We start from the raw sequence: 54,805 nt of genomic DNA on the forward strand, positions 1-54,805 counted from the left end.
GGATGCAGCCGAAGCCGGTGCCGATGACGAGGAAGGGCAGGAGCTGCTCCGAGCGCAGCAGGCCGAGCGGCAGGGCCTGCATCGCCGGCACGCCGTGCTGGCCGAAGAACAGCATGAAGAGCAGGCCGGCGACGCGCACCCAGAACAGGTGGATCAGCAGCAGCACCAGGCCGAGCAGGCCGAGCTGCGAGCCGTTGCGGCGGAAGGGCGCCAGGATGTCGGCGCGGCCTGGCCGCCGCCCCGCCTCGCGCAGCCGGCTCGCCTCGTACAGCCCGGCGGCGAGCAGCGGCCCGACCAGGAAGAAGCCGGCGCTGGCCGGCAGGATGGCCCAGAGCGTCCCCGTCTCGAAGAGCAGCAACGAGAGCAGCCAGCCGGCGAGGCAGACGGCACCGCCATAGGCAAGGCTGAGCGAGGGGAGGGCCAGCAGGTCCTGCCAGCCGGCGGCAAGCCAGCGCCAGGGGGCGTCGGTCGCGACCTGCCGGATGGGCGGAGCGGCGAGCGGCAGAGTCTCGGTGGTCACGGGCGTCCTTCCAGGCCAGGGGCCAGGCCAAGCGGCAAGATATATCAACCCTACCGGCTTCCCCGTGGCGGCGACTTGATCTCCATCAAGGACCGGATGCGGCAAAGGCGCGATGTGGCCCCTGCGTGCGGCCCGATGGAGCGATTCCACCCGCCCGCTCTAGGGGAGATCCGCTTCATGGCCGTCGCGGCCCATGCCGATCCCGTCGCCGGCGATGCGCCGGCGCGGGACTTCACCATCATCGAGGCGCCGCTCCGCGCCTTTGCCATCGCCACGATCTTCTGGGGCGTGGTCGGCTTCCTCATGGGGGTGGTCATCGCCTCCCAGCTCGCCTGGCCGCTGCTCAACCTCGATCTCGAATGGACCACCTTCGGCCGGCTGCGCCCGGTGCATACCTCGGCGGTCATCTTCGCCTTCGGCGGCAACGCGCTGATCTGCACCTCGCTCTACGTCGTGCAGCGGACCTGCCGGGCGCGGCTGTTCGGCGGCGAGGACATGGGCTGGTTCCTGTTCTGGGGCTACCAGTTCTTCATCGTCGCCGCCGCGCTCGGCTATGTGCTCGGCGTCACCCAGTCGAAGGAATATGCCGAGCCGGAGTGGTATGTGGACCTCTGGCTGACGGTGGTCTGGGTCGCGTATCTGGTGGCCTTCGGCGGCACCATCCTGCGCCGGCAGGAGCCGCATATCTACGTGGCGAACTGGTTCTACCTCGCCTTCATCATCACCATCGCCATGCTGCACGTCGTCAACAACCTGGCGCTGCCGGTCGGCGGCGGCACGGGCCAGTCCTACGTCGTCTGGACCGGCGTGCAGGATGCGATGATCCAGTGGTGGTACGGCCACAACGCGGTGGGCTTCTTCCTGACCGCCGGCTTCCTCGGCATGATGTACTACTTCATCCCGAAGCAGGCGGACCGGCCGGTCTATTCCTACCGGCTGTCGATCATCCATTTCTGGTCGCTGATCTTCCTCTACATCTGGGCCGGCCCGCACCACCTGCACTACACGGCGCTGCCGGACTGGACGCAGACCCTCGGCATGGTCTTCTCGATCATGCTCTGGATGCCCTCCTGGGGCGGCATGATCAACGGGCTGATGACCCTCTCGGGCGCCTGGGACAAGCTGCGCACCAACCCGGCGCTGCGCTTCTCGGTCACCGCCGTCGGCTTCTACGCCATGGCGACCTTCGAGGGGCCGGTGATGTCGATCAAGGCGGTGAACAGCCTGTCGCACTACACCGACTGGACCATCGGCCACGTGCATTCCGGCGCGCTCGGCTGGAACGGCTTCATCACCTTCGGCGCCATGTACTACCTGTTCCCCAAGCTGTGGAAGAAGGCTGGGCTGTACAGCGAGCGGCTCGTCGCCTGGCATTTCTGGCTCGCGACCCTTGGCATCGTCCTCTACATCACCTCCATGTGGGTCAGCGGCATCATGCAGGGGCTGATGTGGCGCGCCTATGACGAGCTCGGCTTCCTGCAATACAGCTTCGTCGAGACGGTCGCGGCGATGCATCCCTACTACGCGATCCGCATGCTGGGCGGCCTGCTCTATCTCTCCGGCGCGCTGATCATGGCCTGGAACCTGTGGATGACAGTGCGCTCGGAGGCGCTGGCCGAGGCCGCGCCGCGGCCGGCCTTCGCGCCCGTGGCCGCCGAGTGAAGGAGAGCCGATCCATGTTCCGCTTCCTCCGCGACCACGGCGTCATCGAGCGCAACCTGATCCTGATGGGCGTGCTGACGCTCATCACCGTCTCGATCGGCGGGCTGGTGCAGATCGTGCCGCTCTTCACCATCGAGACGACGATCGAGCGGGTGGAGGGCGTCCGCCCCTACACGCCGCTCGAGCTCGCCGGCCGCGACATCTACGTGCGCGAGGGCTGCTATGTCTGCCACAGCCAGATGGTGCGGCCCTTCCGCGACGAGGCCGAGCGCTACGGCCCCTACAGCCTCGCCGCCGAGAGCATGTACGACCATCCCTTCCAATGGGGCTCGAAGCGCACCGGACCGGACCTGGCGCGGCTCGGCGGCAAGTATTCGGACGACTGGCACGCGGCGCATCTGCGCAGCCCGCGCGCCGTGGTGCCGGAGAGCGTGATGCCGCCCTATGCCTTCCTCGACCGGCCGCTCGATACCGGCCCGATCGTGGCGAAGCTGAAGGCGCAGCGGGCGCTCGGCACCTCCTATACGGAGGAGATGATCGCCAATGCCCGCGCCGACCTCGAGGCGCAGGCTTCCGCCGATGCGGATGGCAGCGGCTTCGCGGCGCGCTACGCCCGCGCCCGCCAGGGCGTCTTCGACGGCAATCCGCGCGAGGTGACGGAGATGGACGCGCTGGTCGCCTATCTGCAGATGCTGGGCACGCTGGTGCAGTTCCGCGACGTCACGCCCGACCAGGTTCGGCAGCAATAGGGAGGACGGCATGAGCATCGACGCCCTGCATTCGATCCTCTCCACCATCTGGGTGGTGTGGTTCTTCCTCCTCTTCCTCGGGATCCTCGCCTATGTGCTGCGCCCGTCGAAGCGGCGGCATTTCGAGCGCCTGGCCGGCATCCCGCTGCGGGACGAGGCCGAGCCTGGCCACGGGAACAGCTGACGATGCCGACCAAGATCGAGAAGGACAGCGTCACCGGCCGGGAGACCACCGGCCATGAATGGGACGGGCTGAAGGAGCTGAACACGCCGCTGCCGCGGTGGTGGCTCACCCTCTTCTACGTCACCATCGCCTTCGCGGTGGTGTGGGTGATCCTCTACCCGGCCATTCCCGTCAGCGGGCTGCGCGGCCTCACCGGCTGGACGGCGCGCGGGGCCCTCGGGCCGGAGATCCAGGCGGAGCAGGCGAAGCAGGCGCCGATGCTGGCGAAGCTCCGCACCGCGACGCCGGCGCAGATCGCCGCCGATCCCGAGCTGCGCAACTACGCCCTCGCCGGCGGCCGCATCGCCTTCGCCAACAACTGCGCCGCCTGTCATGGCGCGGGCGGCCAGGGCGCACCGGGTGGCTTCCCGAGCCTCGCCGACGATGACTGGCTCTATGGCGGCAGCTTCGACGCCATCCGCTTCACCATCGAGCATGGCGTGCGGAACGGCGAGGATGCCGAGGCGCGCGGCATCGCCATGCCGCGCTTCCTCGCCGACGGGATGCTGAATGCCGGGCAGGTGAACGACGTGGCGGACTACGTGCTCTCGCTGAGCGGCCGCGCGACGGATGCGGCGGCGGCCGGCCGCGGCGAGACGGTCTTCGCCGAGAACTGCGTCGCCTGCCATGGCGAGAGGGGCGAGGGCAACCGCGAGATGGGCGCGCCGCGCCTCTCCGACCAGGTCTGGCTCTATGGCGGCGACAGGCCGAGCGTGCTGCGCAGCATCGGCTACGCCCATGCCGGCGTCATGCCGGCCTGGGGCAAGCGGCTCGACCCCGCCGTCATCAACATGCTGACCGTCTACGTCCACGCGCTGGGCGGCGGCGAATAGGCGAGACTGTCATGGGCGCGTTGCAGCCACCAGACCAGGCCAGCCCGGAGGCGCCCGCCGCCTCCGCGGCGGCGCCGCTCTATGCCAGGCGGCAGGCGGTCTATCCGAAGGTGGTGCGGGGCCGGGTGCGGCGGGCGAAGTGGCTGATCCTCGCCCTCTGCCTGCTGCTCTACTACGCCGTGCCGCTGATCCGCTGGGATCGCGGCCCGGACATGCCGAGCCAGGCGGTGCTGGTCGACATGCAGGCCGGGCGGTTCTTTCTCTTCTGGATCGAGATCTGGCCGCAGGAAGTCTACTACCTGACCGGGCTGCTGGTGCTCGGCGCCGTCGGCCTCTTCGCCGCCACCAGCCTGTTCGGCCGCGTCTGGTGCGGCTTCACCTGCCCGCAGACCGTCTGGACCGACCTCTTCATGCTGGTCGAGCGGCGCATCCAGGGCGACCGCAATGCCCGGATGCGGCTGGACCTGAAGCCCTGGACCCGGGAATGGGTGGTGAAGAAGGCGCTGACCCATGCGGTCTGGCTCGGCATCGCCGCGGCGACCGGCGGCGCCTGGATCATGTACTTCAACGATGCCCTGGAGATGACGCCGCGCTTCTTCACCGGGCAGGCGAGCCTCGAGGTCTATTTCTTCTTCGCCCTCTTCACCGCGACCACCTATCTGCTGGCCGGCTGGGCGCGCGAGCAGGTCTGCACCTATATGTGCCCCTGGCCGCGCTTCCAGGCGGCGATGCTCGACGAGAACTCCCTCGTCGTTACCTACCGCGCCTGGCGCGGCGAGCCGCGCGGCAAGGCCAAGGCGGCCGATGTCGGCGACTGCGTCGATTGCCGCGCCTGCGTGAATGTCTGCCCGACCGGCATCGACATCCGCGACGGCCAGCAGATGGAATGCATCGGCTGCGGCCTCTGCATCGATGCCTGCGACGATGTCATGACGAAGCTGCAGCGGCCGCGCGGGCTGGTCGCCTTCGAGACGCTCGCCAACCTCGCGGCGAGCGAGGCCGCGGCCGGCAGCCTGCCGCCCGGGTCCGGGCGCCGGGCCTGCGGCATGCAGGCGCGCCGCGCGCCGCGTTTCCTGCGCCCCCGCACCCTGGTCTATGCCGCCGCCCTGGCGCTGGTCGTCGCCGCCATGGCCGGCGCCTGGCTGCTGCGCCAGACCACCTCGCTCGCCGTCATCCGCGACCGCGCGCCGATCTTCGTCCGCCTCTCCGATGGCGGCATCCGCAACGCCTACATGCTGAAGCTCGGCGACAAGACTCCGGGCGTCGAGGCCTATCGCCTGGTGCTCGACGCGCCGGCCGGCCTGCAGCTCATCGTGCTCGATGCCGAGGCCGATCCGGCCGGCGCGCCGGTGCTGACCACGCGGCCGGACGGCATCACCCAGTGGCGCGCCCTCGTCACCGCCCCGGCCGGGCTGCGGCTGCCCGAGAGCCTGCCCGTCACCTTCCGCCTGGTCGATGCCCAGGGCCGCGTCGCGGTCTCGACCGGCAGCGCCTTCCTCGGACCGAAGCCATGAGCGCGAGCCTCTCCCCGCCCCGCCGCAGCGCCTGGATTCCCTGGCTCTTCGTCGGCGGGCTGCTGCTGGTCGTCGCGGTGAATGCCGGGCTGATCTACTTCGCCGTCTCCACCTTCACCGGCGTCACCGTCGGCCGCGCCTATGACAAGGGCCGCGCCTACAACCACGTGCTGGAGGAGGCGGCGCGGCAGGAGGCGCTCGGCTGGCAGCCGGTGGTCCGCCTCGCCGGCGATGGGCTGCACGTCGCGGTCACCGATCGGGAGGGAAGGCCGGTCGCCGGGCGCCTGGTCGGCGTGCTGCGCCGGCCGGTCGAGGGCACGGAGGTGGAGGTCTCTCCCGAAGCCGACGGGCCCGGCCGCTGGCAGGCGTCGGTCACGCTCCGGGCCGGGCAGTGGGAGGCGCGGCTGCGCCTCACCGCGCCGGATGGCCGGCACCGCGACATCCGCGCCCGGGTGATGGCGCCGTGACCGCCTCCGCCCTCCGCGGCGCGCAGGGTGCCGCCGGCGGCTGCACCCATTGCGGCACGCCGGTGCGCGGAGGCACGCGCTTCTGCTGCACGGGCTGCGAGGCGGCGCATGCGCTGGTCGCCGGCCTCGGCCTCGACGCCTTCTACCGGCGGCGCGAGACAGCGGATGGCAGCCTGCGCCCGGAGGCGACGGCGCCGCTGCCGGATGTCACGCCGCATGTGCGGGCGGGGCGGGGCGGCGAGCAGTGCCTCGAGCTGATGGTCTCCGGCCTCACCTGCGGCGCCTGCGTCTGGCTGGTGGAGCAGGCGCTGGCCGCCGAGCCCGATGTCGCCCGCGCCCGCCTCGCCCTCTCGACGCGCCGCCTCACCCTCGCCTGGACCGGCCCCACGGCGCGCGGCAACGACTTCGTCGCGCTGCTGGCGCGGCTCGGCTTCCGCGTCGCGCCCTGGTCCGCCGCCTGCCTCCGGGTGAGCGAGGATGCCGAGGGGCGGCAGCTGCTGCGCGCCCTCGGCATCGCCGCCTTCGGCGCGATGAACGTGATGCTGCTCTCGGTCGCGGTCTGGGTCGGCGGCGACATGGGCGAGGCGACCCGCAACGCCATGCACTGGCTGGCGGCGCTGATCGCCTTGCCGGTGGTGCTGGTGGCCGGGATGCCAATCTACCGCAACGCCCTGGCCGGGCTGCGGGCCGGGCGGCTGACCATGGACATGGCCGTCGCGCTCGGCGTGCTCGCCACCACCGGCATGTCGCTGAGCGAGGTGCTGCGCAACGGCCCCTATACCTGGTTCGACGGCGCGACGGCGCTGCTCGCCCTGCTGCTCGCCGGCCGCGTGCTCGACCGCGCCGCGCGCCGCCGCGCCCGCCAGGCGGTGGCCGAGCTGCTGGCGCTGCAGGAGGGCGTGGTCACGCGGCTCGCGGCCGATGGCATGGCGGAGGCCGTGCCGGCCGCCGCGCTCCGCGCCGGCGAGCGGATGCTGGTCGCGGCCGGTGAGCGGCTGCGGCTCGATGCCGTGCTCGAGGCCGGCGAGGCGTTGCTGGACGCCAGCGCGACGAGCGGCGAGAGCCTGCCCCGGACCTTCGCCGCCGGCGAGGCGCTGCCGGCCGGCGCGGTCAATATGGGCGCGCCCTTCACCGCCCGCGTCACCGCCGCGGCCGCGGACGGCTCGCTCGCCGCCATGGCGCGGCTGCTGGAGCGCGCCGAGCAGGCGAAGTCCCGCTTCATCGACATCGCCGAGCGGGCGGTGCGCTTCTATGTGCCGGCGGTGCATGCCGTCGCGCTGGCGACCTTCCTCGGCTGGTGGCTCTGGCTCGGCCTGCCCTGGCAGGAGGCGCTGGTGCCGGCCGTCGCGGCGCTGATCGTCACCTGCCCCTGCGGCTTCGCCATCGCGGTGCCGGCGGTGCAGGCGGTCGCGGTCGGGGCGCTGTTCCGCCGCGGCGTGCTGGTCGCCAACGGCACGGCGCTGGAACGCCTCGCCTCGGCCGACCATGCCGTGCTGGACAAGACCGGCACCCTCACCGAGGGCCGCCCGACCCTGCTGCCGGGCGATTGGGACGAGGCGGAGCTGCGCGCCGCGGCCGGGCTGGCGAGGGCGAGCCGGCACCCGCTCGCCCGGGCGCTCGCCGCCGCCTGCCCGGAGGCGCCAGCCGCGAGCGGCGTGGTGGAACATGCCGGGCTCGGCCTCTGCGCACCGGATGGCCGCCGCCTCGGCAGCGCCCGCTTCATCGGCGAGGCCGGAGCGGATCAGGGGCTGACGCTGTGGTACGCGGCGCCGGGCGTGGCGCCGGTCGCCTTCCGCTTCGCCGACCGGCCGCGTCCGGAGGCGCCAGCGGTGGTGCGGCAGCTCGCGGCGCTCGGCCTGCCGGCCGAGCTGCTCTCGGGCGATGCCCGGCCGGCGGTGGCGAGCCTCGCCGCGCGGGTCGGGATCGGGCGCTGGACCGCCGCCGCCTCGCCGGCGGAGAAGGCGGCGTGGATCGAGTCGCTGCGCGCCGAGGGCCGGCGCCCGCTGATGCTCGGCGACGGCATCAACGACGCCGCGGCGCTGGCGCTGGCGCATGTCTCGGCCTGCCCGGGCGAGGGCACCGACCTGGCGCAGGGCGCGGCCGATCTGGTGCTGCGCGCCGGAGGGCTCGCCGCCCTGCCGGGCGCCATCCGCACCGCGCGCCGGGCGCAGCGCCTGGCGCGGCAGAACATCGCCTTCAGCCTCGCCTACAACCTCGTTGCCGTGCCGCTGGCGGTGGCCGGGCTGGTCACTCCGCTGATCGCGGCGGTGGTCATGGCCACCTCCTCGCTGGTGGTGATCGGCAATTCGCTCCGCGCCGGACAGGAGGCCGCATGGACGCCCTGATCTTCCTCGTGCCGCTCGCCCTCCTCATGGGCGCGCTCGGCCTCGTCGCCTTCCTCTGGAACCTCCGTTCGGGCCAGTACGAGGACCTGGACGGCGCCGCCTCCCGCATCCTGTTCGACGACCCGCCCTGCAAGGAGTCCCGCCGATGAACGCCGGCACCGCCTTCTTCCTCATCCTCTCGGCCCTCATCGCCCTGGCCGGGCTGCTGGCCGCCGGCATGGCGCAGGACTACCTGCAGCTCTTCGGGGTCGGGCTCTTCGGCTTCGGCGTGCTGTTCGGCCTGTCCTGCGTCAAGCGGCACTACGACGCGCAGGAGGCGGCGCGGCGCTGAGGGCCGCGCCGACCTGTCCCGCGGCGCGGGTCCGGCGGTAGTCTCGCCGGATGCCCCGCGAGATCCGCCTGAACGCCTTCGACATGGCCTGCATCGGCCATATCCAGCACGGGATGTGGACGCATCCGCGCGACCGCTCCACCGACTACCGGCGGCTGGACTACTGGACCGGCCTCGCCCGCACCCTCGAGCGCGGGCTGTTCGACGGCCTCTTCCTCGCCGATGTCGTCGGCGTCTACGACGTGCTGGGCGGCCGGCCGGATGCCTCGCTGCGGCATGCCGTGCAGGTGCCGCTGCTCGACCCGATGCTGCTGGTGCCGGCCATGGCGGCGGCGACGCGGCATCTCGGCTTCGGCGTCACCGTCAATTGCAGCTACGAGCCGGCGGCGCTGCTGGCGCGCCGCTTCTCGACCCTCGACCACCTGACCGAGGGGCGCATCGGCTGGAACATCGTCACCGGCTATCTCGACAGCGCCGCCCGCGCCATGGGGCTGGCGGCGCAGCCGGCGCATGACGACCGCTACGCCGCCGCCGAGGGCTTCATGGAGGCGGCCTACGGGCTCTGGGAGGGAAGCTGGGGCGAGGGGGCGGTGCGGGCCGATCGCGCCGCCGGGATCTATGCCGATCCGGCGCGGATCCGCCCGGTCCGGGCCGGCGGCATCGAGGCGATCCATCTCTGCGAGCCCTCGCCGCAGCGGACCCCGGTGCTCTACCAGGCCGGCGCCTCGGAACGCGGCCGGGAATTCGCCACCCGCCATGCCGAATGCATCTTCCTCAACCCCTCCAGCCCGGAGAATGTCGCCCGGCTGGTCGCCGATCTGCGCGCCCGGGCGGCGCCGCGACCGATCCGCGTCTTCGTCGGCGCCACCCTGGTCCTCGGCCGCACCGGCGCCGAGGCCCGCGACCGGCTGGAAGAGTATCGCCGCCATGCCAGCACCGAGGGCGCGCTGGCGCATGCCAGCGCCTCGCTCGGCATCGATTTCGACCGCTTCGCCATGGACGAGCCGGTCGCCGCCACCGGCAGCAACGCCATCTCCTCCAATGTCGAAGCCATGGCGCGGGTCTTCGGCCCCGGCTGGACCAAGCGCCAGCTGATCGACCAGTTCATCCTCGGCAGCCGGCAACGGCCCCTGGTCGGCGGCCCGGACGAGATCGCCGAGGCGCTGATTGCCTTCAGTGAGGCGACCGGGGCGGACGGCTTCAACCTCTCCCGCACCGTCATGCCGGAATGCATCGAGGCGGTGGTCGATCTGCTGGTCCCCGCCCTGCAGGAGCGGGGCGCCTACAAGACCGCCTATGCCGCAGGCAGCTACCGCGAGAAGCTCTTCGGCACCGGCCCGCTGCTCGCGCCGCCGCATCCGGCGGCCGCCTGGCGCGGCTGAGCCGGCGCCGGCGCGGCCGGAAGGCCTTGCCCCGGCGTCCCGGCGGCCCGAGAGTCGGGGCCAGGCCGGGCGGCCGCGGGAGCTTCCGTGCCGCCCCACCCAGAAGAGGGATCGAGATGGGCAGCATCCAACGGCCCGAGGCGACGCTTGAGGATCGCTGGGAGAAGTCGGGCGAGACGCTGCTGCTGACCGGCATCCAGGCCCTGGTCCGCCTGCCGCTGCTGCGCCAGCAGCTCGACCGGGCGATGGGCTGGAACACCGCCGGCTATATCAGCGGCTATCGCGGCTCGCCGCTCGGCACCTACGACCAGCAGCTGCAGCAGCAGCGCAAGCGCCTGGCCGAGGCGAACATCGTCTTCCGCCCCGGGCTGAACGAGGATCTGGCGGCCACCGCCATCTGGGGCACGCAGCAGGTCGCGCTCTACGGCAACCAGACCTTCGATGGCGTCTTCGGCATCTGGTACGGCAAGGGCCCCGGCGTCGACCGCAGCGGCGACGCGCTGCGCCATGCCAACTCCGCCGGCACCGCGCCGCGCGGCGGGGTGCTGGCGCTGGCCGGCGACGATCCCTCCTGCAAGTCGTCGACCATCACCTCCGGCTGCGAATATTCCTTCATGGATGTCGAGATGCCGGTGCTCGACCCGGCCGGCGTCACCGAGATCCTGGATTTCGGCCTGAAGGCGATCGACATGTCGCGCTTCGCCGGCCTCTGGGTCGGCATGAAATGCGTCGCCGAGACCATGGACGGCGCCGGCACGCTGCTGGTCGACCCGGCCGCCTATGCCGCCGTGACGCCCGACTTCGCCTTCCCCGCCGATGGCGTGCATATCCGGCTGCGCGACCATGCCATCCCGCAGGAAGAGCGCCTGCGGCACTTCAAGCTGCCGGCGGCGCTCGCCTTCGCCCGCGCCAACGGGCTGAACCGCATCGTGCTCGACAGCCCGCAGGCCCGCTTCGGCATCGTCGCCCGCGGCAAGGGCTATGCGACCTTGCGCCAGGCGCTGCGCGATGCCGGCATCACCGAGGAGCTGGCCCGCATCGCCGGGCTGCGGCTGTGGAAGGTCGGCCTCGCCTGGCCGCTCGATGCCGAGGGCGCCCGGGCCTTCGCGCGCGGGCTCGATGAGGTGATGGTGGTCGAGGACCGCCGGCCGGTGCTGGAGCCGCAGCTCCGCGACGCGCTCTACCACCTGGAGGACCGGCCGCGCATCGTGGGCAAGCGCGACGAGCAGGGACGGCGCCTGCTCTCCGACCTCACCGAGCTCGATACCGGCGCGGTGCTGCGGGCGCTCGCCGCCCGGCTGCCCGAGGCGTTGCAGACCGAGCAACTGCGGCAGCGCATCCGCCAGCTCGACCGCATCGCCCAGCTGCAGATGCCGCCGATCCATGACCGGACGCCGCATTTCTGCCCGGGCTGCCCGCACAACACCAGCACGCGGGTGCCGGAGGGCAGCCATGCCATGGCCGGCATCGGCTGCCATACGCTGGCGATCTACATGGATCGCAACACCGATCTCTACACGCATATGGGTGCCGAGGGCATGCCCTGGCTCGGCATGGCGCCCTTCGTCTCCGAGCCGCATATCTTCGTCAATATCGGCGACGGCACCTATGCCCATTCCGGCAGCCTCGCCATCCGCCAGGCGGTCGCGGCGGGCGCGACCATGACCTACAAGATCCTGGTCAACAGCGCCGTCGCCATGACCGGCGGCCAGACGCCCGAGGGCGAGCTCGGCGTGCCCGAGATCGCGGCGCAGATGGCGGCCGAGGGGGCGGCGAAGATCGTCGTCGTCTCCGACGATCCCGATCGGCATGTCGGCGATGCGCGCATGCCGAAGGGCATCGAATACCGCCACCGCAGCGAGCTCGACTTGGTGCAGCGGGAGCTGCGCGAGGTGCCGGGCGTGACCGTGCTGATCTACGACCAGCAATGCGCGACGGAGCGGCGCCGCAAGCGCAAGCGCGGCACCCAGGCCGCGGCCGACCGGCGCGTCGCCATCAATCCGCGGGTCTGCGAGGATTGCGGCGACTGCTCCCGCACCTCGAACTGCCTCGCCGTCGAGCCGGTGGAGACCGAGTTCGGCCGCAAGCGGCAGATCGACCAGAGCGCCTGCAACCAGGATCTTTCCTGCGTCGAGGGCTTCTGCCCCTCCTTCGTCACGCTGGTCGGGGCGGAGCCGGTGCGGAAGGCGCCGCCCGCCGCCGGGGGCACGCTGCCCGAGCCGGCGCGGCCGGAGGTGCGAGAGGGCGAGCCCGCCTACAACATCCTGCTCGCCGGCGTCGGCGGCCAGGGGGTGACGGCACTCTCGGCCATCCTCGGCATGGCGGCGCATCTGGAAGGCCGGCCGAGCCGCTCGGTGGACATGCTCGGCCTGGCCCAGAAGGGCGGCGGCGTCTTCGCCCAGCTCCGCATCGGCCGTCCCGGCGCGGCGCCGGAGACGATCGAGGCGCCGCGCATCGGCATGGGCCAGGTGGACCTGCTGCTCTCGGCCGACATGGTGGTGGCGCATGGCCGCACCGCCCGGCCGCTGCTCGGCGCCGACCGCACCATGGCGGTGCTGAACGCCGACCTGCAGCCGACGGCGCAGTTCGTGAAGGATACCAGCACCCGCTACGACCGCGAGGGCATGCTGGCCAGCATCCGCGACGCCTGCCGCGAGGTCGTCACCGTCCCCGGCGTGCAGGCGGTGGAGGAGGCGCTGGGCGACCTCATCTACCTCAATGTCTGGCTGCTCGGCATCGCCTACCAGCGGGGGCTGGTGCCGCTCTCGGCCGAGGCGATCGGGCGGGCGCTGGAACTGAACGGCGCGCAGGTGGCGCGCAACCAGGCGGCCTTCGCCCTCGGCCGGCAGGCGGCGCTGGCCCCACAACACCCCTCCCCTGGACCTATGACTCCGGAGGAGGAGACGCTGTCGGCGCTGCTGGCGCGCCGGGTCGCCGACCTCACCGCCTATCAGAACGCCCGCTATGCCCGCGCCTATGCGGGGTTCGTCGAGCGGGTGCGGGCCGCCGAGCAGGCGGCGGTGCCGGGCGAGGAGCGGCTGGCGCGGGCCGTCGCCACCCAGCTGCACCGGCTCATGGCCTATAAGGACGAGTACGAGGTGGCGCGGCTGCACAGCCTGCCGGACTGGCGCGAGAGCCTGGCGCGGCACTTCACCGGCACGCAGCGGATCGAGATGAACCTCGCCCCGCCGGTGCTGGCGAAGCCCGATCCGGTCACCGGCCTGCCGCGCAAGCGCGCCTTCGGCCCCTGGATGCTGACGGCGATGGGCTGGCTGCGCCACGGCAAGGCGCTGCGCGGCACCCCGCTCGACCCCTTCGGCCGCACCGAGGAGCGGCGGATGGAGCGGGCCCTGATCGGCGAGTACCGCGCCGGCATCGAGCGGCTGCTGCCCCGGCTCTCGCCGGTGACCCATGCCGCGATCTGCGACTGGGCCGAGGCCGCGGCCGGCATCAAGGGCTATGGCCATGTCAAGGCGCGCAACGTCGCGGCGGCGCGGGAGCGGATGGCGGCGATCGAGGCCGGGATCGGCGCGCCGGTGGCGATGGCGGCGGAGTAGCGGGATCGGTGCATCCTGTCCTGCGCGACCCGGCAAAGGCGTGCCGCTGCGGCAGGTTGTGACGCATCTTGGGCAAGCGGGGACTCATAGGGGTCCCCGCAAAGCCGCGAAGCGGTTTTGTGGGGAGTTTCTAAACGCCAGTCAGCAGCAGGATGTCGATAGCGCGCAGGATGGTGTCACACCCCGCGTCCAGCGTGCCGATGGTGGGGCCGAGTTCCCGCCTCGGCACGGCGGCCAGCTGATGGGTGGCCAAGATGTGCGGCGTGCCCTCGATGTCGAAGACGGGGTTCAGGTCGCGCACCGGCGTGCCGGCCTGCTCCGGCAGCAGCAGCGGAGCGACCACGCGTGTCGGCAGGTGGTCCAGCAGGTCGTGTTGCAGATCGACGACCAGCACGCCGTCCAGGCGATGCAGGTCGAAGCGTGCCACGTCAGAAGGTCCGGAAGCGGGCGAGAGGCAGGCCGAGCCTCTCCAGGGGTTCCGCCCAGGATTCCATGGCATCCCGGTTCTCGGCTTTCCAACGTCGCTGGCGCTCGGCCCTGACGGCGACGGCGAGGCCCTCCTCGCAAGCGCGGGAAAGATTGACATCCAGCGCCTTGGCCTCGGCAACCAGGGCCTCGGGCAGGCTGACATTGGTCGGGCGGCGGATGCTGGCGGGCATGATGCGGCCTCCTGCGCATGAAATATGTGCAAGCCACCTCCCCGGGTCAACCAACTCCGCTGGCAACCCATTGGCAACCCCGCTGGACGAACCGCCCCGGCCGGGCCGATATCGTGGCACGGAGGAGACACGATGCCCCTCGACACACAGGCCCACCCCGGCTTCGACCTGCCCGAGGCGACGCGCGAGCTGCGCGAGACCGCCCTCGCCTTTGCCGCCGAGCGGCTGGCGCCCCATGCCCTCGAATGGGACCAGGCCCGCCACTTCCCTGTGGAGGAGATGCGCGAGGCCGCCGCCCTCGGCATGGCCGCGCTCTATGTGCGGGAGGAGAGCGGCGGCGCTGGCCTCACCCGGCTCGACGCGGCGGTGGTGTTCGAGGCGCTCTCCACCGGCTGCCCGACCGTCGCCGCCTATCTCTCCATCCACAACATGGTCGCCTGGATGATCGACCGCTTCGGCAGCGAGGCGCAGCGCGCGGAATGGCTGCCGGCGCTGATCCCGATGCGGAAGGTCGCCAGCTACGCCCTGACCGAGCCTGGCTCCGGCTCCGACGCCGCGGCGCTGCGGACCCGGGCGCGGCGCGAGGGCGAGGCGTACGTCCTCGACGGCAGCAAGCAGTTCATCAGCGGCGCCGGCGCCTCCGACCTCTACCTGACGATGGTGCGGACGGGCGGGGAGGGGCCGGGCGGCGTCTCCGCCCTGCTGGTCCCGAAGGAGACGCCCGGCCTCTCCTTCGGCGCCAACGAGAAGAAGATGGGCTGGAACGCCCAGCCGACCCGGCCGGTGATCTTCGACGGCGCGAGGGTGCCGGCCGCGGCGCTGCTCGGCGAGGAGGGGCAGGGCTTCCGCTTCGCCATGGCCGGGCTCGATGGCGGGCGACTGAACATCGCCGCCTGCTCGCTCGGCGGCGCTCAGGCGGCGCTCGACAAGGCGCTGGCCTATGTGCAGGAGCGCCGCGCCTTCGGCCGCGCCATCGCCGATTTCCAGAACACCCAGTTCCGCCTTGCGGACATGCGGACCGAGCTGGAGGCGGCGCGCACCCTGCTCTGGCGCGCCTGCGCCAAGCTCGACGCGAAATCGCCCGACGCCACCGCCTTCTGCGCCATGGCCAAGCGCTTCGTCACCGACACCTGCTCGAAGGTCGCCGACGACGCGCTGCAACTGCTCGGCGGCTATGGCTATCTGGCGGAATACGGCATCGAGAAGATCGTGCGCGACCTCCGCGTCCACCGCATCCTGGAGGGCACCAACGAGGTGATGCGGCTGATCGTCGCCCGCAGCATGCTGGGGAGGCGGGCATGATCCTCTACGATTACTGGCGCTCCTCTGCCGCTTACCGGGTGCGCATCGCGTTGAACCTGAAGGGCCTGGAGGCGGAGCACCGCTTCGTCCACCTGCGCCGGGGCGAGCAGCGCACCGAGGCGCATCTGGCGCTGAACCCGCAAGGGCTGGTGCCGGCGCTGCAACTCGACGGCGGCGCCATCCTCACCCAATCCCTGGCGATCTGCGAATACCTGGACGAGACCCATCCCGAGCCGCCGCTGCTGCCGCGCGAGCCGGTGGCCCGGGCGCGGGTGCGGGCCTTCGCCCAGGCCATCGCCGCCGAGATCCATGCGGTGCAGAACCTCAAGGTGCTGAACCGGGTAAAGGCGCTCGGTCATCCGCAGGAGGCGGCGAATGCCTGGGCGCATGAGGTGATCGCCGAGGGGCTCGCCGCCTGCGAGGCGCTGCTGCGCGACCAGCCCGGCCCCTTCTGCTTCGAGGCGCGGCCGGGCCTAGCCGACATCGCCCTGGTGCCGCAACTCTACAATGCCCGCCGCTTCGGCGTGGCGCTCGAGGCCATGCCGCGCCTGCTAGCGGCCGAAGCAGCCTGCCGGGCCCTGCCGGCCTTCACCCTGGCGGCGCCCGAGCGGCAGGCAGATGCGGAATAGGCTTGCCTCGTCAGGGCAGTTCAATCACATTTGAGGAATGTTCCGTCCTGTTGCCGTTCTTGTCCTGACCCTCACTGCCAGCCTTGCTACTCCGGCCGGCGCGCAGCAGCGCGTGGTGGTCGCCGAGGATGCCGCGGTCGCGGTGCCGGCCCGCGGCGCCGCGCGGGTGCAGCGCTTCTCCTACGCCTCCGCCCCGGCCGCCGCGACCGGCCAGCGGCCACGCTACGGCCGGCTGGCGCCGCGCGAGGCGGAAGCCGCGCCTTCCCTCCTGCCGGCGGCGGCCGTCGTCGTGCCGCTGGCCGCGGCGGCGGCGCTGGCCGCAGCCCTTGCGGGCCGCGGCGGCAGCGGCGGTATCTCGGCCCCGGTGCGGACGCGCTGATCCCGGGGCGCCACGGCGTCGCCACCCCGCTGATCGGCCGCCTTCACCGCTTCGGCAGCGGCCGCTGCAATTCCCGGCCGATATTGGCGCGCGCCCGGGCCTCGAAGGCGGCGCGCAGGCGGGCATGGCGCAGCATCCGTGGCGCCTCCCTGATGCGGTCGAGGAAGGCACGCTGCATCTCGGCGAAGGCGGCATCGTCGAGATGCCGCGCCTCGGCCCGCAGGCCGCGGCCGTTGCGGTCGAAGACGGTCGCCTCCTCGCCGATCGGCGTCAGGTCGAGATCGAGCAGCCAGAGCCGCGCCGCGCCGCGCTCGCCATGCGGCACGGGCGTGTTCAGGTGATCGGCCGTGGCCTGGATCGTCTCGGCGACCCAGGCCACCTCGGCGGCCGTGAAGCTCCGCAGCCGCCGCGCCATGCGGCGCCAGAAGGCCGCCGAGCGCGCCTCGTTATCCGTCGCGCCGGGCACCAGGATGGCATCGTGGAACAGGATGGCCGCGGCGATGAGACGGGCGACGCGCTTGCGCTGCATTGGGCCGGTCCGCCCGTAGCGGCGATGCCGGCCCCAGAGCACCGCCAGGTGCTGCAGCCCGTGATAGCTGCGCCAGGGCGCCGCCATGCGGTGCAGCAGCTCGGTCCGTAAGGCGGGCGGCAGGCCGACGGTGTCGAGCAGGTCCTGCAAACCGCGGGGACGGTTCACGGCACGGCCAAACTGCCTCGGCCCCCGCACGCTGTCCGGCCGCTGGCCCGAATGGGGAGGCGCCTTGGCCGGCCGGGCGGCACGGAGGGAGGGGGCAAGGCCAGGGCCCGGGCGGTCGCCCCGCTCCTGCGGCAGGGTCCGCCGGTGGCGGCGTGGGTCGTTCCAGGGGATGGGATCGGCCACGGCGAAGCGATCGCTGGCATGATCGAGCATCGGCTACCCGCCGGATCGGAGAAGGGGGACGGGACCGCGCCCAGTCCGCGCCGGCCCGGTCGGGACGCGGGACCCCCGATGATCCGCGCCATGGCCGATGCCATGGCGGGATCTGGGGTGTCTTCGCCGCTTCGCAGCCCCACCGCGACCCTCCGATGCGGAATTGCCGAGGCCCCGCGCGGGTGCCGTGGGCCCTGGCTGCAGCGCCTCTGGCGCCTTATTAGATACTGGCATCGGAACGAGTATGGCGGCCCGGGGCGGTTCCGTGCTGTGCGCCGTCGCACAGCCGGGCTTGCCCTCGGTGCGGCACTGCGGTCTGCTCGTCGGCAACCCGGACCGAGACGGAGTGGTCAGCCATGGCCCTGGCCCCCGAGGATCAGCGACTCTCCCGCTTCCCCCTGCTGCGCGACGTGGAGGCGCAGCGGCTCACCGAGGCCTCGCGCCAGGCACGCTGGCGTCGGGTACAGCCTGGGGAGGTGGTGATCGATTTCGACGACAGCTCGGACGAGGTCTTCCTCATCATCTCCGGCACCGTCCGGATCGCCGTGCATTCCGCCAGCGGCCATGAGGTCATCCTGGGCGAGGCCGGCGCCGGCGAGATCTTCGGCGAGATGGCGGCGATCGACGGGCTCAGCCGCTCGGCCAACGTCACCGCCGTGCACAACTCGGTCCTCTGCTGCCTGCCGCGCACCGTCTTCCTAGACCTGGTGTTGCAGACGCCGGCGGCGGCGCTGCAGCTGCTGCGCCTGCTGACCGGCCGGCTGCGCCTGCTGGATGCGCGCAATGTCGAGCTCGCGGTGCTGCCGGTGCGCCACCGGCTGGTGGCGGAGCTGCTGCGCCTCGGCCGCCCGCGCGAGGACGGCCAGCTCCGCATCAGCCCGCCGCCGGCGCAGCACATCCTGGCGGCGCGGATCGGGGCGCGGCGCGAGGCCGTCTCGCGCGAGCTCTCGGCCATGGCGCGGGAGGGCAAGGCGGTGGTCTCGCGCCAGAGCATCCTGCTGCCGCAGCCGGACCTGCTGCGCGAGGCGGTGCGGCGCGCCATGGGCGGCGACCCCGCCCGGGTGCCGCGGAAGCCGCCGGCGGGCTGAGGGAGCGCCAGCCCCTCTAACCCGCGGCCAGCGGCCGCTTCGCCCGGCGCTCGCCGACCAGCGCCATCGCCATGGTGGCCACGATGAAGAAGACCGAGGCGGCGAAGACCAGCAGCGGCCGTCCGTGGTCCATCAGATAGCCATAGAGCATCGGCCCCACCGTGCCGCCGATGTTGAAGCCGGTGGTGACGATGCCGAAGACCCGCCCCACCGCATCTGGCGGCGCCGCGGCCCGCACCAGCATGTCGCGCGAGGGCATGATGATGCCCGAGAGGAACCCCGCCGCGCCGAGCGCCGCGACCAGCGCCACCGGGCCGAGCGGCACCAGCCCGACCAGCGCCACCAGCACGCCGGTCAGCCCGAAGCCGAGCGCCGCCACGTCGCCGTGCCGGCTGGTGCGGTCCGCCACGACACCGCCGGCCAGCACGCCGAAGGCCGAAAGCAGCATGAAGGCCGAGAGCGCGACATTGGCGGCGGCGAAGTCCACGCCGCGGCCGTTCACCAGCGCCGCGACGGAGAAGTTCTGCACCCCGCCGGTCGAGAGGCTGAGCAGGGCGAAGAAGGCCGTCAGCATGATGACGGCCGGCGTCAGCACCGAGCCGCCGGCCGCCGCCGCCTGCTTCGGCGTGGCACACGGCGCCGGCGCCGGGTCGCCCGCCAGCGCCAGCGGCAGGGCGGCGGCAAAGGCGAGGCCGCCGGCGGCGAACATGGCCGCGGAGAGGCCGCCGAGCGCCGAGACGCCCAGCGTCATGGCCGGGGCCAGGGCGCCGCCGAGATAGCCGGCGAAGGTGTGGATGGAGAAGGCGCGGCCGATCCGGGACTCGCCGATGCTGCGCGACAGCATCTCGTAATCCGCCGGATGGTAGACGGCATTGGCGAGGCCGAGCGCCGCCGCGGCGGCGAGCAGGGCGGGATAGGTGGGGAAGAGGCCGAGCGCGACGAAGGCGCCGCCGCCGAGCGCGAGGCCGGCCACCAGCACCCGCCGGGAGCCGTAGCGGTCGACCGCGAAGCCCATCGGCGCCTGGGTCACGCCGGAGACGATGTTGAAGAGCGTCAGCGCCAGGCCGAGCTCGATGAAGCCGACGCCGAGCTGCGCCTGCAGCAGCGGGAAGAGCGGCGGCAGCACCAGGATGTGCACATGGCTGACCAGATGCGCGGCCGAGACGAGCGAGAGCGAGCGGAGCTCGGCCGGAGTCCAGCGCCGGGCCTGCGGCCCGCTATCCTGCTGCTGCATCCTTGGGCATTCCCTCGCAACCCTGCCGGAGAGATGGGGCATCCGGCATTCTGCGCCAGGATCGGTCGCACGACCGTGGCTGGGAAGCCCGGCCTCGCCGGGGCAGGGCCGCGCCGCGGGCATGGGTCCGGCGGGCCCTGGGCGGCGGCCCGGCAGCCCTCCCCCGGCCTGCGCGACGAGGCCTCAGCGCCGCAGCCGGCGGATCTGGTAGCTGTCGAAGCTGTATTCCGAGAGCTGCAGCCACTGATAGCCATCCTGGCGGAAGGCGCTCATGTCCCGGTAGATGTCCGCATAGGCCGGATCGGCCTTGGCGTAGTCCTCGTGCATCTTCGTCGTCTCGTCGTAGCAGGCATCGAGCACGCTCTGTGGGAAGGGGCGGAGCTGCGCGCCGGCCCCCACCAGCCGCTTCAGCGCCTGCGGGTTGAGCGCGTCGTATTTCGCCAGGCCGAGCGAGGTGGTGGCCGCCGCCGCCGTCAGCAGGATGCTGCGATAGGCTGCCGGCAGCTCCTCGAACTTCCCCTTGTTGACGAAGAGCGAGAGGATGCCGGTGCCCTCCCACCAGCCGGGATAGTAGTAATAGGGCGCGACCTTGTAGAGGCCGAGCTTCTCGTCGTCATAGGGGCCGATCCACTCGGCGGCGTCGATGGTGCCGCGCTCGAGCGAGGGATAGATGTCGCCGGCCGCGATCTGCTGCGGCACGCTGCCGAGGCGCTGGAACACATGCCCCGCCAGGCCGCCGATGCGGAACTTCAGCCCCTTCAGGTCCTCGGGCGAGCGGATCTCCTTGCGGAACCAGCCGCCCATCTGCGCGCCGGTGCTGATCAGCGGCCAGCAGAGCACGTTGTGCTTCTCGTAGAGCAGCTTGTTCAGCTTGTCGTTGCCGCCCGCCTCATACAGCCAGGCCATCTGCTGCCGGCTGTTCAGGCCGAACAGCAGCACGGTGCCGAACATGAAGGCGGGATCGGTGCCGATCGAGTAGGAGGAGGCGGTGAAGCTGGCCTCGACGAAGCCCTTCGAGGTGGCGTCGCGCGCCTCGAGCGCCGGCACGATCTCGCCCGGCGCGAAGATGCGAATGCTGAAATTGCCGTCCGTCGCCTCGCTCACCATGCGGGCCAGGTTGGTCGCCGCGCCGTAGAGCGTATCGAGGTTGCGCGGGAAGCTGGAGGTGAGGCGCCAGCTGACCTTCGGCGCCGCCTGGGCGAGGGCGGGCGCGGCGAGCCCCGTCGCGGCCGCGGGCAGCGCCGCCGCCTGCAGCATCCTGCGTCTGTTCATGGTCGATCCTTCCCGTCGGGGCATCTTCCGGCGCCCGCAGGCCAATCATAGAGGGGATGCGGCACCGGCGGAATCGGCCGGGCGGACCATTTTGCGGGAGGATCGCCGCCGCAGTGGGTTGACGCGGTGCAGCGAACGCGATCCGCTGCCATTCCTGTCCGCCCGACCGGAGAGAGATGCGCCCGAACAGCCTGCACGCCGCCGACCTCGCCCATATGGTCCACCAGCAGACGGACCTGGATGCGCATGGCCGCGAGGGCGCGGTGCTGATCACCCGCGGCGAAGGCGTGCGGGTCTGGGACACCGAGGGGCGGGAGTATATCGAGGCGATGGCCGGTCTCTGGTGCGCCAGCCTCGGCTTCTCCGAGCGCCGCCTGGCCAAGGCCGCGCATGACCAGATGCTGGCGCTGCCTTACTACCACACCTTCTTCCAGAAGGGGCACGAGCCGAGCGTCCGGCTGGCCGAGAAGCTCGCCGCCATCGCGCCCGAGGGGCTGAGCCACGTCCTGTTCCAGTGCAGCGGCTCGGAAGCGAACGACGCCGCCATCAAGCTCATCTGGTACTACCACAACGTCACCGGGCGGCCGCAGAAGAAGAAGCTCATCGGCCGCATCCGCGGCTATCACGGCAACACCGTCGCCACCGCCTCGCTCTCCGGCCAGCCGCACATGCAGGCGGATTTCGACCTGCCGCTGACCGACCGCTTCCTGCATGTCTCCAATCCCAACTACTACCGCTTCGGCCAGCCCGGCGAGAGCGAGGAGCAGTTCAGCGCCCGCATGGCCGCCGAGCTCGAGGCGCTGATCGAGCGGGAGGGCGGCGAGACCATCGCGGCCTTCTTCGCCGAGCCGGTGCAGGGCGGCGGCGGCGCCATCACCCCGCCGCGCGGCTATTTCGACCTGATCCAGCCGATCCTGAAGAAGCACGACATCCTCCTCGTCGCCGACGAGGTGATCTGCGGCTTCGGCCGCACCGGCAATCTCTGGGGCTCCGAGACCTATGGCATGCGGCCGGACATGCTCTCCTGCGCCAAGCAGCTCACCGCGAGCTACCAGCCGCTCTCGGCCCTGCTGGTCTCGGACCGCATCCATGCCGCGCTGCTCGAGGGCAGCCGCCGCAACGGCAGCTTCGGCCATGGCTTCACCTATGGCGGCCATCCGGTGGCCTGCGCCGTCGCGCTCGAGACGCTGGCGATCTACGAGGAGCGCGACATCCTCGGCCATGTGCGGCGCGTCTCGCCCGCCTTCCTCGAAGGACTTGGGCAGTTCCGCGAGCATCCGCTGGTCGGCGATGTGCGCGGCGTCGGCCTGATCGCCGGGGTCGAGCTGGTGGCCGACAAGGCGACGAGGGAGCCCTTCCCGGCCGGCGCCAAGGCGGGGCTCAAGGTGCAGGAGGCCTGCGAGAAGGCCGGGCTGATCGTGCGCGCCATCGGCGACCGCATCGCCTTCACCCCGCCGCTGATCATCACCGAGGCCGAGATCGGCGAGATGTGCGCCCGCTTCCGCACCGGGCTGGATGCCGCCTGGGAGGCGTTGCGGGACCAGCGGGCCCTCGCGGCAGAATAGGGGGCGCCGCAAAAGCTTTTCTTTCCCCGCCGTTCTCGCCCCGGTTAGCCTTCCGCAGTCGCAAGACGCAGGGAGGAAGAGGGAATGCGCAGGACAGGTCTGGCGGCCGCGGCCGCCTTCATGCTGCTGCCCGCGGCCGGGATGGCCCATGACGGCCATGGGACGGTGCCGCAGCAATTGGCGCAGGCGGCGGGTCCGGCGCCTGCCGCCCCGGCCGCCACCGGCGCCTGGTATCCCTCGAAATACGGCGCCAACGACCAGATCGGCGCGATGAACCTGCTGACGCCGCAGAAGGTGCTGGAGGCGGCGAAGCTGGTGCAGCGCGGCCAGGTCTATGCCCTCGGCGTGCCGGTGGGCCGCGACACCCCGGCCTTCCCGCCGCGCTCCGCCTCGGTGACGGTGATGATGCCCGACCAATTCGCCGGCAACCTCGTGCCGTCCGAGAACAAGATGTCCTATGCGGACGACATGTTCACCGGCTGGCTCGGCGTCGGCAGCCAGATCGACAGCTTCGCGCATCTCGGCATCGACAACACCTTCTACAACGGCAACAAGGCCGCCGACTTCATGCGCACGACGGGGGTGACGAAGCTCGGCGTCGAGGGCATTCCGCCCATGGTCTCGCGCGGCGTGCTGGTGAACATGGCGCAGGCCCGCAACAAGCCGATGCTGGAGGAGGGCGAGATCATCACCGCCGACGACCTGCGCGCCGCCATGCAGGCCCAGGGCGTGGAGGTGCGCCAGGGCGACGTGATCCTCATCCATACCGGTTGGGTGGAGATGCTCGACCGCGATCCCGCGCGCTTCGGCAAGGGCGAGCCAGGCATCGATGCGGGGGCGGCGGAGTTCCTCGCCGGCCTCGGCGTGGTGGCGGTGGGCGCCGATACCTGGGGCGTCGAGGCGGTGCCCTTCAAGAACCCGAACCGGGTCTGGGAAGGGCATCAGGTGCTGCTGGCGAAGAACGGTATCCATATCCTGGAAGTCATGGACACCCGCGCCCTCGCCCGCGACGGGGCGAAGGAGTTCCTCTTCGTGCTCGGCCAGCCGCGGCTGAAGGGCGCGGTGCAGGCGATCATCAACCCTGTTGCCATCCGCTGAGCCGGAGCGGATCCCGATCAGGTGGCTTCACCTGATCGGGTGAATTGGCCGCGAAACCGGGTGAACGGCGGATGCCCCTGGCCGGTTGTCGGATAGGGTGCTGCGCTCCCTGCAGCGGAAGGATCGACCTATGGGCCTGATCACCACCAGCGATGGCACCGAGATTTTCTACAAGGACTGGGGGCCGCGCGAGGCGCCGCCGATCGTCTTCCATCACGGCTGGCCGCTCAGCGCCGATGACTGGGACAACCAGATGCTGGCCTGTCTCGCGGCCGGCTGCCGCGTCATCGCGCATGACCGTCGCGGCCATGGCCGTTCGACCCAGACGGCGACGGGCAACGAGATGGACACCTATGCCGCCGACGTCATCGAGCTTGCCGCGGCGCTCGACCTGCGCGACGCCGTGCATGTCGGCCATTCGACCGGCGGCGGCGAGGTCGCCCGCTATGTCGCGCGGGCCGAGCCGGGGCGGGTCGCCAAGGCGGTGCTGATCGGCGCGGTGCCGCCGGTGATGGTGAAGTCGGCGAGCAATCCCGGCGGGCTGCCGATCGAGGTCTTCGACGGCTTCCGCGCCAGCCTTGCGGCGAACCGCGCGCAATTCTACCGCGACGTCCCGTCCGGCCCCTTCTACGGCTACAACCGGCCGGGCGCGAAGGCCTCGCAGGGCGCCATCGACAATTGGTGGCGGCAGGGCATGATGGGCGGCGCCAAGGCGCAGTACGACTGCATCAAGGCCTTCTCGGAAACCGACTTCACCGAGGACCTGAAGCGGATCGCGGTGCCCGTGCTGGTCATGCACGGCCTGGACGACCAGATCGTGCCCTATGACGATTCCGCGCCGCTCTCGGTCGAGCTGCTGCGGAACGGTACGCTCAAGGCCTATGAAGGCCTGCCGCATGGCATGTGCACCACCCATCCGGATGTGGTGAACCCCGACCTGCTCGCCTTCATCCGGGGCTGAGCGGCGCCGGGCGGGGCGCCTCCGCCCCGCGCCGGAACAGCATCAGCGTGATCCAGCGGCCGCGGGTGTAGTTGAAGCCGGTCACCTGCCCGATCTGCTGCACCGACAGGGCGAGGGTGGCGGCCTCGTGCTGGAAGTCGCTCTCGGCCCGGTTGCCGACCGCGACCACGCGGCCCGGCCCGCCGGCCAGGAACTGCGCCGCATCCGTGCCGGTGCGCAGCAGCTTCGTCTCGCCGCCCGTGGCGAAGAGCACCGAGGGCTCGGAATAGCCGGTGATGCCGAAGGCGCCGGGCGCCAGGCCCGGCGCCCGCGCCGCCAGCGTGGCGGCGAGGCGCGGCGCGATCCAGAGCGGCTCGAGCCGCGGCACCACCGCCTCCAGCACCGCGGCATAGAGCGGCACGGCGAGCAGCGCGCCGAGCAGCCCGGCCCGGCCCCAGGCGCCGCGCCGGGCGCTGCCGGCGACGACCCAGACCAGCAGCGCGGCGAGCGGCAGCACCAGCAGCCCGCCGCCGAAGGGCTCGCGCAACATCACCCAGCAGGCCGCCAGCGCCGCCGCGCCGAGGCCGAGCGCCACCAGCCCGAGCAGGCCCAGCATCACCCGCTGCCACCAGCGCGGCGGCATGTGCCGCAGCGGGTCCATGGCCCAGGCGGCGCCAAGCAGCATCAACGCCGGGTAGAGCGGCAGGGTGTAGTGCGGCAGCTTGGTCTGCACCGCCTCGAAGACCAGCCAGGAGGGCACCACCCAGGCGAGCAGGACGCGCGTCGGCGGGTTCAGCCGGTCGCGCCAGGCCGCGGGCAGGCCGGTGAGCACGATCCAGGCCGAGGGGAAGGCGGCGATGGCGAAGGTCAGCAGGTAGAAGCCGGGCGGGCCGCCATGCTTCTCCTCGCCGCTGCCGATCTTGGACAGCATGTCGCCGCCCACCGCCTGCTCGAAGAAGCGTCCCTCCGTCGCAATGCCGATGGCGACGAACCAGGGCGCCGCGGCGGCGACCATCAGCGGCAACCCCCAGCCGGGGCGCAGCGCCCGCAGCCAGGGGGCGCCGCGATCGACGACCGCGAGGGTGATGCCGGCGAGCAGAGGCACCATCGGCCCGACCGGCCCCTTCAGCAGCACGCTCGCCCCGAGCACCAGCCAGAAGCCGGCGGCCTGGCGGGCGGTGAAGCGCTCCGGCCGCAGATAGGCCTGGGAGAACAGGCCCATGGCGGCGGCGACCGTCGCCAGCAGCGCCGCATCGGTCTTGGCGATATGCGCCTCGGCCACCAGCACCAGGGAGGAGGCGAGCATCGCCGCGCCGAGGAAGGCGGCTCGCCGCCCGACCATCGAACGCCCCCAGTGGAAGGTGGCCAGCACGGCGAGGATGCCGCCGAGCAGGCTCGGCAGCCGGTAGGGCCAGATATCCCGCCGCGTGCCGAGATGGGTCGCCTCGATCAGGTGCACCGAGGCGGATTGCAGCCAGTGGATGCCGGCCGGCTTCTTGTTGCGCTCCTCCTCGCCGACGCGGATCCGGACATAGTCGCCGCTCCCGACCATCTGCTTCGTTGCCTGGGCGAAGCGGCTCTCGTCGCGGTCCGTCGCCGGCAGGGTGAAGAATCCTGGCAGCCAGAGGGCGAGGCAGAGCAGCACCAGCGCCAGGCGCGGGCGGCGTTGCAGGGCCTCCGGCAGGGCACCGAGGGAGGGGTCGGGGCTGGACGGCGCCGAGATGTGCATGGGCGGGCGGACTAGCATGGGCCGGTGCCGGCGGCCATAAAGGGCGGCCTCATGGCAGCCCCCACCCAGAACCCGGCCCGCCGCGCCGCCGCCCTCCTGCTCGATGCCGTCCTGCTCCGCCACCGGCCGCTCGAGGAGGCGCTGGACGCCCTGCCCACCGATGGCCGGCCGCACCGAATGCGGGAGAAGGGCGAGGCGCGGCCCGGGGCCGCCGTCTCGCCGCGCGACAAGGCGGCGGCGCACCGGATCGCCGCTTCGGTGCTGCGCCGCGCCGGCTCGCTCGATGCCGTGCTGGAGCCCTTCCTGCGGCGGGAGCCGCCGGGGCCGGTGCGCAACGTGCTGCGGATCGGCGCGGCGGAGCTGCTGCTGCTCGGCACCCCCGCCCATGCCGCGGTCGGCAGCGCCGTCGACCTCGTCCCGAAGCCCTTCGCCGGGCTGGTCAATGCGGTGCTGCGGCGGGTGGCCGAGGCTGGGCCGGCGGCGCTGGAGGGGCTGGATGCCGAGCGGCTGGATACGCCGGGCTGGCTCTGGAGCGCCTGGCACGCCGCCTATGGGGCGGCGGTGCGCGACATCGCCGCGGCGCACCGGCAGGAGGCGCCGCTCGATCTCAGCCTCGCCCCCGGCGCCGCCGCGCCCGAGGGCGGCGAGGCGCTGCCGACCGGCAGCCATCGCTACCCGGCCGGGACGCGGGTGACCGAGCTCGCCGGCTTCGCCGAGGGCGGGTTCTGGGTGCAGGACGCCGCGGCCGCCCTGCCGGCGCGGCTGCTCGCGGCGCGGCCGGGCGAGCGGGTGGCCGATCTCTGCGCCGCCCCGGGCGGCAAGACGGCGCAACTCGCCGCCGCCGGCGCCGCGGTGACGGCGGTGGAGCGCGACCCGAAGCGGGCGGCGCGGCTGCAGGAGAACCTGGCGCGGCTGCGCCTGCCGGCCGAGCTGGTGGTCGCTGATGCGCTGCGCTGGGCGCCCGGCGGCGCGCCCTTCGAGGCCATCCTGCTCGACGCGCCCTGCACCGCGACCGGCACCATCCGCCGCCACCCGGACGTGCCGCATCTGAAGCGGCCGAAGGATGTCGGCGCGGCGGCGGCGTTGCAGCGGGACCTGCTGGCGGCGGCGGCGCGGCATCTCGCGCCGGGCGGGCGGCTGGTCCTCGCCACCTGTTCCCTACAGGCGGAGGAGGGAGAGGCGCATCTGGCCGCCGCCGCGGCCCTCGGCCTCGCCCTCGACCCGGTGCGGCCGGAGGAGCTGCCCGGCCTCGCCGGGGCCCTCACCCCGGAGGGCGCCGTCCGCACCCGCCCCGATCTCTGGGCCGTGCAGGGCGGCATGGACGGCTTCTTCATGGCCCGCTTCCACAAGGAATGAACACCGCGAGCGGCGCTGTCGCTTGACGCCGCCGCACCGCTTGTCTCAGTTTGTGCGAAAGGCCGTGCGCAAAGGAACGCGGCGTTGGGGGGAGCGCAGGCGCCCCGGCCCCGCCGGATCGATGCTCCAGCCTGTCCTGACGTCCGTTCACCCGACGGGGACCACCCCGCGCGCCCGGCCGCGAGGCAGGGAAGGACGGACGAGATGGAGCGCAACGGGACTTCACGTCGCACGCTGCTGCAGGCGGGGGCCGGTCTCGGCCTCGCCGCCAGCGTGCCGGCCACGGCACGGGCGCAGACCGCGCCGGCGCGTGGCGGCGACCCGCTGCGGGTCGGGCTGCTGACCGACCTCTCCGGCCCCTTCGCCGGCGCCGGCAGCGTGCCGCTCTTCAACGGCTCCGAGGTGGCGATCGCGCTGTTCAACGAGCGCGGCGGCGTCGACGGGCGGCCGGTGGTGGCGGTGAGCGCCGACAGCCAGAGCAAAGCCGATGTCGCCATCAACGAGGCGGAGCGGCTGCTCGGGCAGGAGGGGCTCGAGGTGGTGATGGGCGTCTATTCCTCCGCCCATGCCGTGCCGCTCTCCGGGCGGTTCGAGGCGCAGAAGAAGATCATGTGGATCACCTCGGCGATCGCGACCGCGGTGCTGAAGGACAAGCATTTCCGCTACGTCTTCCGCCCCACCGTGCATTCCGACCAGTATGCCGAGGGTACGGTCTCGGTGGTGCACGAGCAGGCGCAGAAGAAGCTCGGCATGGCGCCCGAGAAGGTGAAGCTCGCCGTCATCTACGAGGACGGGCCCTATGGCACCGGCGTCTCCTCGGCCATCGAGGCGAATGCCAGGAAGCGCAACATGCCGGTGGTGCTGAAGGAGGCCTATTCGGCGACCACGCCCGATCTCTCGACGCTGGTGACCAAGCTGCGGCGGGAGCGGCCGGACATCGTCTACCAGGTGGGCTACAACCCCGACATCACGCTCTTCCTGCGCCAGGCGCGCTCCGGCGGCCTGCGCTTCCGCATGCTCTTCGGCCATGGCGCCGGCTGGTCGCAGATCGACCGGCTGTGGGAGACCTTCGGCAAGGACCTTCAGGGCATGTGCAACGCCGATCCGGCGGCGACGCAGATGCTGGACTGGGAGAAGCTGCAGCCCGGCGTCGGCGATCTGGCGAAGACCTTCGTCGCCCGCTACCAGGCGAAGCACAAGATGAACGACCTGCCGACGCATGCCTCGATGGGGTTCAACAACACCTGGATCTTCCTCGAGCACGTGCTGAAGCCGGCGGTGCGCAAGACCGGCGGCATGACGGCCGAGGCGCTGCGCGAGGCGGCGCTGCAGGTGGACGTGCCGGAAGGCGGCACCATCCAGGGCTATGGCGTGAAGTTCGAGCCGCCGGAATCCGCCATGGCCGGCCAGAACAGCCGCAGCATCTGCGTGGTGATGCAGTTCGACAACGCCAAGTCGCACGTGATCTGGCCGGCCTCGCTGGGCCGTGAGCCGGTGCTGCCGCTGCCGCCCGACAACCCCTACGCGCTCCGGTCCTGAGCGTGTCGGCGGCCGGCGCGCCGCTGCTGCAGGTGGAGGATCTGACCAAGCGCTTCGGCGGCTTCACCGCCGTCGACAAGGTCTCCTTCACCGTCGGGCAGGGCGAGATCCTCGGGCTGCTCGGGCCGAACGGCTCGGGCAAGTCCACTACCTTCAACTGCATCGCCGGCATGCTGCGGCCGAGCGCGGGCTCGGTGCGGCTGGCCGGCGCCGAGATCGCCGGCAGCACCGCCGACGAGACCTGCCGCCGCGGCATCGGCCGCACCTTCCAGATCCCGCGCCCCTTCCGCGGCCTCACCCTGCTCGAGAACGCGGTCCTTGCCGCCTTCTACGGCGCCGGCGGCGCCATCGACCGCGCCGAGGCGGAGCGGCGCGCGCGCGACGCGCTGCGGCTGGCGCAACTGCCGGACGATGCCGCGGCGACGGCGCATGGCCTCGGCGCCGCCGGGCTGAAGAAGCTGGAACTGGCGCGGGCGCTGGCGACGCAGCCGAAGCTGCTGCTCGCCGATGAGAGCCTGGGCGGCCTCGATACCGGCGAGATGCGCCAAGCCGCCGACATGCTGAAGCGCATCCGCGACGAGCGCGGCGTCACCATCGTCTGGGTCGAGCACATCATGGGCGTGCTTCTCTCCGTCGTCGATCGCGTCGTGGTGCTCGACCACGGCGCCGTCATCTTCCGCGGCACCCCGGCCGAGGCGCAGGAGGATGCCAAGGTCGCCGAGGTTTATCTCGGCCCGCCGGAGACCCGCGCGGCATGAGCGCGGCGCTGCAACAGCCGGGCGCGGCCCCCCGCGCCGTGGGGGAGGTGCTGGAGCTCTCCGGCATCCAGGCCGGCTATGGCGACTTCCAGGCGCTGTTCGGCGTCGGGCTGCGGGTGGAGCCGGGCGAGGCGGTGGGCGTCGTCGGCCCGAACGGCGCCGGCAAGACCACGCTGCTCCGCGTCATCTCCGGCCTGATCCGGCCGCGCGCCGGCACGCTGCGCTATGGCGGCCGGGATCTCGCGCAGGTGCCGCCGCATGCGCTGCCCGGGCTCGGCATCGCGCATGTGCCCGAGAATCGCCGCCTCTTCCCGCATCTCACGGTGGAGGAGAATCTCCGTGTCGGCGCCTTCACCCGCGCCGCGCGGCCGCATTTCGAGGCGCGGCGCGAGCATGTCTACGAGCTTTTCCCGCGCATGAAGCAGCGCCGGCACCAGCTCGCCGGCACCATGTCGGGCGGCGAGCAGCAGATGTGCGCCATCGGCCGGGCGCTGATGTCCGGCCCGAAGATCCTGCTGCTCGACGAGCCCTCGGCCGGCCTCGCGCCGATCGTCGTGCAGCAGGTCTTCGAGCTGGTGAAGCGCATCCGGCAGGAGGGGCTGACGGTGCTGATCGTCGAGCAGAACGTGGCCCAGGTGCTGCGGGTGGTGGACCGCGCCTATGTGCTGGAGACCGGGCGCGTCGCGGCCGAGGGGCGCGCCGCCGATCTCGCCGCCGACCCGGCGATCCGCCGCAGCTATCTGGGCGGCCACTGACGCCGCGCCGCAAAGGGATCACGCATGGATTTCCTCGACCCCTTCTTCCTGGAGGCGCTGGTCAACGGCATCCTCCTCGGCGGCGTCTTCGCCCTGCCGGCGCTGGGGCTGAACCTCGTCTTCGGCGTCGTCGATGTGGTCTGGCTCTGCTATGCCGAGCTGGTCATGGTCGGCATGTACACGGTGTGGTTCCTCCACACCCAGGCCGGCTGGCCGCTGGCGCTGGCCTTCGCCGCCTGCCTGCCGGTGATCGCGCTGCTCGGCATGCTGCTGCACCTGCTGGTGGTACGGCCGCTGCTGACCTCGCCGCCGATCAACCAGGTGCTGGCGACCGGCGGCGTGCTCTTCGTGTTGCAGGGCGCGGCGACGCTGGTCTTCTCCACCGAATTCCGCTCGCTCGGCGTCGACATGCCGCCGATGGAGGTGGGCGAGGTCTTCGTCAGCGGCACCAAGCTGGCCGCCTTCTGCGCCGCGCTGCTCGGCGCCGCGGTGCTCTGGGCCTTCCTGAAATTCACCTATGTCGGCACCGCCATCCGGGCCATCGCCCGGGACCGCGAGGTGATGCCGCTGATGGGCGTCGATCCGCGCCGGATCTACCTCATCGCCTCGGCGGTCGGCGGCGCGCTCGCCGGCCTCGCCGCCTGCCTGCTGGTGGTGCAGCTCGACGTGCACCCCTTCGTCGGCCTCTCCTTCGGCCCGATCACCTTCATGATCTGCGTCATGGGCGGGCTCGGCAACATGCTGGGCGGCTTCCTCGCCGCCTTCCTGATGGGGCTGATCATCTCGGTCGGCGGCTTCTGGGGCAGCACCGAGTTTTCCTACGTCGTCGCCTTCGCCTTCTTCATCCTCGTCATGTTCATCAGGCCGAAGGGGCTGTTCGCGCGATGAGCGGAATCGCAAGGGATGTCGCCCTGCTGGCCCTCGGGGTGCTGCTGCTGGGGGCGGTGCCGCTGCTCTCGCCGCCGGACTACGCCATGCATGTCTTCATCACCATGGCGCTGACGGCGCTGGCCGGCACCGGCTGGGCGATGATGGGGCGCTTCGGCCTGGTCTCCTTCGGCCATGGCGCCTTCCTCGGCGCCGCCGCCTACGCCATGGCGCTGCTCTGGAACGAGGCGGGGCTGACGCCCTGGCTCGGCATCCCGATCGGCGTCGCCGTCGCGGTGGCGATCGGCATGCTGCTCGCCTATCCGGCCTTCCGGCTGCGCGTCGTCGGGCATTACTTCGCGCTGGTGACGCTCGCCGCCGGCGAGATCGTCCGCATCCTGATCGTCGCCCTGCGCGACCATACCGGCGGCTCGCTCGGCATGACGCCGGTGCAGGCGCCGCCGGGGCAGCAATTCCTCGCCATGCAGTTCGACAAGACCGGCTTCTGGTGGATCGCACTCATCGCCTGGGCGGGCGGGCTGCTGGCCTGGCGGCTGCTTGACCGCTCCATGTCCTCCAAGGCGCTGGCGGCGATCTCGGAGGATGAGGACGCCGCCGCCTCGATCGGCATCCGGGTGACGCGGGAGAAGATGAAGGTGACGGTGATCTCCGTCGCCCTCGCCGGGCTGGCCGGGGCGCTGACGGCGCAATACCGGCAATACCTGAACCCGGAATCCCTGGCCGGCCTCGGCATCTCGCTGCAGATCGTCTTCGGCGCCATCGCGGGCGGCATGTACGCGCCCTTCGGCCCGACCATCGGCGCGATCATCACCATCGGCCTCGACGAGGCGCTGCGCATCGGCTTCGGCACCGAGTTCACCGGTGGCGCGCCGCTGGTCTATGGGCTGCTGCTGGTGCTGTTCATGCTGTTCCTGCCGCGCGGCATCGCCGGGCTGTTCGAGCGGCGGGCGCGGCGGGCGGCGGCCAAGCCGGCGGCGGAGCGGGCGACGGCATAATCCCCACGACGTCGCTGCGCGCCGTCGCGGGGGCCCCGTGATTCGCCTCAGGTCCTGGATGCGTCACAGCCTGCCGCGGCGAAGCCGCGGCAGGGCAACGGATGGCGACAGCGGGGAGGGATGGCTCAGGCGGCCGGCGGGGCTTGGGGCCGCCGCGGAGGCCAGGCGAGCAGGGCGGCAAGCGGCAGCAGCCAGGCGATGCGGGCCTGGTAGCGGTCATGCGGGCCGGAGAGCGCGCCGGTCGTCGCGGCATTGGCGGTGATCCCGACCAGCACGCAGAGCACCAGGCCGAGGCGCCGCCGATCCCCCCGCCGCGCTGCCCATCCCCAGGCCAGCAGCGCCCCCGCCGCGCCGAGCAGCAGCGCCGCTGGATGCAGCGGCAGGAAGGGCGCCGATGCCTGCCGCAGCAACCCGCGCGCCTGCAAGGAGGCCGCGAAGCGCGCCGCCTCCCCTGGCGGGAAGCCGAGGGCGAGTTCGCGCCCCACCGTGCCGGCCAGGTTCTCCGGCCCGAGCGTGTCGCCGACCCGCGCCATGCCGAGCTGGCGCAGCGCATTCGTCGCCGCCGCGCGCAGCACGCCGAGCGGCTCGCGCCACAGCGTCTCGCGCAGGATCACGCCGGCCTCGGGGGCGAGGGCGATCGGGCCGAAGCGTTCCGGCCCATCCATCCGCGGCGGCGAGACCGGGCCGTCCGGCGCCCAGAGGAAGACATCGGCATCGGTCGGCAGCCGCCCGGCCCAGCCGCAGAGATGCCAGCCCGCCGCCGGGCAGCGCGCCGCGACGGTCCGCGCCGCCGGCCCGTCGGCGACCAGCCGGGCGAGGGCGAAGACGGCGCCATAGGGCGAGATGCCGAAGCGGCCATGGACGGCGAGATTCGTCGCCAGCAGCAGGGCGAGCGCGGCGAGCAGCGGCAAGGCGCAGGCCAGCGTCGGGCGCCAGGCGCGCCGCACCACCAGCACCAGCAGGATGAGCGCGGCGGCGAGCGGCAGGTGCGACAGATGCGCGGCGCAAGCGAGGGCGGCGAGCAGCCCGAGGGCGAGGCGTTCCCCCCGCCCCAGCCGGTCCGCCGCGAAGCCAAGCAGGAAGAGGGCGAGGACGAGCGCTGGCGCCAGCCAGTCCGGCATCAGGAAGGCGGCGAACCAGGGCGCCGCCGTCGCCGCCGCCAGCCCGGCGCAGAGCAGCAGATGCGCCCCGGCGGTGACACGTCCCAGAGCGCGATCGCCTGAGGTGGGATCACCGAAGGCGTGAATCGCGTGACCCAACAATGGCCTAGACCATGATCCGCGAACTGGAGTGAGCGGATCATGGTCTAGGACCCGCTGCACCAGCCAGAGCAGCCAGGACAGCACCAGCCCCTGCGCCGCCATGGGCAGCCAGAGGCTCAGCCGCAAATGAAACAGGTGCAGCAGCGGCCCGTAGACCATCGGCTTGTCCCAGATCGGGATGTGCTCGATGGTCTGCGCCAGGAAGGCGCCGGTATCGCTGAAGACGAGGGGGTATCCGTTCAGCGCCGCTGGCCAGAGCAGCAGCGCGCCGCCGCCGAGGATGGCCGGCCAGGCCGTCACGCCCCTTCTCACGCGGCGGCGTAGAACTCGATCACATTGCCCTCCGGATCGGCCACCCGCAGCAGCCGCGGCGGCGCGCCGGCCGGGCCGGGGGCGTCCAGCACCGCGACGCGGGCGGTCAGCATGCGCCGGTGCCAGCGCTCGAGCTCGGCATCCGAGACCGGGAAGGCGAGCAGGGCGCCGCCCTCGGCATGCCGCGCCGAGGCGAAGAGGGCGTCGCCGCGCGGCCGCAGCACCAGCTCCAGCTCACCGATGCTGAAGCGCAGCGCATTGCCCGGCTCGGCCGGGGGCAGGCCGAGGATGCGGGCGAAGAAGTCGCGCTGCCGGTGGGGGTCCTGGCAGGCCAGCTCCACCCGGGCGAGGCGCTCCGGGCTCATGCGCCCCGCATCTCCCAGCGGGCGGCGGCGGCATCGTCCTCGGCCTTCGCCTCGACCCAGCGCTCGGCGCCGCCGGCGAACTCCTCGCGCTTCCAGAAGGGCGCGCGGGTCTTCAGCCAGTCGATCAGGAAGGCGCAGCTCTCCAGCGCCGCGGCGCGGTGGGAGGAGGCGGTGAGCACCAGCACGATCGGCGCCCCCGGCTCCAGCCGGCCATGGCGGTGGATGACGGTGCAGCCGGTCAGCGGCCAGCGGGCGCAGGCCTCGGCGGCGATGCCGGCGATGGCCCGCTCAGTCATGCCGGGATAATGCTCCAGCACCAGCGCGGCGAGGCCGTCATCGGCGCGGCAGAGGCCGACGAAGCTGGCGAGGCCGCCGACATCGACCCGGCCGGCGACGAGCGCGGCGCTCTCGGCGGCGAGGTCGAAGGGCGCCTCCTGCACCCGCACCGTCGGCACGACGCGGCCTTCGGGCGCGCTGGCAACCTGGCGCGGCCGATTCAGACCTCCGTGGTCTTCGCCGCTATGGTCATCGGGCGCGCTCATCCGCCGGTCACCGGCGGGAAGAAGGCGACTTCCTCGGCGCCGGCGAGGGAGGCGTCGGGGGTGGCGAATTCCTGGTTCACCGCGGCGCGGATCTGCCGCGCCTGGGCGAAGGCCGCGGCATGGCCGGGGCTGCGGGCCGCCAGCCAGGCCACCAGCCCGGCGACGTCGCGCACCTCCGGCGGCGGCGAGACGTCCTCCTCCGCGACGCCGACCTTCTGCCGCACCCAGGCGAAATAGAGCACGCGCATGCCGGCCTCAGCGCTGATTCGGCACGACCTGCACCTGGCCATTCGGGCCGACGAGCGTCGTCGTGGAGCCGTCGTTGATGGCGGTGCCGGAGGCGCCGCCGGGCAGTACATAACCCTGGATGCGGTCGGTGCCGCCGGTGGTGACCGCCGCGGTTCCGTTCGGGGTAACGATCACCCGCCCGTCATTGCGGCGCGCCGGCGGCCGGGTATCGCCGGACGGCGGCACGAAGCTCTGCTGCTGCGGCTCGGTCCGCACCGGCGGCAGGGGGGGCGGCGAGGAGGCGCCGCTGCGCAGGTTGGGCGGCAGCGGCCGCGCCTCGTTCGAGACGCGCGGGCGGTCGAGCTCGCTTGGGCTGTAATTCGGGATGCCGCGCATCGCCGCATCCGGGTTGGCGAGCGTCGAGCGCGGCGCCTCGGGCACCGGCCAGACATCGCCCTCCTCGGTAGTGAGCGGCGTGGTCGCCACCGGCGCGCCGGTGAGCCGGGCGATGGTGGTGCTGTCCTCCGGCGGCTTGGGATGCGAGGGGCCCCAGGGCATGCCGATGCGTCCGCCGAAATCGCCCAATCCGTCGGCGACCCGGGCAGAGCCGTTGTCGAACCAGCTGCAGCCGCCCAGCAAAACCCCAACGACCAGCGTGGCTGCCCTGGTTGCCGTCCCGCCCATCCCTCGCATGAACCCGCTCCTGTCGCCCCGAAGTCGAGGGCCTCTACCGGAAGATGCGCTGCCCCCGCCGCCGTCTCAAGGCCGGATCGCCGGCTCGTGCCCCGCCTCGGCGGCGCGGCCGGTGGAATCGGCCTCGGCATGGCGGAGCCCGGCGACGAGGTAGTTCCGGCCGGTCACCAGCGTCAGCGCCGCCGCCACCCAGAGCATTGCCTCGCCGATCAGCGAGACCGGCAGGAAGGAGAGGTGCAGCACCGCCGCCGCGGAATCGCCCGCGAGCAGGGTGCCGAGCGCCCCCATCTGGAAGCCGGTCTTCCACTTCGCCAGCCGCGAGACGGGCAGGCCGATGCGCAGCCCGGCCAGGTATTCGCGCAGGCCCGAGACCAGGATCTCCCGCAGCAGGATGACGATGGCCGGGTAGAGGGTCCAGTCGGTCAGCCGGTCGCTGCCGGCCATGACCATCAGCGCCGCGCCGACCAGCAGCTTGTCGGCGATCGGGTCCAGCATGCGGCCGAAGCCCGAGACGATCTGCCGCTCCCGGGCGATCTTGCCGTCGTAATAGTCGGTGATCGCGGCGGCGGAGAAGACGATGCAGGCCGCGACATCGCCCCAGGGCGTGCGCAGGGCCACCAGCGCCACCAGCAGCGGCACGGCGGCGATGCGCGAAAGGGTCAGCAGGTTGGGCAGGTCGGTCGGCATGGCCGGCCGCAGTCATGGCCGAGCGACCGCGCCGGGGCAAGCCCGGGATGGGGCCAGGCCGGCGGAGCGAGGCCCTGTGTCTGGTTGCCGCGCCGGCACGATATCGGCACGGGATGCCCAAGGATGGGACCGACCCACCGGGATGCAGGATCGAGGCCCGCTTTCAGTCATGGCCTGCGGCTTGTGGCGGTCCCGGGCCGGCATCACGTCTGGCGCCGGCCACTTGCTGTGGCGCAAGGCCCGCTCGCCGGGTCGCCGGTATGAATGGAGGACCCGCGGGCCGGAAGGCGGCCCGCGACAAGACCGGGAGAATGCTGTGAAGGCACGCGATCTCATGACCACCAGCCTCGTCGTGGTGCCGCCGGAGACGCCGGTGGCGGGCGTGGCGGAGCTTCTGGCCAGCCGCGGCATCTCGGCCGTGCCGGTGACGGATGCCGAGGGCAGGCTTGTCGGGCTGGTGACGGAAGGCGACCTGATCCGCCGCCTGGCCGAGGAGAAGCGCGGCCCGCTTGGCTGGTTCCTCGGCCTCTTCGCCGATTCCCGGCGGCTGGCGCAGCGCTTCGCCAAGGCGCATGGCGCGAAGGCCGCCGACGTGATGACCCGCGAGCTGGTCACCGTCGACGAGGAGGCCGAGGCGGAGGAGATCGCCCGGCTGATGGAGCGCCACCAGATCCGCCGCGTGCCGGTGCTGAAGGATGGGAAGCTCGCCGGCATCGTCAGCCGCGCCGACCTGCTGCGCGCCGTCCTGGTCCCGCCCGAGGCGGCGCCCGGCGAGCAGACCGACGCGGCCCTGTTGAAGGCGGTGATCGCCGCCATGCGGGAGCAGCCCTGGGTCGACACCTTCTATGTCTTCCCGACCGTGAAGGACGGCACCGTCGCCTTCTACGGCTTCCATCGCTCGGAGGAGGTGCGCCAGGGCCTCGCCGTGCTGGCCCGGGCTTTGCCCGGCGTAACGGCGGTCGAGGTCCGGACCGAGCCGATGCCGCGGATCCTGCGCGCCTCGCTCTGAGGCGCGGCCGGGGGCGCGGCGGAGGGCGCGGCGGGGTCCGCCGCGTCCTGGTCCCGGCCTGCGCCGTCGGCCTTCATCCCTCCGCCATGCCGGGGTGGAAATGCCCGTAGATGCGGCGCGCCACGCTCGGACCGATGCCCGGCGCGTTCTCGAGATCGGCGAGCGCCGCGTTGCGCACGCCGCGGGCGCTGCCGAAATGGTTGAGCAGCTTGCGCTTCAGCGCCGTGCCGACGCCCGGGATCTCGTCCAGCTCGCTCCGCACCAGGGATTTCGAGCGGCCGGCGCGGTGGGTGGTGATGGCGAAGCGATGCGCCTCGTCGCGCAGCCGCTGCAGGTAGTAGAGCACCGGGTCGCGCGGCGGCAGCTGGAAGGGGGGATGGCCGGTGCGGTGGAACCACTCGCGCCCGGCATCGCGGTCCGGCCCCTTGGCGACGGCGACCAGCGGCACGTCGTCCACCCCCATCTCGGCCAGGATCTCCCGCGCCGCGTTGAGCTGGCCGAGCCCGCCATCGATCAGCACCAGGTCGGGCCAGCTGCCGCTCTCGCGCCCCGGATCCTCCTTCAGGGCGCGGCCGAAACGGCGCTCGAAGACCTCGCGCATCATGCCGAAATCATCGCCTGGCGTGACAGGGCCACGGATCGAGAATTTGCGGTAGGCCTGCTTCAGGAAGCCCGAGGGGCCGGCGGCGACCATGACGCCATAGGCGTTGCTGCCTTGGATATGGCTGTTGTCGTAGACCTCGATCCGCTCCGGCACCGCCGGCAGGTCGAAGACCCGCGCCACGCCCTGCAGCAGCGCCTCCTGCGCCGTGCCCTCGGCCAGCTTCCGCTCCAGCGCCTCCCTGGCATTGGTCGCGGCATGCTCGACCGCGGCGCGCTTGTCGCCGCGCTGCGGCCGGTGCAGCTCCACCTTCCGGCCGGCCTTGATGGAGAGCGCCTCGGCGATCAGCCCCTGCTCGGCCGGCTCATGGCTCAGCAGGACCAGCGGCGGCGGCGGCAGGTCGTCGTAGAGCTGGGTGAGGAAGGCCTCCATCACCTCTTCCGGCCCCTGCTCGCCCTTGCTCAGGAAATAGGGTCGGTTGCCGTTGTTGCGGCCGCCGCGGAAGAAGAAGACCTGCACGCAGGTCTGGCCCGCCATCTGGTGCAGCGCCACCACATCGGCATCGCCGATGCCCTCCATGTTGATCCGGTCGCGGCCCTGCACATGGGTCAGGCCGCGGATGCGGTCGCGGATCGCCGCGGCGCGCTCGAATTCCAGCGCCTCGGCCGCCGACTCCATCTCCTTGGCCAGCTCGCGCTGGATGCTCGGCGTCTCGCCGGAGAGGAACTGCTTCGCCTGCTGCACCAGGCCGGCATAATCCTCGCGCGAGATGCGGTCGACGCAGGGCGCCGAGCAGCGGCGGATCTGGAACAGCAGGCAGGGCCGGCTGCGCGTGTCGAAGACGGTGTCGCGGCAGCTCCGCAGCAGGAAGACGCGCTGCAGGGCGGTGAGGGTCTGGTTCACCGCCCAGGCCGAGGCGAAGGGACCCCAGTAGCTGGCGCCCTTGCGCCGCTCGCCACGGTGCTTGGTGATCTGCGGATAGGGGTGGTCCTCGGTCAGGACCAGCCAGGGATAGGATTTGTCGTCGCGGAGGACGATGTTGTAGCGCGGCCGCAACCGCTTGATGAGGTTGGCCTCGAGCAGCAGCGCCTCCGCCTCGGAGGCGGTGGTGATGACCTCGAGGCTGCGGGTCTCGTGCACCATGCGCCGCAGCCGCTCGGGCAGCCGGGCGATCTGGGTATAGGCATGCACCCGCCGCCGCAGCGCCCGGGCCTTGCCGACATAGAGCGCGTCGCCCCGGGCATCGAGCATGCGGTACACGCCGGGCGCATGCGGCAGGGTGGCGAGGGCGGTCTCGATGACCCGTACCCCCTCCATCACTGCCGCGTCAGCCGCTGGAGCGACCGGTTCAGATTCCGCTTGACTCATGCGTTTCGATTACATCTTGGGCCGCCCGACGATAGGGGAACTACCCCAACCCGCCTGTGGATAAGCTTGTGGACGGGAATTGGGGAAACGCCTCGACCGATTGCCAGGTCCCGGGACAGATTGAATGCCAAAGATTCGAGCAATTGTCTAAAATGCTGATGTCCAACGATTTCCACGAACCGAACTGGTTCGCAACAGTCGGTCTGTAACCATTCTGTTTCAGGGAGAAAGAGTCTAACGCTATCGCGAGGCTGGTGGATGAGTTGCACGCAAACCTGCGTGTCAAGACCGCGTCCTTTCGATGACAACCCCCACCGAGGCCGCATCGGGGAAGGCATCCGGCTTCTCTACACGCACTCGTGCTCGTAACACGCGCGGATCAGACAACGCTGCCTGAGCGATCCGTTCCGCCAGGGTTTCTACCAGCAGCAGATGGCCCGAGGCCGCCTCCGCCCGCGCCGCCTTCACCAGCCGCTCGTAGTCCACCACCCGGCGGAAGTCATCCGCGCCGACCGCGCTCGGCGCCGCATCGTCCTCCACCGCCAGCTCGATCCCGATCACCACCCGTTGCGGCGCCGCCTTCTCGTGCGGATACACGCCGAGCCGCGCCTGCAGGGCGAGGCCCTGCACGAAGACCAGCCGCAGCCCCTGCCCGGCATCCGGCGCGAAGCTCATTCCTCCGGCCCCCCTGCCACTACGCCGCGCGGCGACCATTGCAGATGCTGCCCGCCATCGAGGGCGAGCATCTGGCCGGTCATCGCCGGCAGGGCAAGGATGGTGACGGCGGCGCGCGCGATTTCCGCCGGGCTGGTGCCGTGGCGCAGCGGCACGCTGGCCGCCTGGCGGTCGAACTGCGCCTGGCTCTGGCGCGGGCTGGGCAGGGCCGGTCCGGGGCCGATGCCGTTCACCCGGATGCGCGGTGCCAGGGCCAGGGCCATGGACTGGGTCAGCGCCCAGAGCCCGGCCTTGGACAGGCTGTAGCTGACGAAATGCGGGGTGAGGGACCAGACGCGCTGGTCGAGCATGTTGATCACCGCGCCCTCGGCCGCCGCGGGCAGGGCGCGGGCGAAGGCCTGGATCAGCACGAAGGGGGCGCGAAGATTGGGCTCCATATGGGCGTCCCAGCTCTCGCGAGTCACATCCTCCCACTCGTCCCGCTCGAAGGTGCTGGCATTGTTCACCAGCACGCCGAGCGGGCCGAGCGCCGCCGTCGCGGCCGGGACAAGGCCGCCGACCTCCGCCTCGCGCGCCAAGTCGGCCCGCAGCGTGACGGCGCGGCGGCCAAGGCCGCGGATCTCGGCGGCGGTCGCCTCCGCCTCGGCGGCGCTGCCGGCATAGTGGATGGCGAGGTCGAAGCCCTGCCCCGCCAGGGCGAGCGCGATGGCGCGGCCGAGCCGCTTGGCGCCGCCGGTGACCAGCGCCGCGCGCGGGATGCGGGGAGAGATGGGAAGGGGAGGGCTCATGCCTGTGCCCTCTGTAGCAGCCTGCGTCATGGCAGGGGAACGCGCGGAGGCCTCAGCCGTGCATGCCGCCGGCCAGGGAGAAGGCGGTGAGGATGGCGGCGACGGCGATGATCGACATGCAAAAGGTCACGAAACTCAATCCAGCGGGTTGAATGGGCCGAGCGATATAGAATGGTGACAACTCATGTTCCAGTAGAAACCGCGGCGCGCCGCACCTCCTCCCGGATCTCCGCCATCAGCCGAGCCTTCAGGGCGCCGAATTCCGGCGTGGTCTTCACCGTCCACTCGCGCGGATAGGGCAGCGGCACCGGCACCTCGGCCTTGATGCGGCCGGGGCGGGCGGACATCACCAGCACCCGGTTCGCCAGGAAGATCGCCTCGTCGATGTCATGGGTGACGAAGAGCACGGTCTTGCGGTCCCCCTGCCAGATCTCCAGCAGCAGCTCCTGCATCAGCTCGCGGGTCTGGTGGTCGAGGGCGCCGAAGGGCTCGTCGAGCAGCAGGATCTCCGGGTCGTTGGCCAGGGCCCGGGCCAGGGCCGTGCGCTGCTGCATGCCGCCCGAGAGCTGCCGCGGCCAGTGGTTCTCGAAGCCGGCGAGGCCGGTGCGGGCGATGAAGCGGGCGGCGATGGCGGCCTGCTCGGCCTCGGGGAGGCCGCGCTCGACCAGGCCGTAGCGGATGTTCCGCTCGACGGTCAGCCAGGGAAAGAGGGTGTAGGACTGGAAGACCATGCCGCGATTCGGGCCGGGGCCGGCGACCGGGCGGCCATCCAGGCTGACGGTGCCGGCGGTCGGGCGGTCGAGCCCGGCGACGATCCGGAGCAGCGTCGACTTGCCGCAGCCCGAGGGGCCGAGGATGGCGACGAACTCGCCCGGCGCGACGGAGAGCGAGGTGGGTTGCAGCGCCAGCGTCGGTGGGGTCCGGCCGCGCGCCGGGAAGGTGCGGGTAACGCCGTCGATGCGGAGCGTCTTGTCGCTCACAGCGCCGCCCAGGGGAACAGCCGCCGGTTCAGCAGCTTCACTGCGAAATCCGTCACCAGCCCGATCACCCCGATCACCACGATGCCGAAGATCATCTGCCCGGTGTCCAGCAGCCGCTGGCTGTCCATGATCATGTGGCCGATGCCGCTGCTCGCCCCGATCAGCTCGGCGACGATGACATAGGTCCAGGCCCAGCCGAGCACGAGGCGGAGCGTCTCCGCCACCTGCGGCGCCGCGGCCGGGATCACCACCCGCCGCAGGATGCCGAGCGGGCGCGAGCCGAGGGTGTAGGCCGCCTCCACCAGGTCCATGCGCGTGCCGCCCGCGATCACCGCCACCATGATGACGAGCTGGAAGACGCTGCCGATGACGATGACCGCGAGCTTCTGCGCCTCCCCCACTCCGGCCCAGAGGATCAGCAGCGGGATGAAGGCCGAGGCCGGCAGGTAGCGGGCGAAGGAGAAGAAGGGTTCGAAGAAGGCCTCCACCGGCTTGAAGGCGCCCATCAGCAGGCCGAGCGGCACGGCGAGGACGGCGGCGATGAGGAAGCCGCCGACCACGCGGAAGACGGTGACGGCGATGTCGCCGAGGAAGCCATATTCGGTCAGCAGCGACCAGCCGGCCGCCAGCGTCCGCCCCGGCGAGGCGAGGAACAGCGCCGGCACATGCCCGCCCTCCGTCACCCAGGCCCAGAGGCCGAGGAAGACGGCGAAGAAGCCGGCGCCGAGCAGCAGGCGGGCGCCGGGCGGGACCGGCCTCAGCGGCTGCATCGCATCCTCCCCCTCAGCCCGGCGCCGGCAGGGCGACGTAGATCGCCGCATCGCCGCGCAGCACGCGCAGCGCCACGCCGGCGCTGCCGGCCGCCCGCAGCGCCGCCGCCGCCTCCTGCGGCCCGCGGATGGCGGCGCTGCCGATGCCGAGGATGAGGTCGCCGGCGCGCAGCCCCGCCGCCTCGGCGGTGCCGCCCGGCGTCACCCGCGTCACCAGCGCGCCCGGCATCTCCGGCGGCAGGTGCTGCGCCGTTCGCGCCGCGCGGGTGATGGCGCCGAGGGCGAGGCCGTAGCCGCGGTGCTCCGGCGCCGCGGGCGGCGCGGCGGCGGCCGGGGGCGGCGCCGGCGTGTCGGCGAGGAGGGCGGTCACCACCCGCTCCTGCCCGGCGCGCCAGACCGAGAGCGTGGCGGTGCTGCCCGGCGGCCGCAGCGCGATGCCATGGGCGATGGCGAGAGGCCCCACGGCCGGCAGCCCGTCGAGCGCGAAGACGACGTCGCCCGGCTGCAGCCCGGCGCGCGCCGCCGGCCCGTCCGGCACCACCGCATCGACCAGCGCCCCCTGCGGCGGCGCGCCGCCCATGGCGCGCGACAGCTCCCGCGTCATCGCCTGGGCCTGCAGGCCGAGCCAGCCGCGCCGCACCCGCCCCTCGATCGCCAGCGCCGTGACCACCGGCGCCGCCACCTGCGCCGGCACCGCGAAGCCGATGCCGACCGAGCCGCCGGTCGGGGTGACGATCGCCGTCGTCACGCCGGCCACGCGCCCGGCCGCGTCGAAGAGCGGGCCGCCGGAATTGCCGGGATTGATCGCCGCATCGGTCTGGATCAGCTCGCCCCAGGCGAGGCCGCCGAGGTTGCGCCCCTGCGCCGAGACGATGCCGAGCGAGACCGAGGCGCCGAGGCCGAAGGGATTGCCGACGACGAGCGCCCAATCTCCCGGCCGCGGCGGCGCGCCCTCGGCGAAGCGCAGGAAGGGCAGGGGCGGCGCGCCGAGCGGCGGCTCGATCCGCAGCACGGCGATGTCGGTGGCGGGGTCGCTGCCGAGCAGCCGGGCGGGGAAGTCCCGGCCATCGGCCAGGGTGACGGTGATGCGCTGCGCCTCGCCGGCCACATGGTGGTTGGTGACGACGGTGCCCTCGGCATCGATGAGGAAGCCGGAGCCGGCGCCGAGCAGCTCGGGCGGAGCCTTGTCCTGCGAAGGTTGGGCAAGGCGGGCGCCATGGCCGCGCGGCGCGGTCGCGGCATGCTCGAGCGTCTCGATCCGCACCACCGCCGGCTGCACCGCGGCGACGAGATCGGCGAAGCCCGGCGGCGGCGGCACCTCGGCCCGCGCCGGCGCCGCGATCAGGACGGCGGCGAGCGCCAGCAGGGCGCGAATCGGGCGCATCCGCGGCGGGTCAGGCGAGGAAGCGCGGATCGAGCAGCTTCGACAGGTCGACCTCCTGCCGCACCACGCCGGTCTCGCGCTGCACGGCATAGGCCTTGCGCTGGAACTCCGGCAGGCCCTTGGCGACGTAGTCCCGGTTCCTCGCCGCATCCATCCATTCGATGAACGCGGCGCTCGCCTTGAACTGCTCGGCGCTCTGGTTCACCCGCTTGCCCATGATGCCGAAGCTCTTCTCCGGCTCGGCCTTGATCATCTCGACCGCGTCGAACCAGGACTTCACCACCCGCTTCACCGCCTCGGGATTCGCGCTGATGAAGGCGGGCTGGAAGGCGAGGGTGTCGACGATGCAGGGATAGTCGAGCGTCGTCGCCAGGATGCGGCCCTTGTCCTCGCCCATGCCGCGGACCTGCGAGAGGTAGGGCTCATAGGTGGCGCAGGCATCGAACTGCCCGGCGACGAAGGCCTGGGCCGCCGGCTGCGGCGCCAGGGTCGCGGTCTGCACGTCCTTCACCGAGAGCCCGTTCTCGCGGAACATGTAGGCCATGAGGAAGTAGGGCGAGGTGCCGGGGCCGTCCACCGCGATGGTCTTGCCCTTGAGGTCGGCGAAGCCCTTGATGCCGGGCCGGGCGCCGATGCCGTCGCCGCCATGGCTGCGGTCGAGCACCAGCACCTGCACCAGCGGGATGGTGCTCGCCCAGAGGATCATGGTGTCGACCGTGGTCACCACGCAGTTCAGCGAGCCGGAGGCCAGCGCCAGGTTGCGCTCGCGCTGCGGCACGAATTTGGTCTCGACCTCGACGCCGTTCGCCTTGAACAGCCCGGCCTGCTCGGCGAGGGTCAGCGGCGCGAAGCCGGTCCAGCCCGACATGCCGATGGTGATCTTCGGCAGCCCCTGACCGCGGGCGAGCCGCGGCGCGGCCAGCACCGGCAGGGCGAGGGCACCGGTCGTGCCGGCGAGAAGGCTGCGTCGGAACATGGCGGCGACTCCCACGGCGTCCGGCCGAGCCTATCGGAGAGGATCGGCCGCGCAAGGGCTTATTGCGCCGCAGCAAGCGCTTGGGCGGGTCAGAGATCCGGGTTCATCGTCGCGCTGCTGCCGAAGGGACGGCTGTCCGGCAGCTCATCCGTGCCCTGGCCGGTCTCCTGCGCCGCCGGGCCCTCCGGCGCCTCGCAGCACGCCTTTATGCTGGCGAGGGTGCGCTGCAGGGCCGCCTGCATCTCCGCATCGCCATGCCCCTGCGCCGCGGCACCCGGCTTCTGCGTGAGGTGGAGCTGCAGGGCGACGGCCGAACCGCCTTCCGCTTCCGTCACCTCCAGGCTGCCGCCATAGCCGTGCTCGCCATGCGAGCCCCACTGCATCCGACGCGTCTCGGGCTCGGCCTTCAGCCAGCCCTCGTCGTGATAGCCATGATCCGCGGCCCGGCCCTCGACGGCGACATCGTCATGGTCGCCATGCCGGCCCTGCGGATCGACCCGCGTCACCGTCGGCAGGTAGCGCGGCATGTTGCGGATATCGGCGAGGAAGGCAAAGACCTCCGCTGGCGGACGGGCGATCTCGACGCGGCCGGCATAGTCGCCCATGGGACGTTTCCTCCTGCTGTGCGGCGCGAACGCCGCGGCGGCGGAGGGCGTTCCCGCGGGCCCTGCCGCGGCGTGGCCTAGGCCTGCCGCGCCCGGCCGCCGGCGGCGCGGCGGCCGCCGCGGCCGCGCTTCTCCGGATCGTAGCCGCCGCCACCGGGGCCGAGCGGCTTCGGCTTCCAGTCCTGCCGCGCCTTGGGGCGGGTCGCGCCGCTGGCGCGCGGCGCCGCCTCCTGCAGGCTGCGGCCGGCGAGGTTCGGCTCCAGGCCGAGATCGAGCGCCTCGAGCCGCTTGATCTCGTCGCGCAGCCGCGCCGCCTCCTCGAATTCCAGGTCCGCCGCCGCGGCGCGCATGCGCTTCTCGAGCTCGGCGATGGAGGCCCGCAGGTCCTTGCCAACGAACTGCGCCGTGGCGTCGCCCTCCACCGCCTCGACCGTCACGTAGTCCTGCTCGTAGACCGATTGCATGACATCGGCGATCTGCCGCTTGATGGTCTGCGGCGTGATGCCGTGCTCGGCATTCCAGGCCATCTGCTTGGCGCGACGGCGCTCGGTCTCCTCGATCGCCCGGCGCAGGCTGTCGGTCATGCGGTCGGCATAGAGCACGACGCGCCCCTCGGCGTTGCGGGCGGCGCGACCGATGGTCTGGATGAGCGAGGTGGTGCTGCGGAGGAAGCCCTCCTTGTCGGCATCCAGGATGGCGACCAGCACGCATTCGGGGATATCGAGCCCCTCCCGCAGCAGGTTGATGCCGACCAGCACGTCGAAGCCGCCGCGCCGCAGGTCGCGGATGATCTCGATCCGCTCCAGCGTATCCACGTCCGAGTGCAGGTAGCGCACCTTCAGCCCCGCCTCGGTCATGTACTCCGTCAGGTCCTCGGCCATGCGCTTGGTCAGGGTGGTGACGAGGACGCGGCCGCCTTTCTTCACCGCCTCGCGGCACTCGGCCAGCAGGTCGTCCACCTGGCCTTCGACGGGCCGGATGTCGGTCACGGGGTCGACCAGGCCGGTGGGCCGGATGACCTGCTCGGCGAAGACGCCGCCGGTCCGCTCCATCTCCCAGGACCCGGGGGTGGCGCTGACGAAGACCGTATTGGGGCGGTAGGTGTCCCACTCCTCGAATTTCAGCGGCCGGTTGTCCATGCAGGAGGGCAGGCGGAAGCCGAAATCGGCGAGGACGCTCTTGCGCGCGAAGTCGCCGCGATACATGCCGCCGAGCTGGCCGATGGTGACGTGGCTCTCGTCGACGACCAGCAGCGCGTTCTCCGGCAGGTATTCGAACAGCGTCGGCGGCGGCTCGCCGGGGCCGCGGCCGGAGAGGTAGCGGGAGTAGTTCTCGATCCCCTTGCAGGAGCCGGTGGTCTCCAGCATCTCGAGATCGAATTGCGTTCGCTGGCCGAGGCGCTGCGCCTCCAGCAGCTTGCCCTCGGCTTCAAGCTTCGCCAGCGTTTCCTTCAGCTCCTGCTTGATCTGGATGATCGCCTGGTTGAGCGTCGGCCGCGGCGTCACGTAGTGGCTGTTGGCGTAGATGGAGACGCGCTCCATCTCCGCCGTCACCTCGCCGGTCAGCGGGTCGAATTCGCGGATGCCGTCCACCTCGTCGCCGAACAGACTGATGCGCCAGGCGCGGTCCTCCAGATGCGAGGGCCAGATATCCACCGTCTCGCCGCGGATGCGGAAGGTGCCGCGGGCGAAGAAGCTGTCGTTGCGGCGGTATTGCTGCTCGACCAGCCCCTTGACCAGCGTGTCGCGGTCGATCCGCCCGCCGAGCTCGAGCTTGACCACCATGCGGCTGTAGGTCTCGACCGAGCCAATGCCGTAGATGCAGGAAACCGAGGCGACGATGACCACGTCGTTCCGCTCGAGCAGCGCCTGCGTCGCGGAATGCCGCATGCGGTCTATCTGCTCGTTGATCTGCGCATCCTTCTCGATATAGGTGTCGGTGCGCGGGACATAGGCTTCGGGCTGGTAGTAGTCATAGTAGGAGACGAAATACTCGACCGCATTCTCCGGGAAGAAGCTCTTCATCTCCCCATAGAGCTGCGCCGCCAGCGTCTTGTTTGGGGCCAGGATCAGGGTCGGGCGCTGCACCGCCTCGATCACCTTGGCCATGGTGAAGGTCTTGCCGGAGCCGGTGACGCCGAGCAGCACCTGGTCCCGCTCATTCGCCCGCAACCCGGCCACCAGCTCCCGGATCGCGGTGGGCTGGTCGCCATTCGGCTCGAAGGGCGAGACGACCTTCAGCACCCGCTCGGGCGGCGGGGCGGGGCGCTTCGGGGGATGGAACAGGACGGGGGGAAGATGGCTCATCTTGCCCCCGAATTTGGTGTCGCGGGCGCGCGAAGTCGAGCGTCAAGGCGTCTCGATACGGCAACGGGCGCCGGCCTCGCCGACACCCGCTCCCCTTCCGCCGCACCGCCGCGGCAGATCGTGCTGGCCCCCTTGGCGTCAGGAGGACAGGAAGGCGCTAGCGCTTGCTGCGCAGCATGCCGGAGATCAGCCAGGTCGCCGCGACCGCGATGCCGATGGCGACCAACGGCCGCGAGCGCGTCGCATCCCGCAGGTGGTCCGCCACGTCATAGGCCATGTCGCGCCCCTGCCGGGCATAGCCGCCGGCCTGGCGGGCATAGGTGCCGGCATAATCGGCCGCATCGGAGGCCGCCGGCCGCACCCGCCGCTCGATCAGGTCCTCGAGCTGGTTCCACAGCCGCGACAGCTCGCCGCGCGCATCCTCGCCGCGGTCGCGCAGCCGGTCGCCGGTGTCGCGCAGCCGACCGGCGGCGCGGCGGCCGTAATCCTCCGCGGTGTCGCGTGCATCCTCGCCGCGATCGCGCAGGCTGGAGAGGTAACCCATTGCTTCGTCCTCCGTCCCGGATTCGGTTCGACTTCATGAACGATGGCGAGGGCATCGGGTTCACCGGGGCAGCGGCGGCGGTTACAAGTCGCCATGGATGCGAGCGGGGAGCGGCCGCTGGTCGCGGTGATCGGCGCCGGCCCGGCCGGGCTGATAGCGGCGGAGGCGGCGGCCGCGGGCGGCGCGGCCGTGACGGTGCTCGACCATATGCCCTCGCCGGCGAGGAAGCTGCTCATCGCCGGCCGCGGCGGGCTGAACCTGACCCATTCCGAGCCCCTGCCCGCCTTCCTCGACCGCTACGGCGCCGCCCGGGACTGGCTGGCGCCCTGGATCGAGGCCTTCCCGCCCGCCGCCCTCATCGCCTGGGCCGAGGGGCTGGGGCAGCCCTGCTTCACCGGCAGCTCCGGCCGGGTCTTTCCCCGGGCGATGAAGGCCTCGCCACTGCTGCGCGCCTGGCTGGCGCGCCTGGCCGGGCTCGGCGTGGCGCTGCGGCCGCGGCATCGCTGGCAGGGCTGGGCGGAGGGGGCGCTCGTCTTGGGGACGCCGGACGGGCCCCTCCACCTGCGCCCGGCGGCGACCGTGCTGGCGCTCGGCGGCGCCTCCTGGCCGCGCCTCGGCGCGGATGGCGCCTGGGCGGCGCTGCTGCCCGAGGTGGCGCCGCTGCGGCCGGCCAATTGCGGCTTCCGCATCGCCTGGTCGGAGCATCTCCGGCAGCGCTTCGCCGGCGTGCCGCTGAAGCGCATCGCCCTCGGCTTCCGGGGCGAGACGGTGCGCGGGGAGGCGGTGCTGACCGAGGCCGGGATCGAGGGCGGCGCGGTCTATGCCCTGTCCGGGACGCTGCGCGAGGCGATCGCGGCGGCGGGGCCGGTGACGCTGGCCCTCGACCTGCGGCCCGATCTCGACATGGCGGCGCTGGCGGCGCGGCTGGATGCGCCGCGCGGCGGCGTCTCGCTGGCCAACCACCTGCGCCGCGCCGGCCTCGCCCCGGTTGGCATCGCCCTGGTGCAGGAGGCGCTGCGGGCCGGCGCTACCGCGCCGCTCTCCCGGCTGGTGAAGGCGCTGCAGCTGCGGCTGGAGGCGCCGATGGGGCTGGAGTGGGCCATCTCCTCGGCCGGCGGGCTGCGCCGGGCGGCGCTGGACGAGCGCCTGATGCTGCGCACGCGGCCCGGGGTCTTCGCCTGCGGCGAGATGCTGGACTGGGAGGCGCCGACCGGGGGCTATCTGCTGCAGGCCTGCTTCGCCACCGGGCGCGGCGCCGGCCTCGGGGCGCTCGCCTGGGCGCGGCGGCGGGCGGTGCCGGGCTGAACCGGCGTCAGCCCAGCAGCACCAGGTCGTCGCGGTGCACGATCTCGTCGCGGCCGCGCCAGCCGAGCAACTCCTCCAGCGCCTCGCTGCGATGGCCGGCAATGCGCCGGGCATCCTCGGCGTCATAGGCGGCGAGGCCGCGCGCCAGCTCGTGCCCGGCCTCGTCCTGCACCCGCACCGGGTCGCCGCGATGGAAGCTGCCTTCCACCGCCCGCACGCCCGCCGGCAGCAGGGAGGAGCCGCGGGCCAGCGCCCGCGCCGCCCCGGCATCGACGGTGAGGGTGCCGAGCGGGGCGAGGGAGCCGGCGATCCAGCGCTTGCGCGCCGTCCGCCCCTCCGGCGTCGGCAGGAACCAGGTGCAGCGCGCCCCCGTCTCGATGGCCCGCAGCGGGTTGTCGCGCTGGCCGAGGGCGATGGCCATGGCGCAGCCCGCCCCGGTGGCGATCCGCGCCGCGATCAGCTTGGTGCGCATGCCGCCCGAGGAATAGCCAGGGGGCGGCTCGCCGCCCATCGCCATGATCTCCTCGGTCAGGCGCGGCACCACCGGCAGATGCGCCGCCGTCGGGTCCCGGCGCGGATCGGCGGTGTAGAGCCCGTCGATGTCGGAGAGCAGGATCAGGGCATCCGCGCCGGTCATCTCGGCGACGCGGGCGGCGAGGCGGTCATTGTCGCCGAAGCGGATCTCGGCCGTCGCCACCGTGTCGTTCTCGTTGATCACCGGCACGCAGCCGAGCTCGAGCAGCGTGCCGAGCGTGGCGCGGGCATTCAGGTAGCGCCGCCGGTCCTCGCTGTCCTCGAGCGTCAGCAGGAGCTGCGCCGCCGGCAGCCCGACCGAGTCGAGCGCCGCCGCCCAGGCGCCGGCGAGGCGGATCTGCCCCACTGCCGCCGCCGCCTGCTTCTCCTCCAGCCGCAGCTTGCGGCGGGTGAGGCCGAGCGCGCGGCGGGCCAGGGCGATGGCGCCGGAGGAGACGAGGATGACCTCGGTGCCGCGGGCGCGCAGCAGGGCGACATCGGCGGCGACGCTGGCCAGCCAGCCGGCGCGCGGCGCCGCGGTGCGCTCCTCCACGACCAGGGCGGAGCCGATCTTCACCACCACGCGCCGCGCCGTGGCGAGCGTCGGGATGTCGTTCTGGGGCTGCATGGGCGGGCGCATAGCACGCGCCGCCCGCCCAGGGAAAAGCCCCACCCGCAGGGCTGAAAGGACGCGCCCGCAGGGCTGGCCGGCGCGGCGCCCGGGCATCGCCCGTGATGCGGCGATGGCACGCTTCGCAGCCGATCCGGTTTGATGGCGGACGGAATGCTTGAGCGGCAGTCGGAGGCCGCGCTATCCACGGTGGAAACCGACCCCCCGCAATCGTGAAGGCGGGCGAGGGCGGCGTGCGCTCCTCGCGTGGAAGGCCTGCTGCATGTTCTCTCGCCTGTTCGGCTTCCTCTCCGCCGACATGGCCATCGACCTCGGGACCGCGAACACGCTGGTCTATGTGAAGGGTCGGGGCATCGTGCTGAACGAGCCCTCCGTGGTCGCCATCGCCGATCATCGCGGCCGCAAGCAGGTCCTGGCGGTCGGCGAGGAGGCGAAGCAGATGCTCGGCCGCACCCCGGGCAACATCGCTGCCATCCGGCCGCTGCGCGACGGCGTCATCGCCGATTTCGAGGTGGCGGAGGAGATGATCAAGCACTTCATCCGCAAGGTGCACAACCGGCGCAGCTTCGCCTCGCCGATGATCATCGTCTGCGTCCCGTCCGGCTCCACCGCCGTCGAGCGCCGCGCCATCCAGGAGAGCGCCGAATCGGCCGGCGCCCGCAAGGTGCTGCTGATCGAGGAGCCGATGGCGGCGGCCATCGGCGCCGGCCTGCCGGTGACCGAGCCCTCCGGCTCGATGATCGTCGATATCGGCGGCGGCACCACCGAGGTGGCGGTGATCTCGCTCGGCGGCATCGTCTATGCCCGCAGCGTGCGGGTCGGCGGCGACAAGCTGGACGAGGCGGTGATCAGCTACATCAGGCGCCATTTCAACCTGCTGATCGGCGAGAGCACGGCCGAGCGCATCAAGATCGGCATCGGCGCCGCGCGCGCCCCGGAGGATGGCGGGGAGGGGCCGCTGGCCGAGGTGAAGGGCCGCGACCTCATGCATGGCGTGCCGCGCGAGGTGGTGGTCAGCCAGCACCAGGTGGCCGAGGCGCTGGCCGAGCCGGTCGGGCAAATCGTCGAGGCGGTGAAGGTGGCGCTGGAGAACACCCCGCCCGAGCTGGCCGCCGACATCGTCGACAAGGGCATCGTCCTGACCGGCGGCGGCGCCCTGCTCACCCGGCTCGACGAGGTGCTGCGGGACGCGACCGGCCTGCCGGTCGCCGTCGCCGAGGATGCGCTCTCCTGCGTCGCGCTCGGCACCGGCCGGGCGCTCGAGGAGATCAAGCGGCTTCGCCAGGTGCTGAGTTCGATGTATTGAAGAGGGATCGAGGCGAGGCAGGTTCCTCTCCGTGTTCCGTCTCAGCGTCCCGCTCCGCCAGGCGCTGTCGCGCCTGTCGCTTCCCGCCCTGATCGCCGCCGCCTTCGGCCTCATGCTGCTCGGCAAGGCGGATGCGCTGCTGGCGGAACGGGCACGCATGGCGCTCGCCGATGCTTTCGTGCCGGCCTGGGACGCGCTGCGCCAGCCGCTGCGGGCGATGCGCGGCGCCATCGACGAGGCGGCCGGGCTGCTGGCGCTGCGCGCCGAGAATGCCCGGCTGCGCGAGGAGAACGGGCGTCTCCGCCAGTGGCAGGAGGCGGCGCAGGCGCTGACCGCGGAGAATGCGCAGCTCCGCCGGCAGCTTGGCTTCCTGCCCGAGCCGGCGGCGCCCTTCGTCACCGCCCGCGTGGTCGCCGATGGCGGCGGCGCCTATGCTCGCGCCGTGCTGCTCTCGACCGGCCCCCTGGCGGGGGCGGAGCATCCGCTGCGCAAGGGCGCGGTGGCGCTGGATGCGCGCGGCCTGGCCGGGCGGGTGACGGAGGTGGGCAGCCGGTCCGCGCGGGTGGTGCTGCTCACCGATCTCAACAGCCGCATCCCGGTGCTGCTCGAGGGTAGCCGGGCGCGGGCGATGCTGGTCGGGACCAACGCCGCCCGGCCGCGGCTGCAATACTGGCCCGCCGGCACCGAGCCGCGGGAGGGCGAGCGGGTGGTGACCAGCGCCGAGGCGCATGCCTTCCCGGCCGGGCTGCCCATCGGCCAGGTGCGGCGGACCGCCTCGGGCGCCGCCGAGGTGGATCTCTTCGCCCGGCTCGACCGGCTCGACCTGCTGCGGCTCTTCGATTACGGCCTCGGCGGGGCGCTGCCATGACGCAACCTGACGCCGCCGCGCAACAAGCCGGGGCGCCGCGCCCGGCCCGGCCGCGATGAGCGGCTGGGCCGGGCTGCTCCGCTGGCTCGACGACCTGGCGCGGGCGCTGCTGCCGGCCGGGCTGACCCTGCTGCTGCTGCTGCTCGCGGCCCTTCCCTCCGGCCTGCCGGCGGGCCTGCCCGGCCTGCTGCCCGCCATCGCGCTGCCCAACCTCGTCTTCTGGTCGATCTTCCGCCCCGCCGCCCTGCCGCCGCCGGTGGTCTTCGGGCTCGGCCTGCTGCAGGACCTGCTGACCGCGGCGCCGCCCGGCAGCGGCGTGCTGGTGCTGCTGCTGGCGCATGGCGTTGCCGCGCGCTGGCGGCGGGTGCTGGCGCGGCAGCGCTTCCGGCTGGTCTGGCTGGCCTTCGCCGGCATCGCGGCGGGGGCGGCGGTGCTCGGCCTCGGCCTGCAGGCGCTGCTCGCCTGGCGCCTGCTGCCGCCCGCCCCGGCGCTCTGGCAGGCGCTGCTCGCCATCGGCCTCTATCCCGTCCTCGCCTGGCCGCTCACCCGCCTGCACGAGGCGATGCGCCGGGCCGAGGCCGCGGCCGGGCATCCGGCATGAGCCTGCTCCCGCCCGGCCGGCGCGAGGAGACGGAGCGGCGGCGGCTCTTCACCCGGCGGGCCGCGGCGCTCGGCCTCGGCCAGCTCGGCCTGCTCGGCTTCCTCGGCGCCCGGCTGTGGCGCCTGCAGGCGGAGGAGGGCGAGCGCTACCGCACCCTGGCCGAGGAGAACCGCATCTCCGCCCGGCTGCTGCCGCCGCCGCGCGGCCGGGTGCTGGACCGCAACGGCGAGGTCGTCGCCGGCAACCGGCTGAACTGGCGGGCGCTGCTGGTCGCCGAGCAGGCGCAGGATGTCGGCGCGACGCTCGACGCCTTCTCCCGCCTGCTGCCGCTGCAGGAGCACGAGCGCGCCCGCATCGAGCGTGAGCTGCGCCGCCACCGCCGCTTCGTCCCGGTGACGGTGCGGGACTTCCTGAGCTGGGAGGAGATGGCGCAGGTCGAGGTGAACGCGCCCGACCTGCCGGGCATCCTGATCGATGTCGGCACCACGCGGCTCTATCCGGAGGGCGAGCATCTCGCGCATATCGTCGGCTATGTCGCCCCGCCCGCCGAGCGCGACATGGATGGCGACCCGCTGCTCGCCCTGCCCGGCATCCGCATCGGCCGCGCCGGCATCGAGCGCTTCCACGAGACGGCGCTGCGCGGCCGCGCCGGGGCGGTGCAGCTCGAGGTGAACGCCCTCGGCCGGGTGATCCGCGAGCTCGACCGGCAGGAGGGCGTCGCCGGGCAGGAGGTGTCGATCAGCATCGATGCCGGGCTGCAGCGCGCGGTGCACACCCGCATCGAGGCGGGGACGAGCGTCGTCGTGC

Annotated in this window: 54 protein-coding genes (2 of these 54 only partly in view); 30 read left to right on the forward strand and 24 right to left on the reverse strand. The window is 72.4% G+C overall.

Going from position 1 to position 54,805, the window contains the following annotated elements; genetic code table 11:
• Positions 1-520, reverse strand: partial view of a DUF2189 domain-containing protein gene (locus tag HJG45_RS18410; protein WP_171613680.1) — the 5' portion only. 269 nt of this gene lie to the left of the window's left edge; the window shows 520 of its 789 coding nt (coding positions 1-520); it begins with the start codon at positions 518-520; its stop codon lies off the left edge, out of view.
• A 177-nt stretch (positions 521-697) separates the two neighbouring features.
• On the opposite strand from HJG45_RS18410, the gene ccoN reads away from it, so the two are divergent.
• The 11 genes from ccoN to HJG45_RS18465 all read left to right on the forward strand — a co-directional run bounded on the left by ccoN (position 698) and on the right by HJG45_RS18465 (position 13,583).
• Positions 698-2,182, forward strand: coding sequence for a cytochrome-c oxidase, cbb3-type subunit I (ccoN, locus tag HJG45_RS18415; protein ID WP_171613682.1), 1,485 nt, complete (start codon positions 698-700; stop codon positions 2,180-2,182).
• Between the two features lie 14 nt (positions 2,183-2,196).
• A complete protein-coding gene (ccoO, locus tag HJG45_RS18420; protein ID WP_171613684.1) occupies positions 2,197-2,931 on the forward strand; it encodes a cytochrome-c oxidase, cbb3-type subunit II in 735 nt (244 codons plus the stop codon).
• A 10-nt stretch (positions 2,932-2,941) separates the two neighbouring features.
• On the forward strand, positions 2,942-3,115 hold the full coding sequence (locus HJG45_RS18425; RefSeq protein ID WP_171613686.1) for a cbb3-type cytochrome c oxidase subunit 3: 174 nt from the start codon (positions 2,942-2,944) through the stop codon (positions 3,113-3,115).
• Positions 3,116-3,117: 2 nt separating this feature from the next.
• Positions 3,118-3,987 (forward strand): cytochrome-c oxidase, cbb3-type subunit III, encoded by an 870-nt coding sequence (ccoP, locus tag HJG45_RS18430; RefSeq protein WP_171613689.1) that lies wholly within the window; start codon positions 3,118-3,120, stop codon positions 3,985-3,987.
• An 11-nt stretch (positions 3,988-3,998) separates the two neighbouring features.
• Positions 3,999-5,501 carry a cytochrome c oxidase accessory protein CcoG gene (gene ccoG, locus HJG45_RS18435; protein ID WP_171613691.1) on the forward strand — a complete coding sequence of 501 codons (1,503 nt, stop codon included), beginning with the start codon at positions 3,999-4,001 and terminating at the stop codon, positions 5,499-5,501.
• Positions 5,498-5,968: a FixH family protein gene (locus HJG45_RS18440; RefSeq protein WP_171613693.1), complete on the forward strand. Its 471-nt coding sequence runs from the start codon at positions 5,498-5,500 to the stop codon at positions 5,966-5,968. Before ccoG ends, HJG45_RS18440 begins: the two co-directional genes overlap by 4 nt.
• Positions 5,965-8,313 carry a heavy metal translocating P-type ATPase gene (locus tag HJG45_RS18445; RefSeq protein WP_171613695.1) on the forward strand — a complete coding sequence of 783 codons (2,349 nt, stop codon included), beginning with the start codon at positions 5,965-5,967 and terminating at the stop codon, positions 8,311-8,313. The genes HJG45_RS18440 and HJG45_RS18445 overlap by 4 nt, the downstream gene beginning before the upstream one ends.
• Positions 8,301-8,462, forward strand: a complete 162-nt coding sequence (gene ccoS, locus HJG45_RS18450) for a cbb3-type cytochrome oxidase assembly protein CcoS (protein WP_171613697.1) — start codon at positions 8,301-8,303, stop codon at positions 8,460-8,462. The genes HJG45_RS18445 and ccoS overlap by 13 nt, the downstream gene beginning before the upstream one ends.
• Positions 8,459-8,644 carry a hypothetical protein gene (locus tag HJG45_RS18455; RefSeq protein WP_171613699.1) on the forward strand — a complete coding sequence of 62 codons (186 nt, stop codon included), beginning with the start codon at positions 8,459-8,461 and terminating at the stop codon, positions 8,642-8,644. Before ccoS ends, HJG45_RS18455 begins: the two co-directional genes overlap by 4 nt.
• 50 nt (positions 8,645-8,694) lie before the next feature.
• Positions 8,695-10,026, forward strand: coding sequence for an LLM class flavin-dependent oxidoreductase (locus HJG45_RS18460; RefSeq protein WP_171613701.1), 1,332 nt, complete (start codon positions 8,695-8,697; stop codon positions 10,024-10,026).
• Positions 10,027-10,142: 116 nt separating this feature from the next.
• Entirely contained in the window at positions 10,143-13,583 is a 3,441-nt protein-coding gene (locus HJG45_RS18465) for an indolepyruvate ferredoxin oxidoreductase family protein (RefSeq protein WP_171613703.1), read from the forward strand.
• A 130-nt stretch (positions 13,584-13,713) separates the two neighbouring features.
• Here HJG45_RS18465 and HJG45_RS18470 read toward each other — a convergent pair whose 3' ends face one another.
• Both HJG45_RS18470 and HJG45_RS18475 read right to left on the reverse strand, forming a co-directional pair.
• Positions 13,714-14,010: a CcdB family protein gene (locus HJG45_RS18470; protein WP_171613705.1), complete on the reverse strand. Its 297-nt coding sequence runs from the start codon at positions 14,008-14,010 to the stop codon at positions 13,714-13,716.
• Between the two features lies 1 nt (position 14,011).
• Positions 14,012-14,242, reverse strand: a complete 231-nt coding sequence (locus HJG45_RS18475; protein WP_171613707.1) for a type II toxin-antitoxin system CcdA family antitoxin — start codon at positions 14,240-14,242, stop codon at positions 14,012-14,014.
• A gap of 132 nt (positions 14,243-14,374) precedes the next feature.
• Here HJG45_RS18475 and HJG45_RS18480 point away from each other — a divergent pair, with 132 nt between their 5' ends.
• The 3 genes from HJG45_RS18480 to HJG45_RS18490 are packed head-to-tail and all read left to right on the forward strand — an operon-like array spanning position 14,375 to position 16,552.
• The gene (locus HJG45_RS18480) at positions 14,375-15,544 is read left to right on the forward strand and encodes an acyl-CoA dehydrogenase family protein (protein WP_171613709.1); all 1,170 of its coding nucleotides are present in this window, start codon (positions 14,375-14,377) and stop codon (positions 15,542-15,544) included.
• Positions 15,541-16,173 carry a maleylacetoacetate isomerase gene (gene maiA, locus HJG45_RS18485; RefSeq protein ID WP_171613711.1) on the forward strand — a complete coding sequence of 211 codons (633 nt, stop codon included), beginning with the start codon at positions 15,541-15,543 and terminating at the stop codon, positions 16,171-16,173. The genes HJG45_RS18480 and maiA overlap by 4 nt, the downstream gene beginning before the upstream one ends.
• A gap of 37 nt (positions 16,174-16,210) precedes the next feature.
• On the forward strand, positions 16,211-16,552 hold the full coding sequence (locus tag HJG45_RS18490; protein ID WP_171613713.1) for a hypothetical protein: 342 nt from the start codon (positions 16,211-16,213) through the stop codon (positions 16,550-16,552).
• Between the two features lie 43 nt (positions 16,553-16,595).
• On the opposite strand, the gene HJG45_RS18495 is transcribed toward HJG45_RS18490, so the two are convergent.
• Positions 16,596-17,249 carry a hypothetical protein gene (locus HJG45_RS18495; RefSeq protein ID WP_171613715.1) on the reverse strand — a complete coding sequence of 218 codons (654 nt, stop codon included), beginning with the start codon at positions 17,247-17,249 and terminating at the stop codon, positions 16,596-16,598.
• A 569-nt stretch (positions 17,250-17,818) separates the two neighbouring features.
• Between HJG45_RS18495 and HJG45_RS18500 the strand changes: the two genes are divergently transcribed.
• Positions 17,819-18,550, forward strand: coding sequence for a Crp/Fnr family transcriptional regulator (locus tag HJG45_RS18500; RefSeq protein WP_171613717.1), 732 nt, complete (start codon positions 17,819-17,821; stop codon positions 18,548-18,550).
• Positions 18,551-18,566: 16 nt separating this feature from the next.
• On the opposite strand, the gene HJG45_RS18505 is transcribed toward HJG45_RS18500, so the two are convergent.
• Positions 18,567-19,784 carry an MFS transporter gene (locus HJG45_RS18505; protein WP_171613719.1) on the reverse strand — a complete coding sequence of 406 codons (1,218 nt, stop codon included), beginning with the start codon at positions 19,782-19,784 and terminating at the stop codon, positions 18,567-18,569.
• Between the two features lie 183 nt (positions 19,785-19,967).
• Positions 19,968-21,056, reverse strand: a complete 1,089-nt coding sequence (locus tag HJG45_RS18510) for a TRAP transporter substrate-binding protein (protein WP_171613721.1) — start codon at positions 21,054-21,056, stop codon at positions 19,968-19,970.
• Between the two features lie 176 nt (positions 21,057-21,232).
• Between HJG45_RS18510 and HJG45_RS18515 the strand changes: the two genes are divergently transcribed.
• From HJG45_RS18515 to HJG45_RS18525, 3 genes are all read left to right on the forward strand, one after another.
• On the forward strand, positions 21,233-22,621 hold the full coding sequence (locus tag HJG45_RS18515) for an aminotransferase (protein ID WP_171613723.1): 1,389 nt from the start codon (positions 21,233-21,235) through the stop codon (positions 22,619-22,621).
• 84 nt (positions 22,622-22,705) lie between these two features.
• Positions 22,706-23,719, forward strand: coding sequence for a cyclase family protein (locus HJG45_RS18520; protein WP_171613725.1), 1,014 nt, complete (start codon positions 22,706-22,708; stop codon positions 23,717-23,719).
• Between the two features lie 130 nt (positions 23,720-23,849).
• Positions 23,850-24,680 (forward strand): alpha/beta fold hydrolase, encoded by an 831-nt coding sequence (locus HJG45_RS18525; protein WP_171613727.1) that lies wholly within the window; start codon positions 23,850-23,852, stop codon positions 24,678-24,680.
• Here the strand turns inward: HJG45_RS18525 and HJG45_RS18530 are convergent.
• Entirely contained in the window at positions 24,667-26,388 is a 1,722-nt protein-coding gene (locus tag HJG45_RS18530) for a glycosyltransferase family 39 protein (protein WP_254452618.1), read from the reverse strand. The genes HJG45_RS18525 and HJG45_RS18530 overlap by 14 nt on opposite strands.
• Before the next feature lie 51 nt (positions 26,389-26,439).
• Between HJG45_RS18530 and HJG45_RS18535 the strand changes: the two genes are divergently transcribed.
• From HJG45_RS18535 to HJG45_RS18560, 6 genes are all read left to right on the forward strand, one after another.
• Complete coding sequence (locus tag HJG45_RS18535) at positions 26,440-27,744, forward strand: transcription antitermination factor NusB (protein WP_254452619.1); 1,305 nt, start codon at positions 26,440-26,442, stop codon at positions 27,742-27,744.
• A 204-nt stretch (positions 27,745-27,948) separates the two neighbouring features.
• Positions 27,949-29,283 (forward strand): ABC transporter substrate-binding protein, encoded by a 1,335-nt coding sequence (locus tag HJG45_RS18540; protein WP_171613731.1) that lies wholly within the window; start codon positions 27,949-27,951, stop codon positions 29,281-29,283.
• 2 nt (positions 29,284-29,285) lie between these two features.
• A complete protein-coding gene (locus tag HJG45_RS18545; protein WP_368040626.1) occupies positions 29,286-30,041 on the forward strand; it encodes an ABC transporter ATP-binding protein in 756 nt (251 codons plus the stop codon).
• On the forward strand, positions 30,038-30,796 hold the full coding sequence (locus HJG45_RS18550; protein ID WP_174890500.1) for an ABC transporter ATP-binding protein: 759 nt from the start codon (positions 30,038-30,040) through the stop codon (positions 30,794-30,796). Before HJG45_RS18545 ends, HJG45_RS18550 begins: the two co-directional genes overlap by 4 nt.
• Positions 30,797-30,820: 24 nt before the next feature.
• Positions 30,821-31,684, forward strand: a complete 864-nt coding sequence (locus HJG45_RS18555; protein WP_171613733.1) for a branched-chain amino acid ABC transporter permease — start codon at positions 30,821-30,823, stop codon at positions 31,682-31,684.
• A complete protein-coding gene (locus HJG45_RS18560; RefSeq protein WP_171613735.1) occupies positions 31,681-32,679 on the forward strand; it encodes a branched-chain amino acid ABC transporter permease in 999 nt (332 codons plus the stop codon). The genes HJG45_RS18555 and HJG45_RS18560 overlap by 4 nt, the downstream gene beginning before the upstream one ends.
• A 125-nt stretch (positions 32,680-32,804) precedes the next feature.
• On the opposite strand, the gene HJG45_RS18565 is transcribed toward HJG45_RS18560, so the two are convergent.
• From HJG45_RS18565 to pgsA, 6 genes are all read right to left on the reverse strand, one after another.
• Positions 32,805-34,241, reverse strand: coding sequence for a hypothetical protein (locus HJG45_RS18565; protein ID WP_368040627.1), 1,437 nt, complete (start codon positions 34,239-34,241; stop codon positions 32,805-32,807).
• Positions 34,242-34,249: 8 nt separating this feature from the next.
• Entirely contained in the window at positions 34,250-34,618 is a 369-nt protein-coding gene (locus HJG45_RS18570; RefSeq protein ID WP_171613737.1) for a VOC family protein, read from the reverse strand.
• Entirely contained in the window at positions 34,615-35,160 is a 546-nt protein-coding gene (locus HJG45_RS18575) for a molybdenum cofactor biosynthesis protein MoaE (protein WP_174890501.1), read from the reverse strand. Before HJG45_RS18575 ends, HJG45_RS18570 begins: the two co-directional genes overlap by 4 nt.
• On the reverse strand, positions 35,157-35,408 hold the full coding sequence (gene moaD, locus HJG45_RS18580; RefSeq protein ID WP_171613739.1) for a molybdopterin converting factor subunit 1: 252 nt from the start codon (positions 35,406-35,408) through the stop codon (positions 35,157-35,159). Before moaD ends, HJG45_RS18575 begins: the two co-directional genes overlap by 4 nt.
• A 7-nt stretch (positions 35,409-35,415) precedes the next feature.
• Positions 35,416-35,946 (reverse strand): hypothetical protein, encoded by a 531-nt coding sequence (locus HJG45_RS18585; RefSeq protein ID WP_171613741.1) that lies wholly within the window; start codon positions 35,944-35,946, stop codon positions 35,416-35,418.
• Between the two features lie 201 nt (positions 35,947-36,147).
• Positions 36,148-36,768 (reverse strand): CDP-diacylglycerol--glycerol-3-phosphate 3-phosphatidyltransferase, encoded by a 621-nt coding sequence (gene pgsA / locus HJG45_RS18590; protein WP_171613743.1) that lies wholly within the window; start codon positions 36,766-36,768, stop codon positions 36,148-36,150.
• A 316-nt stretch (positions 36,769-37,084) separates the two neighbouring features.
• On the opposite strand from pgsA, the gene HJG45_RS18595 reads away from it, so the two are divergent.
• The gene (locus HJG45_RS18595; RefSeq protein WP_171613745.1) at positions 37,085-37,777 is read left to right on the forward strand and encodes a CBS domain-containing protein; all 693 of its coding nucleotides are present in this window, start codon (positions 37,085-37,087) and stop codon (positions 37,775-37,777) included.
• 73 nt (positions 37,778-37,850) lie between these two features.
• Here HJG45_RS18595 and uvrC read toward each other — a convergent pair whose 3' ends face one another.
• The 10 genes from uvrC to HJG45_RS18645 all read right to left on the reverse strand — a co-directional run bounded on the left by uvrC (position 37,851) and on the right by HJG45_RS18645 (position 48,774).
• Complete coding sequence (gene uvrC / locus HJG45_RS18600) at positions 37,851-39,695, reverse strand: excinuclease ABC subunit UvrC (RefSeq protein ID WP_254452620.1); 1,845 nt, start codon at positions 39,693-39,695, stop codon at positions 37,851-37,853.
• Between the two features lie 333 nt (positions 39,696-40,028).
• The gene (folB, locus tag HJG45_RS18605) at positions 40,029-40,421 is read right to left on the reverse strand and encodes a dihydroneopterin aldolase (protein WP_254452621.1); all 393 of its coding nucleotides are present in this window, start codon (positions 40,419-40,421) and stop codon (positions 40,029-40,031) included.
• Positions 40,418-41,209: an SDR family oxidoreductase gene (locus tag HJG45_RS18610; RefSeq protein WP_171613751.1), complete on the reverse strand. Its 792-nt coding sequence runs from the start codon at positions 41,207-41,209 to the stop codon at positions 40,418-40,420. Before HJG45_RS18610 ends, folB begins: the two co-directional genes overlap by 4 nt.
• 182 nt (positions 41,210-41,391) lie before the next feature.
• The gene (locus HJG45_RS18615; protein WP_171613753.1) at positions 41,392-42,189 is read right to left on the reverse strand and encodes an ATP-binding cassette domain-containing protein; all 798 of its coding nucleotides are present in this window, start codon (positions 42,187-42,189) and stop codon (positions 41,392-41,394) included.
• Positions 42,186-42,959, reverse strand: coding sequence for an ABC transporter permease (locus HJG45_RS18620; protein WP_171613755.1), 774 nt, complete (start codon positions 42,957-42,959; stop codon positions 42,186-42,188). Before HJG45_RS18620 ends, HJG45_RS18615 begins: the two co-directional genes overlap by 4 nt.
• Positions 42,960-42,972: 13 nt before the next feature.
• Positions 42,973-44,343: a trypsin-like peptidase domain-containing protein gene (locus tag HJG45_RS18625; RefSeq protein ID WP_171613757.1), complete on the reverse strand. Its 1,371-nt coding sequence runs from the start codon at positions 44,341-44,343 to the stop codon at positions 42,973-42,975.
• A 10-nt stretch (positions 44,344-44,353) separates the two neighbouring features.
• Positions 44,354-45,319 (reverse strand): ABC transporter substrate-binding protein, encoded by a 966-nt coding sequence (locus HJG45_RS18630; protein WP_171613759.1) that lies wholly within the window; start codon positions 45,317-45,319, stop codon positions 44,354-44,356.
• 89 nt (positions 45,320-45,408) lie between these two features.
• On the reverse strand, positions 45,409-45,924 hold the full coding sequence (locus HJG45_RS18635; protein WP_171613761.1) for an SRPBCC family protein: 516 nt from the start codon (positions 45,922-45,924) through the stop codon (positions 45,409-45,411).
• Between the two features lie 77 nt (positions 45,925-46,001).
• Positions 46,002-48,230, reverse strand: coding sequence for an excinuclease ABC subunit UvrB (gene uvrB, locus HJG45_RS18640; protein WP_171613763.1), 2,229 nt, complete (start codon positions 48,228-48,230; stop codon positions 46,002-46,004).
• 157 nt (positions 48,231-48,387) lie between these two features.
• Positions 48,388-48,774: a hypothetical protein gene (locus tag HJG45_RS18645; RefSeq protein ID WP_171613765.1), complete on the reverse strand. Its 387-nt coding sequence runs from the start codon at positions 48,772-48,774 to the stop codon at positions 48,388-48,390.
• A gap of 93 nt (positions 48,775-48,867) precedes the next feature.
• On the opposite strand from HJG45_RS18645, the gene HJG45_RS18650 reads away from it, so the two are divergent.
• Positions 48,868-50,079 (forward strand): TIGR03862 family flavoprotein, encoded by a 1,212-nt coding sequence (locus HJG45_RS18650; protein WP_171613767.1) that lies wholly within the window; start codon positions 48,868-48,870, stop codon positions 50,077-50,079.
• 7 nt (positions 50,080-50,086) lie between these two features.
• On the opposite strand, the gene proB is transcribed toward HJG45_RS18650, so the two are convergent.
• Positions 50,087-51,220, reverse strand: a complete 1,134-nt coding sequence (proB, locus tag HJG45_RS18655; protein ID WP_171613769.1) for a glutamate 5-kinase — start codon at positions 51,218-51,220, stop codon at positions 50,087-50,089.
• Positions 51,221-51,485: 265 nt separating this feature from the next.
• Between proB and HJG45_RS18660 the strand changes: the two genes are divergently transcribed.
• The 4 genes in view from HJG45_RS18660 to mrdA are tightly spaced (at most 55 nt apart) and all read left to right on the forward strand, a layout consistent with a single transcriptional unit that may run on beyond the window.
• Positions 51,486-52,529 carry a rod shape-determining protein gene (locus HJG45_RS18660; protein WP_171613771.1) on the forward strand — a complete coding sequence of 348 codons (1,044 nt, stop codon included), beginning with the start codon at positions 51,486-51,488 and terminating at the stop codon, positions 52,527-52,529.
• 31 nt (positions 52,530-52,560) lie between these two features.
• A complete protein-coding gene (gene mreC, locus HJG45_RS18665; protein WP_171613773.1) occupies positions 52,561-53,397 on the forward strand; it encodes a rod shape-determining protein MreC in 837 nt (278 codons plus the stop codon).
• Positions 53,398-53,452: 55 nt separating this feature from the next.
• Positions 53,453-53,998, forward strand: a complete 546-nt coding sequence (locus HJG45_RS18670; protein ID WP_171613774.1) for a rod shape-determining protein MreD — start codon at positions 53,453-53,455, stop codon at positions 53,996-53,998.
• Positions 53,995-54,805 carry the 5' portion of a penicillin-binding protein 2 gene (gene mrdA, locus HJG45_RS18675; protein WP_171613776.1) on the forward strand. The gene runs 1,094 nt beyond the window's last position, so 811 of the gene's 1,905 nt are visible here — the first part of the coding sequence; it begins with the start codon at positions 53,995-53,997; the stop codon falls past the right edge of the window. Before HJG45_RS18670 ends, mrdA begins: the two co-directional genes overlap by 4 nt.

Origin of the sequence: Roseicella sp. DB1501 (assembly GCF_013112485.1) — a bacterium.
In the GTDB taxonomy this organism is placed as follows: domain Bacteria; phylum Pseudomonadota; class Alphaproteobacteria; order Acetobacterales; family Acetobacteraceae; genus Paracraurococcus.

What these genes read in the sequence shown, in the direction of transcription:
- HJG45_RS18550 (WP_174890500.1), top strand. Translation starts at nt 30,038, where the DNA reads ATGAGCGCGGCGCTGCAACAGCCGGGCGCGGCCCCCCGCGCCGTGGGG.
- HJG45_RS18515 (WP_171613723.1), top strand. Translation starts at nt 21,233, where the DNA reads ATGCGCCCGAACAGCCTGCACGCCGCCGACCTCGCCCATATGGTCCAC.
- HJG45_RS18505 (WP_171613719.1), bottom strand. Translation starts at nt 19,784, where the DNA reads ATGCAGCAGCAGGATAGCGGGCCGCAGGCCCGGCGCTGGACTCCGGCC.
- ccoG (WP_171613691.1), top strand. Translation starts at nt 3,999, where the DNA reads ATGGGCGCGTTGCAGCCACCAGACCAGGCCAGCCCGGAGGCGCCCGCC.
- HJG45_RS18535 (WP_254452619.1), top strand. Translation starts at nt 26,440, where the DNA reads ATGGCAGCCCCCACCCAGAACCCGGCCCGCCGCGCCGCCGCCCTCCTG.
- HJG45_RS18650 (WP_171613767.1), top strand. Translation starts at nt 48,868, where the DNA reads ATGGATGCGAGCGGGGAGCGGCCGCTGGTCGCGGTGATCGGCGCCGGC.
- uvrC (WP_254452620.1), bottom strand. Translation starts at nt 39,695, where the DNA reads ATGGAGGGGGTACGGGTCATCGAGACCGCCCTCGCCACCCTGCCGCAT.
- HJG45_RS18500 (WP_171613717.1), top strand. Translation starts at nt 17,819, where the DNA reads ATGGCCCTGGCCCCCGAGGATCAGCGACTCTCCCGCTTCCCCCTGCTG.
- HJG45_RS18460 (WP_171613701.1), top strand. Translation starts at nt 8,695, where the DNA reads ATGCCCCGCGAGATCCGCCTGAACGCCTTCGACATGGCCTGCATCGGC.
- ccoS (WP_171613697.1), top strand. Translation starts at nt 8,301, where the DNA reads ATGGACGCCCTGATCTTCCTCGTGCCGCTCGCCCTCCTCATGGGCGCG.
- ccoN (WP_171613682.1), top strand. Translation starts at nt 698, where the DNA reads ATGGCCGTCGCGGCCCATGCCGATCCCGTCGCCGGCGATGCGCCGGCG.
- HJG45_RS18455 (WP_171613699.1), top strand. Translation starts at nt 8,459, where the DNA reads ATGAACGCCGGCACCGCCTTCTTCCTCATCCTCTCGGCCCTCATCGCC.
- ccoP (WP_171613689.1), top strand. Translation starts at nt 3,118, where the DNA reads ATGCCGACCAAGATCGAGAAGGACAGCGTCACCGGCCGGGAGACCACC.
- HJG45_RS18635 (WP_171613761.1), bottom strand. Translation starts at nt 45,924, where the DNA reads ATGGGCGACTATGCCGGCCGCGTCGAGATCGCCCGTCCGCCAGCGGAG.
- HJG45_RS18670 (WP_171613774.1), top strand. Translation starts at nt 53,453, where the DNA reads ATGAGCGGCTGGGCCGGGCTGCTCCGCTGGCTCGACGACCTGGCGCGG.
- ccoO (WP_171613684.1), top strand. Translation starts at nt 2,197, where the DNA reads ATGTTCCGCTTCCTCCGCGACCACGGCGTCATCGAGCGCAACCTGATC.
- HJG45_RS18575 (WP_174890501.1), bottom strand. Translation starts at nt 35,160, where the DNA reads ATGAGCGCGCCCGATGACCATAGCGGCGAAGACCACGGAGGTCTGAAT.
- moaD (WP_171613739.1), bottom strand. Translation starts at nt 35,408, where the DNA reads ATGCGCGTGCTCTATTTCGCCTGGGTGCGGCAGAAGGTCGGCGTCGCG.
- HJG45_RS18475 (WP_171613707.1), bottom strand. Translation starts at nt 14,242, where the DNA reads ATGCCCGCCAGCATCCGCCGCCCGACCAATGTCAGCCTGCCCGAGGCC.
- maiA (WP_171613711.1), top strand. Translation starts at nt 15,541, where the DNA reads ATGATCCTCTACGATTACTGGCGCTCCTCTGCCGCTTACCGGGTGCGC.
- pgsA (WP_171613743.1), bottom strand. Translation starts at nt 36,768, where the DNA reads ATGCCGACCGACCTGCCCAACCTGCTGACCCTTTCGCGCATCGCCGCC.
- HJG45_RS18490 (WP_171613713.1), top strand. Translation starts at nt 16,211, where the DNA reads ATGTTCCGTCCTGTTGCCGTTCTTGTCCTGACCCTCACTGCCAGCCTT.
- folB (WP_254452621.1), bottom strand. Translation starts at nt 40,421, where the DNA reads ATGAGCTTCGCGCCGGATGCCGGGCAGGGGCTGCGGCTGGTCTTCGTG.
- HJG45_RS18570 (WP_171613737.1), bottom strand. Translation starts at nt 34,618, where the DNA reads ATGAGCCCGGAGCGCCTCGCCCGGGTGGAGCTGGCCTGCCAGGACCCC.
- HJG45_RS18620 (WP_171613755.1), bottom strand. Translation starts at nt 42,959, where the DNA reads ATGCAGCCGCTGAGGCCGGTCCCGCCCGGCGCCCGCCTGCTGCTCGGC.
- HJG45_RS18510 (WP_171613721.1), bottom strand. Translation starts at nt 21,056, where the DNA reads ATGAACAGACGCAGGATGCTGCAGGCGGCGGCGCTGCCCGCGGCCGCG.
- HJG45_RS18585 (WP_171613741.1), bottom strand. Translation starts at nt 35,946, where the DNA reads ATGCCCTGGGGCCCCTCGCATCCCAAGCCGCCGGAGGACAGCACCACC.
- HJG45_RS18560 (WP_171613735.1), top strand. Translation starts at nt 31,681, where the DNA reads ATGAGCGGAATCGCAAGGGATGTCGCCCTGCTGGCCCTCGGGGTGCTG.
- HJG45_RS18425 (WP_171613686.1), top strand. Translation starts at nt 2,942, where the DNA reads ATGAGCATCGACGCCCTGCATTCGATCCTCTCCACCATCTGGGTGGTG.
- HJG45_RS18660 (WP_171613771.1), top strand. Translation starts at nt 51,486, where the DNA reads ATGTTCTCTCGCCTGTTCGGCTTCCTCTCCGCCGACATGGCCATCGAC.
- HJG45_RS18465 (WP_171613703.1), top strand. Translation starts at nt 10,143, where the DNA reads ATGGGCAGCATCCAACGGCCCGAGGCGACGCTTGAGGATCGCTGGGAG.
- HJG45_RS18530 (WP_254452618.1), bottom strand. Translation starts at nt 26,388, where the DNA reads ATGCACATCTCGGCGCCGTCCAGCCCCGACCCCTCCCTCGGTGCCCTG.
- HJG45_RS18625 (WP_171613757.1), bottom strand. Translation starts at nt 44,343, where the DNA reads ATGCGCCCGATTCGCGCCCTGCTGGCGCTCGCCGCCGTCCTGATCGCG.
- HJG45_RS18525 (WP_171613727.1), top strand. Translation starts at nt 23,850, where the DNA reads ATGGGCCTGATCACCACCAGCGATGGCACCGAGATTTTCTACAAGGAC.
- HJG45_RS18555 (WP_171613733.1), top strand. Translation starts at nt 30,821, where the DNA reads ATGGATTTCCTCGACCCCTTCTTCCTGGAGGCGCTGGTCAACGGCATC.
- HJG45_RS18645 (WP_171613765.1), bottom strand. Translation starts at nt 48,774, where the DNA reads ATGGGTTACCTCTCCAGCCTGCGCGATCGCGGCGAGGATGCACGCGAC.
- HJG45_RS18520 (WP_171613725.1), top strand. Translation starts at nt 22,706, where the DNA reads ATGCGCAGGACAGGTCTGGCGGCCGCGGCCGCCTTCATGCTGCTGCCC.
- HJG45_RS18480 (WP_171613709.1), top strand. Translation starts at nt 14,375, where the DNA reads ATGCCCCTCGACACACAGGCCCACCCCGGCTTCGACCTGCCCGAGGCG.
- proB (WP_171613769.1), bottom strand. Translation starts at nt 51,220, where the DNA reads ATGCAGCCCCAGAACGACATCCCGACGCTCGCCACGGCGCGGCGCGTG.
- HJG45_RS18540 (WP_171613731.1), top strand. Translation starts at nt 27,949, where the DNA reads ATGGAGCGCAACGGGACTTCACGTCGCACGCTGCTGCAGGCGGGGGCC.
- uvrB (WP_171613763.1), bottom strand. Translation starts at nt 48,230, where the DNA reads ATGAGCCATCTTCCCCCCGTCCTGTTCCATCCCCCGAAGCGCCCCGCC.
- HJG45_RS18610 (WP_171613751.1), bottom strand. Translation starts at nt 41,209, where the DNA reads ATGAGCCCTCCCCTTCCCATCTCTCCCCGCATCCCGCGCGCGGCGCTG.
- HJG45_RS18440 (WP_171613693.1), top strand. Translation starts at nt 5,498, where the DNA reads ATGAGCGCGAGCCTCTCCCCGCCCCGCCGCAGCGCCTGGATTCCCTGG.
- HJG45_RS18630 (WP_171613759.1), bottom strand. Translation starts at nt 45,319, where the DNA reads ATGTTCCGACGCAGCCTTCTCGCCGGCACGACCGGTGCCCTCGCCCTG.